General features: G+C 69.3%; 54 protein-coding genes, 1 tRNA gene and 1 pseudogene (1 of these 56 running past the window's edge). 27 read left to right on the forward strand and 29 right to left on the reverse strand.

The features are described 5' to 3' along the window. Positions 1–771: the 3' portion of an alpha/beta fold hydrolase gene (locus tag HFP48_RS24695; protein WP_168580216.1), read on the forward strand. It extends 60 nt beyond the left edge of the window; 771 of the gene's 831 nt are visible here — the last part of the coding sequence; the start codon falls outside the window, past its left edge; it ends in the stop codon at positions 769–771. A gap of 73 nt (positions 772–844) precedes the next feature. On the opposite strand, the gene HFP48_RS24700 is transcribed toward HFP48_RS24695, so the two are convergent. Continuing rightward, positions 845–2,581, reverse strand: a complete 1,737-nt coding sequence (locus HFP48_RS24700) for a SulP family inorganic anion transporter (RefSeq protein WP_006939922.1) — start codon at positions 2,579–2,581, stop codon at positions 845–847. 199 nt (positions 2,582–2,780) lie between these two features. On the opposite strand from HFP48_RS24700, the gene HFP48_RS24705 reads away from it, so the two are divergent. Continuing rightward, on the forward strand, positions 2,781–4,304 hold the full coding sequence (locus HFP48_RS24705; protein WP_168580217.1) for a serine hydrolase domain-containing protein: 1,524 nt from the start codon (positions 2,781–2,783) through the stop codon (positions 4,302–4,304). Positions 4,305–4,442: 138 nt separating this feature from the next. Continuing rightward, positions 4,443–4,931 (forward strand): hypothetical protein, encoded by a 489-nt coding sequence (locus HFP48_RS24710; protein ID WP_006939926.1) that lies wholly within the window; start codon positions 4,443–4,445, stop codon positions 4,929–4,931. A gap of 115 nt (positions 4,932–5,046) precedes the next feature. On the opposite strand, the pseudogene HFP48_RS24715 reads toward HFP48_RS24710, so the two are convergent. Further along, positions 5,047–7,134 (reverse strand): annotated as a pseudogene (locus HFP48_RS24715) (type I restriction enzyme endonuclease domain-containing protein); the annotation flags it as partial. Between the two features lie 15 nt (positions 7,135–7,149). Between HFP48_RS24715 and HFP48_RS24720 the strand changes: the two are divergent. After that, the gene (locus HFP48_RS24720) at positions 7,150–7,749 is read left to right on the forward strand and encodes a DUF2510 domain-containing protein (RefSeq protein WP_168580218.1); all 600 of its coding nucleotides are present in this window, start codon (positions 7,150–7,152) and stop codon (positions 7,747–7,749) included. A 151-nt stretch (positions 7,750–7,900) separates the two neighbouring features. On the opposite strand, the gene HFP48_RS24725 is transcribed toward HFP48_RS24720, so the two are convergent. From HFP48_RS24725 to HFP48_RS24750, 6 genes are all read right to left on the reverse strand, one after another. Continuing rightward, positions 7,901–8,257, reverse strand: a complete 357-nt coding sequence (locus HFP48_RS24725) for a HepT-like ribonuclease domain-containing protein (RefSeq protein ID WP_050036019.1) — start codon at positions 8,255–8,257, stop codon at positions 7,901–7,903. A 13-nt stretch (positions 8,258–8,270) separates the two neighbouring features. Then, positions 8,271–8,729 carry an XRE family transcriptional regulator gene (locus tag HFP48_RS24730; RefSeq protein WP_006939934.1) on the reverse strand — a complete coding sequence of 153 codons (459 nt, stop codon included), beginning with the start codon at positions 8,727–8,729 and terminating at the stop codon, positions 8,271–8,273. Between the two features lie 155 nt (positions 8,730–8,884). Further along, positions 8,885–9,691, reverse strand: a complete 807-nt coding sequence (locus HFP48_RS24735; protein ID WP_168580219.1) for an acyl-CoA thioesterase domain-containing protein — start codon at positions 9,689–9,691, stop codon at positions 8,885–8,887. A gap of 43 nt (positions 9,692–9,734) precedes the next feature. Then, positions 9,735–10,988 carry a hypothetical protein gene (locus HFP48_RS24740; protein WP_168580220.1) on the reverse strand — a complete coding sequence of 418 codons (1,254 nt, stop codon included), beginning with the start codon at positions 10,986–10,988 and terminating at the stop codon, positions 9,735–9,737. 775 nt (positions 10,989–11,763) lie between these two features. After that, positions 11,764–13,383, reverse strand: a complete 1,620-nt coding sequence (locus HFP48_RS24745; protein ID WP_168580221.1) for an alpha/beta fold hydrolase — start codon at positions 13,381–13,383, stop codon at positions 11,764–11,766. Positions 13,384–13,615: 232 nt separating this feature from the next. Next, positions 13,616–15,493 carry a DUF2075 domain-containing protein gene (locus HFP48_RS24750; protein ID WP_168580222.1) on the reverse strand — a complete coding sequence of 626 codons (1,878 nt, stop codon included), beginning with the start codon at positions 15,491–15,493 and terminating at the stop codon, positions 13,616–13,618. 158 nt (positions 15,494–15,651) lie between these two features. On the opposite strand from HFP48_RS24750, the gene HFP48_RS24755 reads away from it, so the two are divergent. Next, positions 15,652–16,284, forward strand: coding sequence for a ribulose 1,5-bisphosphate carboxylase large subunit (locus HFP48_RS24755; protein ID WP_168580223.1), 633 nt, complete (start codon positions 15,652–15,654; stop codon positions 16,282–16,284). A gap of 3 nt (positions 16,285–16,287) precedes the next feature. Here the strand turns inward: HFP48_RS24755 and HFP48_RS24760 are convergent, their stop codons facing one another. Beyond that, positions 16,288–17,343 carry a 2,3-butanediol dehydrogenase gene (locus HFP48_RS24760; RefSeq protein WP_006939952.1) on the reverse strand — a complete coding sequence of 352 codons (1,056 nt, stop codon included), beginning with the start codon at positions 17,341–17,343 and terminating at the stop codon, positions 16,288–16,290. A 230-nt stretch (positions 17,344–17,573) separates the two neighbouring features. On the opposite strand from HFP48_RS24760, the gene HFP48_RS24765 reads away from it, so the two are divergent. Continuing rightward, the gene (locus tag HFP48_RS24765) at positions 17,574–18,839 is read left to right on the forward strand and encodes a GAF domain-containing protein (RefSeq protein ID WP_006939953.1); all 1,266 of its coding nucleotides are present in this window, start codon (positions 17,574–17,576) and stop codon (positions 18,837–18,839) included. 4 nt (positions 18,840–18,843) lie between these two features. Here HFP48_RS24765 and HFP48_RS24770 read toward each other — a convergent pair whose 3' ends face one another. The 5 genes from HFP48_RS24770 to HFP48_RS24790 form a co-directional block, all read right to left on the reverse strand. Beyond that, positions 18,844–19,581: an SDR family oxidoreductase gene (locus tag HFP48_RS24770; RefSeq protein ID WP_029546451.1), complete on the reverse strand. Its 738-nt coding sequence runs from the start codon at positions 19,579–19,581 to the stop codon at positions 18,844–18,846. An 11-nt stretch (positions 19,582–19,592) separates the two neighbouring features. Next, positions 19,593–20,624, reverse strand: coding sequence for a phosphotransferase family protein (locus tag HFP48_RS24775; RefSeq protein WP_168580224.1), 1,032 nt, complete (start codon positions 20,622–20,624; stop codon positions 19,593–19,595). Then, complete coding sequence (locus HFP48_RS24780) at positions 20,621–21,838, reverse strand: acyl-CoA dehydrogenase family protein (RefSeq protein WP_168580225.1); 1,218 nt, start codon at positions 21,836–21,838, stop codon at positions 20,621–20,623. The genes HFP48_RS24775 and HFP48_RS24780 overlap by 4 nt, the downstream gene beginning before the upstream one ends. A gap of 413 nt (positions 21,839–22,251) precedes the next feature. Continuing rightward, on the reverse strand, positions 22,252–22,872 hold the full coding sequence (locus HFP48_RS24785) for a TetR/AcrR family transcriptional regulator (protein ID WP_006939960.1): 621 nt from the start codon (positions 22,870–22,872) through the stop codon (positions 22,252–22,254). 88 nt (positions 22,873–22,960) lie between these two features. Next, a complete protein-coding gene (locus HFP48_RS24790; RefSeq protein WP_168580651.1) occupies positions 22,961–24,088 on the reverse strand; it encodes an NDMA-dependent alcohol dehydrogenase in 1,128 nt (375 codons plus the stop codon). A 143-nt stretch (positions 24,089–24,231) separates the two neighbouring features. Between HFP48_RS24790 and HFP48_RS24795 the strand changes: the two genes are divergently transcribed. After that, complete coding sequence (locus HFP48_RS24795; RefSeq protein ID WP_006940694.1) at positions 24,232–24,675, forward strand: SRPBCC family protein; 444 nt, start codon at positions 24,232–24,234, stop codon at positions 24,673–24,675. A gap of 28 nt (positions 24,676–24,703) precedes the next feature. Here HFP48_RS24795 and HFP48_RS24800 read toward each other — a convergent pair whose 3' ends face one another. Both HFP48_RS24800 and HFP48_RS24805 read right to left on the reverse strand, forming a co-directional pair. Next, entirely contained in the window at positions 24,704–25,516 is an 813-nt protein-coding gene (locus HFP48_RS24800; protein ID WP_051445988.1) for an ABC transporter permease, read from the reverse strand. 154 nt (positions 25,517–25,670) lie between these two features. Then, a complete protein-coding gene (locus HFP48_RS24805; protein WP_246872475.1) occupies positions 25,671–26,471 on the reverse strand; it encodes an ATP-binding cassette domain-containing protein in 801 nt (266 codons plus the stop codon). Between the two features lie 94 nt (positions 26,472–26,565). Here HFP48_RS24805 and HFP48_RS24810 point away from each other — a divergent pair, with 94 nt between their 5' ends. Beyond that, positions 26,566–27,258, forward strand: coding sequence for a TetR/AcrR family transcriptional regulator (locus tag HFP48_RS24810; RefSeq protein WP_231385959.1), 693 nt, complete (start codon positions 26,566–26,568; stop codon positions 27,256–27,258). Positions 27,259–27,418: 160 nt separating this feature from the next. After that, entirely contained in the window at positions 27,419–27,862 is a 444-nt protein-coding gene (locus HFP48_RS24815) for an SRPBCC family protein (RefSeq protein WP_029546456.1), read from the forward strand. Positions 27,863–27,878: 16 nt separating this feature from the next. On the opposite strand, the gene hppD is transcribed toward HFP48_RS24815, so the two are convergent. Continuing rightward, the gene (hppD, locus tag HFP48_RS24820; protein WP_006940681.1) at positions 27,879–29,084 is read right to left on the reverse strand and encodes a 4-hydroxyphenylpyruvate dioxygenase; all 1,206 of its coding nucleotides are present in this window, start codon (positions 29,082–29,084) and stop codon (positions 27,879–27,881) included. A gap of 185 nt (positions 29,085–29,269) precedes the next feature. Between hppD and HFP48_RS24825 the strand changes: the two genes are divergently transcribed. From HFP48_RS24825 to HFP48_RS24835, 3 genes are all read left to right on the forward strand, one after another. Beyond that, positions 29,270–29,779 (forward strand): winged helix-turn-helix transcriptional regulator, encoded by a 510-nt coding sequence (locus HFP48_RS24825; protein ID WP_006940680.1) that lies wholly within the window; start codon positions 29,270–29,272, stop codon positions 29,777–29,779. Positions 29,780–29,989: 210 nt separating this feature from the next. Then, complete coding sequence (locus HFP48_RS24830) at positions 29,990–31,255, forward strand: Glu/Leu/Phe/Val dehydrogenase dimerization domain-containing protein (RefSeq protein WP_006940679.1); 1,266 nt, start codon at positions 29,990–29,992, stop codon at positions 31,253–31,255. After that, complete coding sequence (locus HFP48_RS24835; protein ID WP_043797322.1) at positions 31,248–32,657, forward strand: amino acid permease; 1,410 nt, start codon at positions 31,248–31,250, stop codon at positions 32,655–32,657. Before HFP48_RS24830 ends, HFP48_RS24835 begins: the two co-directional genes overlap by 8 nt. Positions 32,658–32,738: 81 nt before the next feature. Here the strand turns inward: HFP48_RS24835 and fabG are convergent, their stop codons facing one another. The 4 genes from fabG to HFP48_RS24855 form a co-directional block, all read right to left on the reverse strand. Beyond that, entirely contained in the window at positions 32,739–33,500 is a 762-nt protein-coding gene (gene fabG, locus HFP48_RS24840) for a 3-oxoacyl-ACP reductase FabG (protein ID WP_168580226.1), read from the reverse strand. 32 nt (positions 33,501–33,532) lie between these two features. Continuing rightward, positions 33,533–34,294 (reverse strand): 3-oxoacyl-ACP reductase family protein, encoded by a 762-nt coding sequence (locus HFP48_RS24845; protein WP_168580227.1) that lies wholly within the window; start codon positions 34,292–34,294, stop codon positions 33,533–33,535. Positions 34,295–34,447: 153 nt separating this feature from the next. Beyond that, positions 34,448–35,665 (reverse strand): acetyl-CoA C-acetyltransferase, encoded by a 1,218-nt coding sequence (locus HFP48_RS24850; RefSeq protein WP_168580228.1) that lies wholly within the window; start codon positions 35,663–35,665, stop codon positions 34,448–34,450. 36 nt (positions 35,666–35,701) lie between these two features. Then, positions 35,702–36,847: an acyl-CoA dehydrogenase family protein gene (locus tag HFP48_RS24855; RefSeq protein ID WP_006940667.1), complete on the reverse strand. Its 1,146-nt coding sequence runs from the start codon at positions 36,845–36,847 to the stop codon at positions 35,702–35,704. A gap of 110 nt (positions 36,848–36,957) precedes the next feature. Here HFP48_RS24855 and HFP48_RS24860 point away from each other — a divergent pair, with 110 nt between their 5' ends. The 10 genes from HFP48_RS24860 to HFP48_RS24905 all read left to right on the forward strand — a co-directional run bounded on the left by HFP48_RS24860 (position 36,958) and on the right by HFP48_RS24905 (position 44,654). Beyond that, positions 36,958–37,560, forward strand: a complete 603-nt coding sequence (locus tag HFP48_RS24860) for a TetR/AcrR family transcriptional regulator (protein WP_029546461.1) — start codon at positions 36,958–36,960, stop codon at positions 37,558–37,560. A 32-nt stretch (positions 37,561–37,592) separates the two neighbouring features. Then, entirely contained in the window at positions 37,593–38,276 is a 684-nt protein-coding gene (locus HFP48_RS24865) for a DUF3558 domain-containing protein (RefSeq protein ID WP_080688641.1), read from the forward strand. Between the two features lie 9 nt (positions 38,277–38,285). Beyond that, positions 38,286–38,612 carry a hypothetical protein gene (locus HFP48_RS24870; protein ID WP_050036030.1) on the forward strand — a complete coding sequence of 109 codons (327 nt, stop codon included), beginning with the start codon at positions 38,286–38,288 and terminating at the stop codon, positions 38,610–38,612. Positions 38,613–38,939: 327 nt separating this feature from the next. Beyond that, positions 38,940–40,190: a hypothetical protein gene (locus tag HFP48_RS24875; RefSeq protein ID WP_050036461.1), complete on the forward strand. Its 1,251-nt coding sequence runs from the start codon at positions 38,940–38,942 to the stop codon at positions 40,188–40,190. Beyond that, on the forward strand, positions 40,187–40,945 hold the full coding sequence (locus tag HFP48_RS24880) for an ESX secretion-associated protein EspG (protein WP_050036031.1): 759 nt from the start codon (positions 40,187–40,189) through the stop codon (positions 40,943–40,945). Before HFP48_RS24875 ends, HFP48_RS24880 begins: the two co-directional genes overlap by 4 nt. After that, positions 40,938–41,411 carry a DUF309 domain-containing protein gene (locus HFP48_RS24885; protein ID WP_006940659.1) on the forward strand — a complete coding sequence of 158 codons (474 nt, stop codon included), beginning with the start codon at positions 40,938–40,940 and terminating at the stop codon, positions 41,409–41,411. Before HFP48_RS24880 ends, HFP48_RS24885 begins: the two co-directional genes overlap by 8 nt. Continuing rightward, the gene (locus HFP48_RS24890; RefSeq protein WP_029546465.1) at positions 41,411–42,031 is read left to right on the forward strand and encodes an LON peptidase substrate-binding domain-containing protein; all 621 of its coding nucleotides are present in this window, start codon (positions 41,411–41,413) and stop codon (positions 42,029–42,031) included. Before HFP48_RS24885 ends, HFP48_RS24890 begins: the two co-directional genes overlap by 1 nt. 612 nt (positions 42,032–42,643) lie before the next feature. After that, complete coding sequence (locus HFP48_RS24895) at positions 42,644–43,066, forward strand: hypothetical protein (protein ID WP_050036032.1); 423 nt, start codon at positions 42,644–42,646, stop codon at positions 43,064–43,066. Then, positions 43,066–44,286, forward strand: coding sequence for a hypothetical protein (locus HFP48_RS24900; protein ID WP_168580229.1), 1,221 nt, complete (start codon positions 43,066–43,068; stop codon positions 44,284–44,286). Before HFP48_RS24895 ends, HFP48_RS24900 begins: the two co-directional genes overlap by 1 nt. A 50-nt stretch (positions 44,287–44,336) precedes the next feature. Beyond that, positions 44,337–44,654, forward strand: coding sequence for a hypothetical protein (locus tag HFP48_RS24905; RefSeq protein WP_231385961.1), 318 nt, complete (start codon positions 44,337–44,339; stop codon positions 44,652–44,654). Positions 44,655–44,728: 74 nt separating this feature from the next. On the opposite strand, the gene HFP48_RS24910 is transcribed toward HFP48_RS24905, so the two are convergent. From HFP48_RS24910 to HFP48_RS24920, 3 genes are all read right to left on the reverse strand, one after another. Then, complete coding sequence (locus HFP48_RS24910; RefSeq protein ID WP_065923364.1) at positions 44,729–46,237, reverse strand: cation acetate symporter; 1,509 nt, start codon at positions 46,235–46,237, stop codon at positions 44,729–44,731. Positions 46,238–46,242: 5 nt separating this feature from the next. Continuing rightward, positions 46,243–46,569 (reverse strand): DUF485 domain-containing protein, encoded by a 327-nt coding sequence (locus HFP48_RS24915; protein WP_006940653.1) that lies wholly within the window; start codon positions 46,567–46,569, stop codon positions 46,243–46,245. A 109-nt stretch (positions 46,570–46,678) separates the two neighbouring features. Beyond that, complete coding sequence (locus HFP48_RS24920) at positions 46,679–47,218, reverse strand: MarR family winged helix-turn-helix transcriptional regulator (RefSeq protein WP_029546471.1); 540 nt, start codon at positions 47,216–47,218, stop codon at positions 46,679–46,681. A 127-nt stretch (positions 47,219–47,345) separates the two neighbouring features. On the opposite strand from HFP48_RS24920, the gene HFP48_RS24925 reads away from it, so the two are divergent. Both HFP48_RS24925 and HFP48_RS24930 read left to right on the forward strand, forming a co-directional pair. After that, a complete protein-coding gene (locus tag HFP48_RS24925; RefSeq protein ID WP_029546472.1) occupies positions 47,346–48,308 on the forward strand; it encodes an MBL fold metallo-hydrolase in 963 nt (320 codons plus the stop codon). Positions 48,309–48,336: 28 nt separating this feature from the next. Further along, on the forward strand, positions 48,337–49,968 hold the full coding sequence (locus HFP48_RS24930) for an FAD-dependent monooxygenase (protein WP_050036035.1): 1,632 nt from the start codon (positions 48,337–48,339) through the stop codon (positions 49,966–49,968). 51 nt (positions 49,969–50,019) lie between these two features. Here HFP48_RS24930 and HFP48_RS24935 read toward each other — a convergent pair whose 3' ends face one another. From HFP48_RS24935 to HFP48_RS24950, 4 genes are read right to left on the reverse strand one after another with little or no spacing between them, the layout of a single operon-like run. Beyond that, positions 50,020–50,277 carry a WhiB family transcriptional regulator gene (locus tag HFP48_RS24935; RefSeq protein ID WP_144415055.1) on the reverse strand — a complete coding sequence of 86 codons (258 nt, stop codon included), beginning with the start codon at positions 50,275–50,277 and terminating at the stop codon, positions 50,020–50,022. Then, complete coding sequence (locus HFP48_RS24940; protein ID WP_006940643.1) at positions 50,274–50,897, reverse strand: LUD domain-containing protein; 624 nt, start codon at positions 50,895–50,897, stop codon at positions 50,274–50,276. The genes HFP48_RS24935 and HFP48_RS24940 overlap by 4 nt, the downstream gene beginning before the upstream one ends. Continuing rightward, positions 50,894–52,396 carry a LutB/LldF family L-lactate oxidation iron-sulfur protein gene (locus HFP48_RS24945; protein WP_050036036.1) on the reverse strand — a complete coding sequence of 501 codons (1,503 nt, stop codon included), beginning with the start codon at positions 52,394–52,396 and terminating at the stop codon, positions 50,894–50,896. The genes HFP48_RS24940 and HFP48_RS24945 overlap by 4 nt, the downstream gene beginning before the upstream one ends. Then, complete coding sequence (locus HFP48_RS24950; protein ID WP_050036037.1) at positions 52,393–53,157, reverse strand: (Fe-S)-binding protein; 765 nt, start codon at positions 53,155–53,157, stop codon at positions 52,393–52,395. The genes HFP48_RS24945 and HFP48_RS24950 overlap by 4 nt, the downstream gene beginning before the upstream one ends. Positions 53,158–53,344: 187 nt before the next feature. On the opposite strand from HFP48_RS24950, the gene HFP48_RS24955 reads away from it, so the two are divergent. Continuing rightward, positions 53,345–55,012 carry an L-lactate permease gene (locus HFP48_RS24955; RefSeq protein ID WP_168580230.1) on the forward strand — a complete coding sequence of 556 codons (1,668 nt, stop codon included), beginning with the start codon at positions 53,345–53,347 and terminating at the stop codon, positions 55,010–55,012. Between the two features lie 7 nt (positions 55,013–55,019). Here the strand turns inward: HFP48_RS24955 and HFP48_RS24960 are convergent, their stop codons facing one another. After that, the gene (locus HFP48_RS24960) at positions 55,020–55,421 is read right to left on the reverse strand and encodes a PPOX class F420-dependent oxidoreductase (RefSeq protein ID WP_006940636.1); all 402 of its coding nucleotides are present in this window, start codon (positions 55,419–55,421) and stop codon (positions 55,020–55,022) included. Positions 55,422–55,498: 77 nt separating this feature from the next. Between HFP48_RS24960 and HFP48_RS24965 the strand changes: the two genes are divergently transcribed. After that, positions 55,499–56,239 (forward strand): FCD domain-containing protein, encoded by a 741-nt coding sequence (locus HFP48_RS24965; protein ID WP_029546476.1) that lies wholly within the window; start codon positions 55,499–55,501, stop codon positions 56,237–56,239. A gap of 12 nt (positions 56,240–56,251) precedes the next feature. After that, a tRNA-Met gene (locus HFP48_RS24970) sits at positions 56,252–56,328 on the forward strand. The last annotated feature ends 52 nt before the right edge of the window (positions 56,329–56,380 follow it).

A 56,380-nucleotide genomic window follows, 5' to 3' on the forward strand; every position in this document is an offset into this window, starting at 1 on the left:
GGCTGCCACCGGATCCGGGTCAGCGTGCGCCACGGGAGCGGAGTTCCTGTGGTGTTGTGCAACGGTCTCGGCGCCGGATTGGAAATCCTCGGTCCGATCGTGGAGTCCTGGAACGCGGGGGCGACGATCGTGCGCTTCGACGTACCCGGCGCCGGTGGGTCGCCGTCGTCGCTGGTGCCGTACGGCTTCCCGTATCTGGCATGGGTCGTGGGCCGGGTCCTCGACGCCCTCGGTCTCCGGGTCGTCGACGTCGTCGGATACTCGTGGGGCGGCGCGCTGGCTCAGCAGTTCGCCCTGCAGAATCCGCGCCGCTGCCGGCGTCTCGTGCTCGTCGCCACCAGCACCGGGGCAGTGTCCGTCCCGGGCAGTCCGCGCACCTTGGCGAAGATGCTCACCCGCCGGCGATTCGACGACGCCGCCTGGGCCGCGGCGAACGTCGCGGAACTGTACGGCGGTACCGCCCGCCCGAACGCCGGCGCGGTCGCCGGCCTGCTCGGCAGGCAGCCCCGCACGACGTCGCGAACCGGATATCTGCAGCAACTGCTCGCCGGGGCCCTGTGGACGAGCCTGCCGATGCTGCCGCTGATCCGGCAACCGGTCCTCGTGGTCGCCGGCACCGACGACCCGATCGTTCCCGCCGTCAATGCCCGCATCATGCACCGGCTGCTTCCCCATGCCACCCTGCATATGCACTCCGGGGGGCACATCGACGTGCTCACCGGAGCCGGCGAGGTCGTGCCGGTCATCGATGCGTTTCTCGCGACCGGATGACGGCTTCTGCGCCGCGACGGTCCGACGAGGAGGCACGTGCCGCACTTCGCTCGTCGGACCGATCCGCGGTACGTCACGAGGTTTCCGGGCCGTCGCCCTCGGGCCGGTCGTCGCCGTGGCGCCGACGCCGTTGCTCGAAGGCGCTCACCGCAGCTTCGATCGTCGGATAGAACCGCGACGTATCGAATCGGTCACCCACGCCGAAGCGCACGAGCCGATCCTTGACGGGGCCTTTCATCTCTGCGAAGACGAGCCTGACGTGCTGGCTCTCCAGATACCGGTCGAGGTCGACCACTTCGTCGACGGCTGTGGTGTCCAATCCGATGATCGGCTCGGCGGCGACGACGACCCATTCGACGGGAGACGCCGAGTCGTTCACCAATGAACGGACGTAGCTGTCGAATATCTCCCCGTTGGCGAAGAACAACGGAGCATCGAATCGAACGAGGACCAGACCCGGGATGCGCCGGCCCTCGGGGTGCCGGGTGATGTCGTGGAACCCGTCCCGGTCCGGAAGGGCGACCAGCTCCGTCCGATAGGGCTGCCATACCCGCACAACCACTGCCACGAAGGACAATCCGATCGCCACCAGGATGCCCTGCAAGACCCCCACCAAGGCGACGCCGACGAACGCTGCAGCGGCCAGACCCGCTTCGACGCGGCTCATCCGCCACATCCGCACCACACCGGGCACGTCGACCAGCGCCCACGCCGCGACGATCACCACCGCCCCCAGCGTGGCCTGGGGGAGATACGCCGTCACTCCGGGTGCGAGCAGAACGAACAACAGCACCGCTGTGGCTCCGACGACTCCGGCCAGCTGGGTGCGGGCTCCGCTCTCCTCTGCCACCGGGGTACGGGAACCGCTGGCCGAGATCGGGAACCCACCGAACACCCCGCTGGCCACGTTCGCGACTCCGATCGCCTTCATCTCCGTACTGCCGTCGACGTTCTCGCCCCGCCGGGCTGCGAAGGTGCGCGACAGCACGCCGGAGTCGGCGAAGGCGATCAACGCGATACCCGCCGCCGGCCCCACGAGCGCGGCCACCTCATCCCAGCTCACCCCGCCGAACGACGGGAGGGGCATACCGCGTGGCAGGGCGCCGACCATGTCGATGTCGTCGGTGAGGTCGATCGCGAAGGCGACGACCATGGCTCCCCCGACCGCGACCAGAACACCCGGAACCTTGGAATGCAGCACCTTGAGCCCGATGATCACCGCCAGCGACACACCGCCCACGAGCGCCGTCGTCGGGTCGACGTCCCCGTCCAGCACCGCCCCGACGATCCCGGCGAGCTCGTCGAGAAGGCCCGAGGCGTCGACCGAGAAGCCCAGCAGCTTCGGCAGCTGCCCGACGATCACGATGAGCGCGATCGCGTTGAGATAGCCCAGGCGCAACGGCTTGGACAACAACTCGGTGACGAACCCGAGCCGCAGCAACCCTCCGAGGATCATGATCACGCCGACCAGCACCGCCAGGACGCCCGCCAGGACCAGTGCGCTTTCCGGGTCCGCGGCCACGGTCAGCGGCAACACCGCCGCAGCGATCAGCGGCGCCAGCGACGAGTCCGGTCCCAGAACGAGAATCTTGGACGGTCCCACGACGGCGTACGCGAGCAACGGCACGATGGTCGCGTACAGGCCCGCGTACGCGGGCAGCCCGGCGGCTTCGGCGTAGCCCATGCCGGCAGGAATGAGCAGTGCGGTCAGAACGAGCCCGGCCGTCACATCCGAGCGCAACCATTCGCGGCGGTAACGGCGTACCGTCACGACACCGGGCAGCCCAGCCAGGGCTCGGCTGAAGGACATTCAGAGAGTATGGCACCGCAGGCCCAGTCGGAAACGCCGATTGTGGGCAACACACGCACCGGTTGCTGCGTCGGCCCGGAACACCCGCGCCCATCGGTGTTCTCTCGCGCGTGTTCTTGCCCGTGCGGACCGCACTTTCGGGCGCGACGCGAGCAACCCACCTACGATCGATTCGAGCCGGGACGCCCGAGGGGGAGCCATGTCCGAGATCGAGAGGCCCGAGCTGCGGGCCGCCGTCGACGAGACCCTCAACCGCCGGCCCGCCGTCGGCCTGGCGGTCGGCGTGGTCCGCGACGGAACGCTGGAGTTCTTCCACGGGCACGGCGTCGCGGACATCCCGTCGAACAGACCCGTCACCGAGGACACGATCTTCCGGATCGCATCGATCACCAAGACGTTCACGGCGATCGCGGTCATGCAGCTGTGGGAACGGGGACTCGTCGACCTCGATGCGCCCGCCGCCGACTATCTGCGCGCCTTCCGGCTGGTCCCCGCGCGGTCCGGCTGGCGGCCCGCGACGGTGCGCCACCTGCTGACCCACACCGCGGGACTCGGCGAGGTGGCGCCGGCGTCCGGCGCGCTCCGACCGAATTTCGGGGAGAACATCGAGCCCGGACGGCCACGATCCCTGGCCGAGCACTACCGAGGAAGACTGCGCATCGACGCGGAGCCCGGCACCAGGTTCCGGTACGGGAACCACTCGCACGCGACGCTCGGCCAGATGGTCGAGGACATGACCGGGCAGCCGCTGCACCGCTACCTGCGCGAGCACGTCTTCGAACCCCTCGGCATGACGAGCACCAGCCTCGTCCGGGCCGACCTGGACGCCGCACGGATCGCGACCGGCTACACCCTGCGCTCGAGCGGCCCGAGGGCGGTCCCCGAGCGGGAACCGGTGACGGCGGGAGCCGGCGCGGCGTACTCGACACCCACGGACATGGCCCGCTACGTCGCGGCGCTGCTGGGCGGCGGCGCCAATGAGCACGGATCGGTGCTCGAACCCGCGACGCTCGCCACCATGTTCGCGCCCCAGTACCAGGCCGATCCGCGGCTGCCCGGCGTCGGTCTGACCTTCTTCCGCGGCGACGTGGGCGGCCACCACGTGGCCGAGCACCAGGGCATCCTGCCCGGCTTCAACTCGCAGATCACCGTCGCCCCGGGCGACGGCGTCGGGATCCTCGCCTTCACCAACGGAGCGCACCGGGCCGTGATGTGGCTGCCGGTGGAAACCGGGACGCTGCTCGGGTCCGTGCTCGGCGTTCCGGGCGAGAAGATCCGCACCGACGTTCCGCAGCGCCCCGAGGTCTGGTCCGAGATCTGCGGGTGGTACCACCTGCCCGGCCGGGTCACCGACGTCCGGGTCAGGACCATGATCGGTGCCGGCGTCGAGGTCTTCGTCCGTCGCGGCGAACTCCTGCTCCGGTTCCTGACCCCGCTGCCTCCGCTCTACCGGGGCCTGCCGCTGCACCCCGACGACCCGGCCGATCCGTACGCGTTCCGGTTCGACCTCGGCGACGGGCTGGGCTCCAGCCGGGTCGTGTTCGGGCGCGAGCCCGGAACGGACGACATGGCCGTGCACTTCGAGCTGATGCCGCTGTCCGCCCGGAAGCGGCCGCCGGCGACGAACCCGAGGTTGTGGACCGAGGGAGCGGGCGCCGTCGCCGCCGCGACGCTGCTCGTCCGCCGGGTTGCCCGGGGGCGGGGCCACTCCCCCGCACCCTGACCGGCACGGCGTCCGCCCGCACCGACCGGAGTGCCCGGCGGCGGGCAGGGGGGACGAACCGAAGCCCTGGGGTGGGTTACCGTCCGGAAGCCCCGGCGGGATGGTGGTAATGCCCCAGCCCCTTCCTCAGGAGTACACATGACCGTCCGACTTCGGGTGCGCGACATCGATGCTGTCCAACACCTCCGAGTGCCCTACATGATCGATGCCGGCACGAATGGTCTGCTGATGATCCATTCCGGATGGCTCATGTTCGATCTGTCGGCCGAGGACAGCGGCCAGCATGTCGACATCCTCTCGTTCGTCCCCTACGCCGACGACACCATCCAGACGTTCGCCCGCCAGGATGTGGCCGTGCCGATGGTGAGCGCCTCGATGACGAGCCTGCACGTTCGAGATACGGGCGCGATCCTCGCGGTCGACTCCGCCGTCGTCGGCCTGGAACAACGCCAGTTCACGGGCATCCAGGGCAGCCCGTTCGTACTGGTGATGCGCGCGAAAGCCTATGTGCGCGAAGGTGGTGTGGGACGGATGGCCTACCAGGTGACATGGCAGCTGCAACGCGACCGAACCGGGCGTGCCACCGGTCTCGGGCAGCCCATCGATCCGGGGAACACACGACCCTGACGGGTCGACGCGGTGATCCGACGGCCTCGCCCCGAGCGGCCACTTCGCCACTGCGGTATTGGCAGGGACGTGGGGGTTCGTGCCCGCATCTGCCTCACGCGAGACGCGTGCACACTCACGCGGCCATCGTCGGCGCGATCGCCTCCATCTGTTCGAGCACCAGCTTGATCGCGCCTGCCTGCCGGTCCGGCGGGTACTTGTACCGCGTGAGCAACCGCTTGATCTGCGAGCGCAACTTGGCCTTGACGTCCGCCCGCACGCGCCAGTCGGTCCTGACGTCGCGACGCATGACAGCGACGAGTTCCCGGGCGATCTGGGCGAGCACGTCGTCGCCCTGCTCGGTGACGGCGGATTCGTTCTGGGCCACGGCGTCGTAGAAGGCGAGTTCGTGCCAGTCCAGCGGCGGATCGAAGCGGCGGCCGCGGTCGCCCTCGGCCTGCACCTCCTGCGCGACCTCGACCAGCGCGGCGATCACCTCCGCGGAGGTGAGCTGCGAGTTGGTGTACTTGTTCATCAGTTCCTGCAGACGTTGTGAGAACGCTCGCTGACGTACCAGATTGTGCCGTGCAACCTTTCGCGCTTCCTCGTTGATGAGCTTGCGGAGCGCCTCGATCGCGAGGTTCGGGTTCTTCGCATGTTCGGCCCGTGCCAGGAATTCCGCATTGAGTTCGGTGAGCGACGGTCGCGGAATGCCGGCGGCGTCGTAGATGTCGAGTACCTCGCCGGATTCGACCGAGGCGGCCATGAGCTGACGCAAGGCACGCCGCACGTCCTCCGGAACAGCGAGCCCCCGCGCCTGCCGATCCTCGGCGTCGAACTTCGCCATGTAGACGCGGACTTCCTCGAAGAACTTCGCGTCGGCGGCCAGCCCTCCCAGATCGGGATGAGTGCCGCAGATCGCCCAGGCGCGGGACAGTTGGGAGGAGAATTTCCGGAAGCGGGCCGCCAGGGTCTCGTCCCCTTCCGGCACCCGGTTCTCCGGAAGCTTCGGGTCGCGCAGGTAGTTCACGGTGGCGAGCACGGCTTCGATATAGCCACGCGGTCCGGTGGCGGACCGGAGGCGCGACCGCCAGTCGAAACCGTGCAGCATGTTCACGAGCACCGTGAGCAGATTCTTGACGGCGTCGACGGACTCCTCGATCGGCCGGCCCAGCGGTTTGGTCTCCTGATCCGTCGCCGTGTACTCGGCCAGCGCCTCGGCGAGGTTGTCGGCGACGGGCGCGTAGGCCACGAGCAGCCCGTCGCGTTTGCCGCGGAAGGTGCGGTTGACCCGGGCGAGGGCCTGCATGAGCAGCGCACCCTTCAACGGCCGGTCGAGATAGAGAGTGTGCAGCGGCGGCGCATCGAAGCCGGTGAGGAGCATGTCCTTGACGATGACGATTTCGAGCTCGTCGTCGATGTCCTTGAGCCGCTTCTTGATCGCGGCGTTCGCCGAGTCGCGGCGCACATGCCTGTCGATCGGCGGCTGATCGGCCGCGGTTCCCGAGTAGACGACTTTGATTCGCCCGCTGGAGATCTCGCCCGAGTGCCAATCCGGGCGCAGTGCGACGATCTCGTCGTAGAGATTGGCGCAGATCTCGCGGGTCGCGCACACGATCAAGGCCTTGCCGGGCGCGGTGGGGTTGTCGTCGGACCCGACGAATTTGGCCATCTGCTCGCGGCGACTCTCCCAGTGTTCGACGAGGTCGGCGGCGAGCTTGTGCAGCCGGGCCGGCGCGCCGTAGACGGCGTTGACGACCGCGACGGACTTCTCGATGCGGTCGCGGTCGGTGTCGTCGAGTCCGACGGTGAGTTCGTCGGCGGACGCGTCGATCTGCTCCTCGGTCACGTCGCCGGCGAACGCGACCTTGACCAGCCGGCTTTCGAAGTGGACCGGGACGGTGGCGCCGTCCTCGACCGCACGGGTGAGGTCGTAGACGTCGATGTAGTCGCCGAACACCGCCCGGGTGTCCCGGTCCTCGAACGAGACGGGCGTGCCGGTGAAGGCGATGAGGGTCGCGTGCGGCAGCGCGTCGCGCAGGTGACGCGCGTAGCCGTCGAGGTTGTCGTAGTGGCTGCGGTGCGCCTCGTCGACGATGACGATGATGTTGCGCCGGGCCGAGAGGAGGGGGTGGCTGTGGCCGGATTCGCGTTCGTCACGGCTGCGCCCGAATTTCTGCAGGGTCGTGAAGTAGATCCCGCCGGTTGTCCGGCCGGACAGTTCAAGAAGGGCATGACGATGTCGGACGACAAGACGCCCGCACCCGCCGGCTGGTACCCCGATCCGAACGGGGGACAACGTTACTGGGACGGCACCCGGTGGCTGGACTTCCCTGGTTCCGGCGCCGTCGACGGCAAGAAGCGCCGAATCCGGAAGAAGCCGCTCCTGATCGTGCTGGCAGTCCTGCTGCTCGCCGTGGGGGGTGGGGCGCTCACCTGGAAGCTCAATCACGACGCCCAGGTTGCGGCACAGGTCGCGGCGGCAGAGGAAGCTGCACAGCGCGAAGCGGAACGCCTGGCCGCCGAGAAGGCGGCGCAGCAGCAGCGCGACAACGCCGAGCGCGCCTCCCGCGCGCGATCCGTCTCTGAGATCGAGTCGAGTGTGGAGCAGATGGCGAGCAAGCACATCGACAACGGAATGTTCGACGGGCCGGTGATCGAGGTGACCTGCTCACCCGTCAACGGCGGGTCCACCGACAACCTCACCGAGACGACGACGGTGTTCGAGTGCTTCGTCGCGACCGAGGACAACGGCGACGGCACGATGAGCGGGTACAAGTACCACGCGACGATGAACTGGACGACGGGCAGTTTCACCTACGGGTTCGGGGCGCCGTAGCGACGACGACAGCCGCACGCTTCGGCGTCCTGTCGCGCCTCAGGGCGTTACGCCCGTCCCTCCACACCTGCTCCGGACATCGACAACGAAAGCGACGGTTGTCGATGTCCGGCGTTGTCCAGCCTGCGAGGTGAGCGGAGGAGAACCGAGCTCAGTGCCCCAGCCCCAGCGTGGCGCTCAGTTCGGGGATCCGGGTCGCCAAGGCGGAGTAGACGAGACGGTCGTTCACCTTGTCGTAGTGGTGCGCGATCAGGTTTCGCATCCGTCCGATCGCCACCCAGTCGACGCCGGGGAACTCGGACTTGAACGTCTCCGGCAGCTTCTCGACGACCGTGGCCACCTGGATCAGGATGTGCCGACCGTTGTTCCGCAGCACGCGCCCGTAGGGACTGTCCTCCAGGTAGGCATCCAGACCGAGTCCCACCGTGTAGGCGGCATCCGCCGCGAAGTCGGCAAGGTCCTGTAAACGACGGCGAACACGCTCGTCCGCATTCTCCTCCGACGTCACAGCTTCTCCGATGTCACAGCGCCACGGCTTCCTCCCGGGCCCGGTCCCCCACGCGCCCCCCGGCTCGCCCGTCGACGATCTCGACCCGCACGGTGAGCAGGTCTTCCAATGCTTGCTGCAACCCGAGGAGGTCGACGATGTCGTGGCGATCGCTGAAATCCACGATGAGGTCGATATCCGAGGCGAAGTCGTCGTCGCCGCGCGCCACAGATCCGAACACCCTCGGGTTCGGCAGTCCCGCCTCGGCGAAGAGTTCGCGCACTTCTTCACGTCGGGCTGCCAGAGCCTCGGAGGGGCGAACGGGCAGGGCTGCCGTCAGCGCCGAACGGGCCGGCTCGGACGGCTGCCGTCGTCCGGTCTCGATTGCGGCGATCAGAGGCTGCTTGATGCCGGAGCGCTCGGCGAGCTCCCGTTGCGAGAGACCCAGAATCCCCCGCCGGATGCGAACGAAGTCACCGAAGCCGACGGCCACGACATCACGATAACAGATTTTGTTATCGCTTGAAGCGATGTGGGCCGGACGCGGCCCATGCCCCGCGGGGAGTCACGGGTTCGCTCGGATGTGCAGTTCTCGTGACGACACGCCGGGCAACGTCCACGAGAACTGCGCGCTCGGCACAGTGCCGCTCAACCGAAGTTCACCTGACGACGAGCGTTCGCCAGGCACGTGACGGCGCCCGTCCCGAACGGACCGAACCGGTCGAACAGCACCGACGTGCCCACCGCGACGCCGGCGGCGCTGAGGTGGTGATCGGCTTCGACGCCGACCTCGGTGCCGACGGGCAGCCGCGAGAGGGTCAGCGTGAGGTCGCCGTTGATGAAGCCGATGCCCTCGTCGCTCCAGTTGGCCATGAAACTGGTGCCCTCGCCGACGACCGCGGTCCGCACGAACGGCGACATCTCCTCCCCCACGATCACCGGAATCTGCCGGGACCACATGCGTTTCCGGCTCGCGTTCTGATGCTCGGACCGCACCTGCGACCAGCCCTCGGGGTGCGCGTCGCTGCCGAACCAGGTGGGTGCGAATCCCGCCTCCGGTCCGTCGAGTGCTTCGGCGGGCGGCGTCGGGTGCTCGTCACGGGTCCAGACGGTGCCCGGCGGCTGCTCGGATGGGCGCAGGTAGACGACGGTCCCGCGGGCGGTGACGTCGTCGCCCTGGATCAGGTGGGCGTCGGCGACGCGGATGCGGTTGCCGTCTCGCACGCGGGTCGTCTCGAACCGGACGGGCGCGTTCTGCACCGGCCTGAACAGGTCGACGGTGAGCCGGGCGGGGACGAACCCGTCGGGACCGTGGTCCTTGTCGAGTTCCCGGGCGAGCAGGCCGGTCACGCACGGTCCGGCCAGCATCGTCGACGACCAGGGGCTGACGGCGTACTTCGTGGGAAGGTACGTGCCGTCCGATTCGGTGAAGTATCCGCGCATGGAGTCAGGCATGCTCGGATTCTCGCAGCACTCGTTTCCTCAGCGAACGTCCCGGTCAGGTTCCGATGTCCTCGCTCGTCCCGCGATGCCGTAGCCACACCATCGCCGCACCGCAGGCCAGGATGGCGGCGGTCGACGCGCCCACCGACGTCCACGTCCACGCACCCGGACTCCACCCGGCTGCGTCGTCTGTGAGCGGAGTGTAGGCCGTCCACCCGAACTGGGCGACCAGCGGCAGCGCCAGCACCGACGGCAGAGCCAGCGAGGTGGCGGTCACGGGCGCCGTCGACGGCAGTGACGCGACGATCGTGTACGCGGCGGCGAACGGCACCACGAGGATGGTCGCCACAAAATTCGCGTTGTCCCAAGGGGGACGATCGAAGATCCCGGCAGCCGCGGCGAGCGCGAGCAGGCCGACGCCCACCACGGGCATCGGCCGGCGGCGACCCAGCCACGCGCCGACGGCCACGAGGGCAGGCGCGATCAGCAGCGCCGGCCACACCGCCGGCGACCACGAGACGGTGCCGCCCGCGGCGACGACCACGGCCGTCGCCGCCAGGAGCACCGCCCCTGTCCGTCTCCGCAGCCACAGCGCCGCGGCGATGAGCACCGGCACCGCCACCAGACCCCACAGCCACCGACCCTCCCCGAGGTCGTGCAGGGAGAACAGCGCGTGGTGGAACGACCAGTACAGCCCCACCCCGAGGATCGGCACACCGATGCCGACGGCCACCTCCCGCCCACGCACCCGGGGTGCGGCGACCGGCGCCTCGTCGTTTCCGGCGGTCAGCGCCACCACCCCCGCCGCGACGGCGGTGACGATCGCCAGCGACAGCCACACGGCATTGACCGGCTGAACGCTCGCTGCGAGATAGGACGCGTACCGCTGAGGCGCCGAGTCCAGTTCCCGGAACTGCGCGAGCGGCTCGGCCGTCAGCAGCCCGGCGACCACCGCTCCGGGCAGGGCGGCATGCAGCTTCCCGGCCCCCAGCACGACGAGCGCGCCGAGCAGCAGGCCCGCGCCGATCGTCGCGACGTACACGTCGAACCGCCATCCTCCCGGCAGCGCGACGACGGCCATCGCCATCGCCCCGACCAGGGCGGCCGCAAGCACGCGCCGACGAACAGTTGCCGCCGCGGCCAGCGCCGCGAGCCCCCCGGCTGCGGCGGCGGCGACGTCGGAGGTGAACACCGGGCCGGGCAGCAACCCGTCGGCCAAGGGATAGGTGTCGACGCTCGGGGCAGCCAGCACCAGCCCCGCGGTGAAGCCGCCGACGACGAATAGGACATATCGGAAAATTGACGCCACGCCCTACCATTGCCGGGCGACTCACCCTGGGAGTGCTCGACGCGCCGGACTCTCTTCGGATTTCACCACGCGCGCCGAGGGATCCGAACGCGCGTTCGAGTTGACGGCACGCGTCGGTCGTGCCACCATCCCTGCATTGGCCTGAAAACAGGTCGACCCCGGCAGGTGTTGCAGCACCGCGCCGGGGTCTGGGCACACGACAGAAGGAAGCTGTCATGCACCGTAAGGTGGAGTCTATCCACACGCCCGACAGGGGCGTGTATCCGCAACCGCGCGCACGTTCCGTCGCGCCGATCCCACACCGCCGCGCCCGGTCGACGTCCTGACGCACGAGCCCCTCGGCTTCGAGGGGCTCGTCGTGCATCGCTGTTCCCGGTGTGCGCAACGGTAACCGAGACACACCGGTCCACGTCGCTACTCTCCCGTGGTCCGACGTCAGCGCACGGACGCTGCGAGCGCGACTTCGTCGTGCTCGAAACCGACTGGGCACCAGTACCTTTGTCCCCGTAGCTGGTGGCGGGGCACCTGATCGCGCGGGTCGACACGTTCGTTCGGGTCCAGCACAGCCGCACGTCGCCCGCGACGTGGGGCCGAAAGTGCTGGCCGAGAAGGTCTATCGGGGTATGGCGACCGGGCAGCGTTGGGGAAGGGGCCGAAAGACTCAGGGACCCTTAGGGTCTCCGCTCGGTCGAGGACAGTCGCCCGCAGGGCGTCCGTCTCCCGAAGCATCCTGCGCCGCGGCACGTTCACCTACGCCACAACCGAGGCGCGCGATCTATCCGGCGGAAATGTCGGCACCCAGGAAGTCTTCGAGTGCCCGCACGACCTCGGCCGTCTGCTCGTCGTGCGGGTTGTGCCCGGCCCGGTCGATGATCCGAAGGCGCGCACCGGGAATGCCGGCGGCCAGCTCCCGCTGACACTCCGGCGGGAACACGAAGTCCTCGCGCCCGGCCACGACGAGCGTGGGCGCGGTGATCCCACCGAGACGATCGGTGACCGTCCAGTCCTTCAGCAGATGCCGGCCGGCGAAGATGAGCGGCGCCGGCCGCAGCCTCGAACGCCACGCTCCGCTGCTCAGCTCGCGAGCCAGTATGTCGAGGCCGGAACGGTAGAAGTATGCGTCCCCGATCTGCGCGAAGATCGGGAAGTACTCGCGGGGAGTGAACTCGCCGGTGAACCACCGCCGCGCCAGCTCCGCCTTCTCCCGGCTGTAGCCGCGTTCGAGGAGCACCTTCGGAACGTTCTGGCGCTCCCAGTGACTGTCGGCGCCGGTGTCGAGCAGCACGAGATGCGAGACCCGCTCGGGGTAGCGCAGAGCGTACTCGAGCGCGACCTGCCCGCCGAACGAATGCCCGAGCACCGCCCACCGCTCGAAACCGAGACTCTCGCGCAGGGCGTCGGCATCCGCGGTGAGGTTCTCCCACGTCATCGTTTCGACGGGTGCACCGATCGAGCGCCCGTTGCAGCGGTGGTCGTAGAACACCAACGTGAACCGGTCCGCGCACTGCCGGAAGGCTTGCATCGTCCACATGTCCGCCGACGGTCCGCCGTGCATGACCACCAACGGAGGTCCCTGCCCGACCACGTCGACGTAGAGGGAGGTGTCCCGGATCGGGACCCGGCCGGGCCGGACGCGGTGCAGGCTGCCGCGCCATTTCACCACCGCCGACGAAGGACCACGCGAGTCGCGTCCTCGCGCCTCTCCTGTTGCCGTGTTCGAATCTGTTGCCCGCGAGTTATTTTCGATTCTTCTTTTGAGGACCACCAGCATGCGCGCCTGCATGATCCACACGACCGGGGGGAAGATTCCGGAGTAGACGAGGCGCGTAATCCATCGCGGTCGGCCCGCCTGATATCCGCTGATGACGAGGCGGGTGCGCCCGCGGGGCAGCTCCTTCAGCTGGAAGCCCCACAGTCCTTCCAGATAGCCGGACGGTCGCGGCTGCCCGGGGTCGAGGGTGCGGCCCCGCAGATCGATCAGCCCGTACAGCCCGAGGAAACGGTTCGGCTCGATCCGCGCGACCTTGTACGCGTCCATGGGTCCCGCGCCGGGCGCCCAGTACTTCAGCTGGTCGCCGGGCCGGATGTCCTGCCATTCCGGATGCACTTCCCGGGCGCTCGGGCGACCGGCATTGTCCAGGTGATCCCAGGAGTACCACCCACCGCGGTCCCAGCCCATCTGCACCAGCCACGGCCAGACCTGCTCGGGCGGCGCGTCGATGGTGACGGCCATCGCTCCCGACCTCTCGCCGTCGGGCACTAGGTCGGCGCCGGGGAACGGCCCGCTGATCTCCTCGTCGGTGGCGCCCCACCGCATGAGCCGGGGGCGCACGAGGCTCCCGTAGACCACGGCCGTCGCCGCGCCCGCCACCGCAATCTTCGGTGCGACTGCCATACGTCCAGCGTGCGCCGGGTTCCGGTGCTTCACAAGAGGCCGGCGACCCTCACATCTACCGCGACACGGTCAGTCATCACCATCGAGCAGCTCGTGCGGCTGCCTCGCCTGAATTCCGCCATTCCATCGCATCGAGCGGGCGCCGGGCGTGCGCTGGTGAGCGCATCAGGGTGATGCGGCGTCCCGTCGCCGAACCACACGCGATCGGATCGCGGCCTCTCCCGGCGTAGTGTCAATTTCCCTCGGGAATCAGCCTTCTCAGCGCCTCGCGAGTCGGCTCGTCGGTGGAATAGATGACGGTGCCGATCATGCCCCGCGTCAGGAGAACCTTGTACACGTTTCGCACCAGACGATCGAATCGGATATCGCTGATCTTCTTCGCATTTCTGAAGTCGGGATCCTTGTTGGCCGTACGGACCGAAACGAATCCTCCGTCCCGCCACACCAGGTCCGGTCCGAGGATGACGCCGTTCCAGTCGTACTCGAAACCCTGCGCGGTGTAGACACAGCCGACCTGCCCGAAACCCCCGTCCTCGGTGGCCCACAGTGCGGCCGGCGGCGCGTCGCCGGTGCGGCGTTCGCTCTTGCTGTTCCACGGCCGTGCCCACGCGCCGATCTGCACATCCGGGACGAGACGGCCGTCCTTGTCGGGGTTGCTCCACGGCCAGCAGTACCCCGCGGTCATGCGTGCCGAGTATCCGCGGTCGCGCTGCTGCTCGAGCAGGAACTCGAGCTCCTCCGGAGAATCGGCCACGCGCACCGCGAACTGCGGATCCCCCGACCACCGCACCGGGCCACCCTCGACGAGACCGAGCAGACGCTTGACCCACAGCACATACTCCTCGCTGCCTCCGCAGCGGAACTGCTCCCCGAGGTGCACGTGATGGGTTTCGAGTCCGAGCGTCGCGGCGTAGCGCTCGATCTGTTCGAGCGAGCCGAGTTCACCCGGCCGCACCACCTGGTGCTCGTCGAGCAGGAACACCGGGACGCGCGCCGCCGAGATGAGTTCGTCGATCTGCGGTCGATCGGTGCGCAGCTCGGCGCGGGTGTACCGATCGACGGAGGTCTCACGGATTCGGTGCGCCTCGTCGAGGATCAGCACGTCGAGGCCGTTGCGTTCGGCCGACATGAACTGGTTGAAGTACTTGAACATCTTCTGCACCCGCGGGGCGCGCGCCCCGGCGACCTTGCGCAGGGTCTGGGTGAACGAACGCGACCCGGTGGCATGCAGGACGGTGCGGCCACGGCGGGCAAGCTCGCCGAGCAGGGACAGCGCGATCACGCTCTTGCCACTGCCGGGTCCCCCGGTGACGATGACGACGCGCTTGCGGTCCGCGGCGCGGGACACCTCGACCTCGTGCAGCACCAGGTCCACGGCCAACTGCTGATTGCCGAGCAGATGGAACTGCGGCCGGTCGCGCACCTCGGCGGCGGCGACCTTCAGCAGCTGCTGGGACGGTGCGACCGCGGACTTCAAGAGTGTGTCGCCTGCGGTGTGCCCGGACACCGGGGCGAGCCGGGTGCGGAGAAAGTCGATCATGCCGCCGCGGTCGGCGGCGGTGAACAACCGGCCGGTGATCCCGCTCGGATAGGCGCGCAGCTCCGCCACCGCGGTCGGATCGGTGGCGTTGTGCAGATACGCGAGTCCCGCGAGGGCATCGGGCTGATCCGCGACAGCGCGCGCGAAATCGCTCAGGTAGTCGCAGTACCCCTTGACCTGCGCGACGGGATGCAGCCTCGGCCCGCCCGGCATTCCCGCCACCTCGACGAGTTCGGGATTGTCCTCGAAGCGCCGCGCGGCCGACCACTGCTTCAGCTCCACCACGACATACGACACGGCCCCGGTGGCCGGATGAGTGCCGGCGAGCACCACGTCGGCACGCTGCGAGGTGAGCGGCAGATGGTACTCGAGAAGCATCTCGACATCGCCGAGACCGGCATCGACGAGATCCTGCGCAAGCACCGGCAGGCTTCGGCTCCACGACTTCTGTTCGGCCTGGCTGGGACGATGACCGGTGCGAAACAGCATCTGCTCCAACAACTGCTCCGCCAGCGAATCGGGCCGATCCAACTCGGCGATCCGGCGGGCAGATGTACGAAGCAGCGTCACGGTCAGGTCCCCTGGGCAGCACGAATTCAGTCGTGCGGGTGGGGACATGTCCGGGACCGCTCATCGCAGCGGAAGTCCGTCGGGCCGCAGTGGAGAGGCTAGCGGAGGGCTGCTCCCCGATGACACCGGCAGGGTCACCCGTCCGGCAGGATGAGCGCATGATGTCGCTTCTCGCCGCGCCCCTCGGAGCCGCCCGCATCGCCCTGGACCGGACCGTGGAGGTCGCCGAGTTCGCGGTGTCAGTTCCCGGGCGGATCACGAGCCTGTTCGAGGCCACCGAGGCGCTCGTCGCCCGCGTCGACGACGTGGTCACCGACGCCCGCGCGATCGTCGCGCGCATCGATGAGGTCGTCACCGACGCCCGCGCCGCCGTCGGCCGGGTCGACGAGGTCATCGACAGCAGCTCGACGGTGGTCGGCGACGCCGCGGCCGTGGCCCACCGGGCGCAGGATGTGGTGTCGTCCGCCGGCCGCACGTCCGACGCGGCCGGCGAACTGCTCGACACCTACGCGCCGATGGCGACGCGGGCCGCGCCGCTCGCGGGCCAGTTCATCGAGGAACTCAGCGCCGAGGAGGTCCACGCGGCCGTCGTCCTGCTCGATCAGCTGCCGGAGCTCGCGGACCGGATGACGGCCCTGATGCCGATCCTGGGCACGCTCGAGAGCGTCGCCCCGGAGATCCACGAGCTGCTGGGCGTCGCGAAGGACGTGCGGCAGGCGATCGTCGGCGTCCCGGGCTTCAACTTTCTGCGCCGTCGCGGCGAGGACAAGGAGAACGGCGACGACGACTGACGATCACGGCTGGACGAGGATCTTGACGTTCTCCTCCTTGTTGGTGATCAGTTCCTCGAAGCCGTCCTTGACGATGTCGTCGAGCCCGATCCGGCCGGTGATGAACTGGTAGGGGTCGACCTTGCCGGAGGCGATCATCTCGATCGTGGCGGGATGATCGTTCGCGTAGGCGAGGCTGCCGAGCAGGTTGACCTCGCGGAAGACGAGGTCGTTCATGGCGACGCTCGCCTCGTGGCCCCAGATCGCGACGTTCACGCACGTGCCGCCCGCCCGGGTGGACTGGATAGCGGTCTTCAGGACCGCGTCGATGCCGGCGCATTCGAAGGAGACGTCGGCGCCACGGCCGCCGGTCAGCTCCAGCACCTGCTCGGTGACGTCGCCGTCGCGCGGGTCGATGATGTGGTCCGCCCCGGCCGGCTCGGCCTTCTTCTTCCGCACCTCGGCCGGTTCGACGACGATGATCTGCTCGACGCCCGCCGCGCGCAGCGCCGAGGTGGTGACGAGCCCGATCGGCCCGGCCCCGAACACGAGCGCCGAGTGGCTCGGCCGCGCACCCGAGAGCCGCACGGCGTGGTACGCGACGGCGAGCGGTTCGACGAGGGCGCCGACGTCGGTGCCGAGTTCGCCGAGCGGATGAATCCAGCGCCGCTCGGCGACGACGTACTGCGAGAAGCCGCCGCCGTATCCGGACAGGCCCACGAATCCCAGTGTGCTGCACACGTTGTAGCGGCCGTTGCGGCAGGCGTCGCAGCGGCCGCAGATGATGTACGGCTCGACGACCACCCGGTCGCCCACCCACACGTCGTCCACGCCGTCGCCCACTTCCGCGACGACACCGGCGAACTCGTGACCGAGGGTGATCGGCACGGTCTCGCCGGTGATGGGGTGCGGTGCGTCGGCGGGCGGGGCGAAGATCGGGCCCTCGAGGTACTCGTGCAGGTCGGTGCCGCAGATACCGCACCACTCGACCTCGACCTTGACGGTTCCGGGCCGGGTCGCCGGTTCGGGGACATCCTCGACCCGGATGTCCCCGGGGCCGTGGAAGCGGGCTGCCTTCATGGGTCGATCTCCTCGCTGTACGGGCGTCGGACCTGTTCGGCCATGTCCGACGCGGGACCATCCGGGTGCGCCGCTACCGAGGCCGGCGCGTGATCCAGAACACAGCGCCGGCGTCGCCGCAACAAGTGTTGCAGTGCGTTGCGCCGCGGCGCCGCCGCGCGACGGGTGTGGTGCCGGCCACACAATTCGGCATATGCTCACCGCAACCCGACCGACGAGAGACGGAGACAGTGGGCAACTTCAGCGCCATCGAACCCGGCACCGACCTGCATCGATACGCGCGTGAGCTGGCGCGCATGCACGATGCGGTCATCGGCGGCGGCCGGTCGCCGCTGCGGCCGCGGTCGGTGGTGGCCCGGTCCTGGTCCCGGGTGCTCGTCGCGGGGCTGGCTCCGGACGGCAGCAACGCCCGCGCCCTGCTGCCGCTCGCCGAGGTCGAACGGCGCCGGCGGAACTCCCCGCTGTCGGGGGTGATCGGCGACCTCGAGCAGGTGGTGTGCTCCGTGGCCGAGGCGTCGCACATGTTGATGGTCGTGACCGACGCGGACGGGATCGTGCTGTGGCGGGCCGGGTCGGCCAAGGTGCGCAGCCGCGCCGACAGCCTCGGATTCAGCGAGGGCGCCCGGTGGACGGAGGCGACCGTGGGGACCAATGCGATCGGGACGGCCCTCGCCGAGGCCGCCCCGGTACAGCTGTTCTCCGCCGAGCACTTCGAGCAGTCCCAGCACCCCTGGTACTGCACCGCGGCACCGATCCACGATCCGCGCACCGGGGAACTGCTCGGCGTGGTCGACGTGAGCGGCCCCGCCCTGACCATCCATCCCACCATCAGCGCGCTCGTCGAGACGGCGGTGCGGCTCGCCGAGGCGCAGCTGTGGCGGTTGCACGAGAACCGGCTCGAACGGCTGCGCACGGCCGCGGCGCCGGTGCTCGCCTCGATGAGCGGGCCGCTGCTGCTCGTCGACGAGCACGGGTGGGTGGCGCACGCGTCGGGCGTTGCGGCCACCAAGCGCGTGGCGGCGCCGACGTCCGAGCGGACCTTGAGCGTGCCCGGCCTGGGCCTGTGCGTGCCGGAGCAGCTCGCGCACGGCTGGCTGATCCGGCCAGCGGGTGGCCCGGCGCGGATGGCGATCGAACTGGACCTGTCCGGCACGCCGACGGTCGTCGTCAGCGGCGCCGACTCGGCGTGGCGCAGCCCGCTGTCCGCCCGGCACGCCGAGATCCTGCTCCTGCTGCACCTGCGGGGGCCGCAGGGAATGACGGTGACCGAGGTGAGCAACGGCATCTACGGCGACCCGGACCACGCCGTCGCGGTGCGGGCGGAGGTGTCCCGGCTGCGCCGCGTCCTCGGCTCCGTCGTCGAGAGCCGGCCCTACCGGCTCGCCGACTCGGTCGACATGACGCTCACCCTCGGAACGGCCGAACGCCTCGCGGACTGCGCGTTCGTCCGGCACGCGACCAGCCCGGCCGTCCGCGCGCTCGCGGACGGCCGGTGAGAGCTCAGGCCCGGTAGGCGTCCGTCCCGGCCCGGCTGAGCACCAGGCGCGGCAGCACCGCACGGGAGGACAGCCGCAGCACCGCGTCGACGAGTTCGACGACGTCGTTCACCTCGAGCATCTCCTCGGCGGGGATGCGGTCCTTGATCCAGTCGGACATGTCGGTGTCGACGTAGGCGGGTGCGATCGCGGACGCGCTGACACCGTTGCCGGACTCCTCGGCGTTGAGCGTCTCGACCAGAGAGATCAGCGCCGCCTTCGTCGCACCGTACACGGCCAGGCCGGCCTCGGCGTAGACGCCGGTGATCGACGACAGCGCAACCACTTTCGCACCGCGGCCTGGGGCGGCGGTCGCGGCCTTGCGCAGCAGCGGCAACGATGCCTGGATCAGGGCGAAGGGGGTCTCGAAGTTGACGGACACCGTCTTGCCGAAGCGCCGCATCGGGAACTCGGCGATGGTGCCGGCGGTGCCGACGCCGGCGTTGAGCACGAGCGCCCGCATGCTGCCGAACGTCTCCTCGTGCGCCGCGACGACGCGTGCCGCGGTGTCCGGGTCGCCGAGGTCGGCGGCGACGACCCGGACCTCGGGCGCACCGGCGTCGCGCAGGCCGGCGGCCACCGCGTCGAGCCGCGCCTCGTCGCGCGCGGTGAGGGTCAGACCGTAGCCCTGCTCCGCGAGGCGGGTGGCGACACCGAGCCCGATGCCGCGGGATGCGCCGGTGACCAGGGCGCTGGGGTTCACGAGATCGGTTGTCACGCTGCGCCTCCCCGCAGTGCCTCCAGGCCGGCGGCCGCGAAGACCGGTACGGCCTCCCCTGCCCGGTCGAAGCCGTCGCCGACGGTCGCCCCCACGCGCCAGCGGTGGTTGATACCCTCGGCGATGACGGCGAGCTTGAAGTTCGCCAGGCCCATGTAGAAGTTCCAGTGGGCGAGTTCGCGGCCCGTCGCCACCGCGTAGCGCTGTGCGAGGTCGTCGGCCGACGGCAGGCGCGGGCTCGTCCACGCGGCGGATTCGCCGAGCACCTGATCGAGCGCGGGGTTGCGGTACACGCACATCAGGGCGACGTCGGTGAGCGGGTCACCGAGCGTGGACAGTTCCCAATCCACCACCGCCGCAATCTTTCCGGCATCGGCAGGATCGAGAATGGTGTTGTCGATCCGGTAGTCGCCGTGCACGATCGACGCCGCCGACGACGCGGGGATCGCGTCGGCGAGGGCGGCGTGGAGCCGATCGAGGTCGTCGAGGTCGCGGGTCTTGACCCGGTCCCACTGGCCGGCCCACAACTTCACCTGCCGGGTGACGTACCCGTCGGGGCGGCCGAGGTTTCCGAGGCCGACGGCCTCGTAGTCCACCGAGTGCAGGGCGGCGAGCACGCGGACGAGCTCGCCGGTGCACGATTCGATCTCGTCGTCGCTCAGGGCGGCGAGGTCCTCGGTCGTGCGGATCACCCGCCCGGTGACGTGCTCGACGACGGTGAACGGAGCGCCCATCACGGAGTCGTCCTCGCACAGGACGACGGTCTGCGCGACGGGCACGCCGCAACCCTGCAGCGCCGACGTGATGCGGAACTCGCGGGCGACGTCGTGTGCGGACGGGGTGAGCCCTGCCGTCGGCGGCCGGCGCAGCACCCACCGCGACGTGTCGTCGAAGATCGCGTACGTCAGATTCGACTTGCCGCCGGAGATGAGTTCGGCGCGCAGTTCGCCGTCGAGGGCGATGCCCGAGTCCTCCAGGTAGCGGTGCAGGGCACTCAGGTCGAGTCCCTCGTGCTGTGCGGTCTTCATGCCCGGCTCTCCTTCGCGGCGGCGGCCTTCTTCGCGGCGCCGACGGCGCGCTTGGCGATGGCCCAGCGGTGCACCTCGGAAGGCCCGTCGTAGATGCGGAACGGGCGGACCTCGCGGGCGAGCCGCGCGACGGGCAGGTCGGCGGAGACGCCGAGGCCGCCGCACATCTGCATCGACCGGTCGACGATGCGGAACACCGCCTCGGCCGCGAAGGTCTTGGCGATGGACGTGGAGTTGGACGCGTGCGAGCCCTGGTCGAGTTCCCAGCACGCCTGCGTCAGCAGGGCACGGGTGGCGGCGATGTCGATCTCGTTGTCGGCGACCATCTTCTGGATCATGCCGAGGTCGCCGAGCTTGCCGCCGAAGCCTTCCCGCTCGGCGACGCGGGCGACGGCGATGTCGTGGCCGCGGCGCGCCGCGCCGAGCCAGCGCATCACGTGCGTCATGCGGGCGGGCCCGAGCCGTACCTGCGCGTAGGCGAAGCCCTGGTCGACCTCACCGAGGACGGCGGAATCCGGCACGAACAGGTCCTCGAAGAACACCTCGCAGTGACCGCCGATCATGGCGCGGTCGATGGTGTCGATGTGCCGGCCGACGGTCAGGCCCGGGGTGTCGGCGGGGGCGAGGAACATCGTGGCGCCGCCGCGCAGTCCGGGTTCGCCGGAGGTGCGGGCCATGATGATGAAGAAGCCGGCGCCGTCGGCCCCGGTGATGAAGTACTTGCGGCCGTTGATCTTCCAGCCACCGGGGACCTTCTCGGCGCGGGTGGTGAGCGCGTTGGGATCGGACCCGGCGCCGGGTGCCGGTTCGGTCATCGCGAATCCGGACCGCACGTCGCCGTGGGCGAGCGGCGCGAGGAACTGCTCCTTCTGTTCCGGGCTGGCGATGTGCGCGAGCATGTGCACGTTGCCCTCGTCGGGGGCGGCGATGTTGAGTGCGATGGGCCCGAACAGCGAGTAGCCCGCCGCCTCGAACACCGGGGCGCGGTCGACCATGCCGAGTCCGTGGCCGCCGTACTCGACGGGCGCGTGCGGCGCGAAGACGCCGGCGTCCTTGGCCGCCTGCTGCAGCTTCACCCGCAGGTCGTCGCCCCCGGCGGCGGTGATGTCACCGTTGTGGGCGTCCTCGACGGGCAGCACGTGCTCCCGGACGAACTCCTCGGTCCTCGCCACCAGTGCCTGGACGTGTTCCGGGTACGACAGATCGACAGCCATCGCGATTCCTCCTCCTCACCCCGACCGATCGATCGCTCGGTTACGACAACCGTGACACACCCTACCCCGCGCGGTCAACCCGGACGATCTACCGGGCGCCCACGGCGCAGTCCCTACCGGGCGCCCACGGCGCAGTCCCTACCGGGCGCCCACGACGCAGTCCCTACCGTGCGCCCACGGCGCAGTCCCTACCGTGCGCCCACGGCGCAGTCCCTACCGTGCGCCCACGGCGCAGTCCCTACCGTGCGCCCACGGCGCAGTCCCTACCGTGCGCCCACGGCGCAGTCCCTACCGTGCGCCCACGGCGCAGTCCCTACCGTGCGCCCACGACGCAGTCCCTACCGTGCGCCCACGGCGCAGTCCCTACCGTGCGCCCACGGCGCAGTCCCTACCGTGCGCCCACGGCGCAGTCCCTACCGTGCGCCCACGGCGCAGCGCGCGATGGCGAGGTAGCGGTGGACGACCTCGTCGGGAGCAAGCGGCCCGTCCGGTCGGTACCACCCGGCGACGGCGACGCACATGGTGGTCACCGCCCGGCTCGCGTCCTCCGGGAACTCGGTACCGAACTCCCCGCTCGTCACCCCGTCCCGGACGATCTCGTCGAGCATCCGCTGCTGCTCGTCGCGCAACGCGATGTAGGCCTTCCGGCTGTCCGGTTCCATGCTGCGCATCTCGGTGGAGGCGACGAAGGCCTGATTGCGCCGGAACATGTGGAACCGCAGCAGGGACTCGACGACCGCGTCGAACCGCTCGGAGGCCGTGGGGCCGGCCTCCGCCAGGGCCCGCCGGCTGCGGTCGAGCAGATCGCCCATCACCGCCGTCGTCAGCGAGACCAGCAGCGCCTGCTTCGACGGGTAGTGGTGGTAAAGGCCCGGCACCGACAGCCCGGCCCGGGCGGCGATCTCCCGGATCGAGGTGCCGTCGTAACCGCGCTCGGCGAACGCCTCGAGGGCGGCTTCGAGCGGCTTGGGCAGGGTCGACGGCCCGTACTGCCGCCACGATCCCGATTCGACGGCTTCCTCACGCGTTTCCATGGCATCACCGTAGGCGACCCCGGCGGGCCGGCCGAACGTCACCGCCGGCCGGCCCGTCACCGGATCGCGGTGCCGGTGCCGGCTCCCGTCAGTAGTCGTCGTCGCCGTAGAGCACCATGCCGCGCAGGTTTCGGCCCTCGTGCATGTCGGCATAGCCGTCGTTGATGTCCTCGAGCCGGTATGTCTTGGTGACCAGCTTGTCGAGCTCGAGCTGTCCACTGCGGTAGAGGTCGAGCAGCTTCGGGATCTGCGAGCGCGGGCCGACACCACCGAAGATCGCGCCCTGCAGGCGCTTCTGCAGCAGGGTCAGCTCGAACAGGCTCAGCGTCACCTGGGTGTCGGCGGCGCTGCCCATGCCCACCACGACCACCTGGCCGCCCTTGCCGGTCAGCGCCATCGACGGGGCGATGATGTCCCCGTGGATCTCACCGACGGTGATGATCGTGACGTCGGCCATCGCACCCCAGGTGATCTCGCCGATCACCGGCAGCGCCTCCTCGATCGAGGCGAACGTGTGGGTCGCCCCGAACTTCTTGGCCTGATCCCGCTTGAACTCCACCGGGTCGATGGCGACGACGTGCCGGGCACCCGCGTGCGCGGCCCCCTGCACCGCGTTGATGCCCACGCCGCCGATGCCGATCACGACGACGGAGTCGCCCACCTTGGTGCCGCCGATCGCCGTCGCGGAGCCCCAGCCCGTGGCAACGCCACAGCCGAGCAGGGCGGCCTTGTCGAGCGGGATGTCGTCCTCGATCTTGATGACCGAGGCCTCGTGCACGGTGACGTAGGGCGCGAACGTGCCGAGCAGGCACATCTGGATGACCGGATCACCATTGAGGGTCACCCGGTGCGTCTTGTCGGCGATGGCCTGCCCGGTGAGGAGGTTCGCCCCCTCGTCGCAGATGTTCTGCAGGCCCTTCGCGCACGCGCGGCATCGCCCGCACGCGGGGATGAAGGCGAGCACCACATGGTCGCCCTCCCGGATGTTGGACACCCCCGGTCCGACCTTGGTGACCACGCCGGCGCCCTCGTGCCCGCCGAGGACGGGGAAGGACGGCATCGGCGTCGCGCCGGAGCGTAGATGTTCGTCGGAATGGCACAGTCCGGACGCTGCCAGACGCACCTGCACTTCACCGGCGACCGGGTCTCCGAGGTCGATCTCCTCGATCTCCCATGGCTGATTGAGCCCTTTGATCACCGCAGCCTTGGTCTTCACGAACCCTCCCACCGGATCCACTGTGAACTGTGTCACCATGAGTAGAGCAGGACGAGCGTCCGCATGGACGAGTTTGAGGATCTCCCCGGGACGCGAGTTACCTGATACCTTGGGTAACGGAAATGTCCTCATGGAGGTACACGATGATCCACATCCGCCACACCGCCGTTGCGGAGGTTCCCCTCGAGGTGGCGTTCGCCTACCTCGACGATCACCGCACGGTCCCCGAATGGATGTACGGCGTCAACCGCTTCGTGCCGGTGGGACCGCAGGTCAACGGCCTCGGCGCGGTCTTCGACGCGACCATGCAGATCGGACCGAGGGGCCTCGACTCCCGCCTCGCGATCGTCGACTGGGAACTCGACCGCAGGATCGTTCTCGACTCCATCGCGGGGTTCCGCACCGCCTCGTCGTGGGAACTCGCCGACCTCGGCGACGGGCGGATCCGCCTCGACGTCGACTTCGGATACCAGCTTCCCGGCGGCCTGGCCGGACGGGCGCTCGGCAAGCTCATCGAACCGGTGGTGGGCACCGCGATCCGCCAGACCGAGCAGGCGCTGCGCTCGAACCTCGGCCGCGTCGCCTGAGCGACGCGCCACCTGCGCAAGGATCCGATCAGCGGGAGGATGCGTACCCTCGCACGGCGATCGGCACGGACACGGCAAGGATCACCGCCGTCCAGGCGAAGGCCGCGACGACCGGATGCTGCATGGGCCAGGCCGCGTCGGCGGCGACCGTCGTCCCGGATCCGAACAACTGCCGCAGGGCCGCGACCACGGCGCTGACGGGGTTCCATTCGGCGATCGTCGCGACCACGGCCGGCATCGTCTCGGTGGGGACGAAGACGTTGGAGAACATGACCGCCCCGAAGATCAGCGGCGCCACCTGCTGCAGCATCTGCTCGTCGCGGATCGAGGCGCCGAGCACGATCCCGAGCCACGCGAGCGCGAACCGGAACGCGAGCAGCAGCAGCACGGCGAGCGCCACGTCGGCGGGGGTGGCCTCGACCCGCCATCCCGCGAGAAATCCCACGCCGGCCATCGTCGCCAGCGCCGAGGCGCCGGTCACCGTCTCCGCGAGTGCGAGGCCCGCCGGCACCGCGACCGGCGGGACGGGCAGGGCCCGCAGCCGGTCCGTCAGGCCGCTGCGGAGGTCGGCGTTCACGGTCGACGCGGTGACGACGAGCCCCATGGCCGCGACGAGGACGAGGACTCCGGGCGTCAGGTACGACCGGTAGGCGGCAGCGTCGGATCCGCCGGCGAGCGCGCCGCCGAATACGAAGCCGAACAGCAGCATCATTCCCAGCGGTGCCGCGAGGGTCACCGCGAGCAGGCCGGGCGCGTTCCGGTACGTCGCGGCCACCCGCAGGAACAGAATCCAGGCACCCGCCGCCGGCGAGACGGTGCGGGTGGCGGTGGGGGCAGTCATGCGGGAATCCCTTCGGTCGGGCGACCGGTAAGTGCGAGGAAAGCGTCGTCCAAGGTGGCGCGCCGGCGGCCGATGTCCTGCACCGCGATGCCCTCCGCGTCGAGGGCGCGCAGGATCGGCAGCAGGGTGGCCGGCTCGCCGTCGAATCCGAACGTCAGCCGCAGCGGCGCATTCTCGTCCCGGGCGGCGCGTCGACGGGTCTTCCGCCGAATCGCTCGACGATCGCGGCGACGTCGCCCCGCCGGTGCGGATCGAGCACGACGACGTCGAGGCCGCTGCCCACGGTGCGGGCTATCGCGTCCGGCGTCCCGGTGGCGACGACCCGACCGGCGTCGAGGATGGTGACCGTGTCCGCCAGCCGCTCGGCCTCGTCGAGGTACTGGGTCGTGAGCACGACGGTGGTGCCTTCCTCCACGAAAGACCGTACATACCGGTAGATCTCGTTGCGACTGTGGGGATCGAGGCCGGTGGTGGGCTCGTCGAGGAAGAGCACCGCGGGACGGACGACCATGCCCGCGACGATGTCGAGCCGCCTTCGCATGCCGCCGGAGTACGTGTGCACCTGCCGGGCCGCGGCGTCGGTCAGGTCGAAGCGCTCGAGCAGGTCGTCTGCGTGCCGGCGGGCGCCCCGGGCGCTGTACCCGTTCAGGCGGGCAACCATCGTCAGGTTCTGGGTGCCGGTGAGGCGGGGGTCGACCGCGTGGTACTGGCCGACGAAGCCGATGTTGCGCTTGACGTGAGCAGCCTCGCGGACGGTGTCGTGACCGAGGATCCTGGCGCTGCCGGAGGTCGGTCGCAGCAGGGTCGCCAGCATCCGCACGGTCGTGGTCTTGCCGGACCCGTTGGGGCCGAGCAGCGCGTGCACCCGACCGGCGGGCACCTCCAGGTTCAGCCCGTCGAGCACGAGATGGCTGCCGTACCGCCTGGTGAGCGCCTCGGTTTCCAGAACCGTCATTCCGACCTCCACGATTGGGAACATCGTTCGCAATTACACCGTACGCGTCTGCGAACGTCGTTCGCAACTGTCCGGGTAGTGCATGCTGGCACCCATGCCGCATGCCGAACCCCCGACCTCGCTGTGGTTGCGTGCCGACGACCCCAGGCCCGGGCCGCGCCCTGCCCATACGCTCGAGCAGCTCGCCGAGGCGTGCGTCGGCCTCGCCGACGCAGACGGGCTGCGTGCCGTTTCGATGCGGCGCGTCGCGCAGGAACTCGGGACGGCGGCCGCCTCGCTCTACCGCTACGTCGCAGGCAAGGACGATCTCGTCGCTCTCATGGTCGACCGCGTCGCCGCGGAGTACCGGTACCCGCCCCTGACCGGGGACGTGCGGACCGACGTCCTCGCCCTCGCGGAGCAGGCCCGGCAGCTGCACCGTCGGCATCCGTGGTTGAGCGTCGCGGGCACGACGACACTGGGTCCGCACTCGATGCGATACCTCGACCACATGGTCGGCGCCCTCGCACCGACCGGCCTCGACGCCACCGCGACCATGATGGGAATCGCCCTGCTCTCAGGCTGGGTCACCACCTTCGCCGCGCAGGAGGCGGCGGGGTTGTCCGCCCCCACCGCCGGTGGCGGCGCCGAGCACATCACCGCCATGCTGGCCCACGGCGACTACCCCCACCTGGCCGGCCTGCTCGCTTCCGCGGGCGGGAACGCCGGCGCCACACCCGTCGACAACGATGCCGCGTTCCGGGCCGGGATCGAGGCACTGCTGTTCGGCATCGCGCCGCACCCGTGAGCGAGCCCGCTCGCTTCGGGCAACAAATTCTTGGAGAACAAGGGAATTCACGCGCCCTTCCGGAATCCGCCCACACAGGTGTGCGGGCGGATCCCGGAGACGCGAGCAACTCCGCTAGGTTCACCGGCGGAGGTGCCTCCGGATGACTGACGATCGCCGCATGATCCACGTGTGCCACGACGGCGTGGCGCACGTGGACCGCCAGGCCGCCTTCGCCTACGTCGCCGATCACCGCACGGTCCCGGAGTGGATGTTCGGAGTCACCCGCTTCGAGCCCGTGGGTGATCGGGTCCGCGGCGTGGGCGCGCTCTTCGACGCGAGCATGCGGATCGGGCCGGCCACCTTCGACTCCCGGCTCGAGATCGTCGAGTGGGAAGACAACCACCGGATCGTGCTGAGCTCGATCTCCGGCTTCCGCACCCTGTCGTCGTGGCAGTTCGACGATCTGGGCGACGGTCGCATGCGCCTCGCCGTCGACTTCGGCTACCGGCTGCCCGGCGGCGCGGCCGGTCGCGCGGCGGGGCTGCTCATCGAGCCGCTGGTGGGCACGATCGTCCGCCGGACCGAGCACGCGCTGCGGGAGCAGGTCAGCCGGATCTCCTGACCCGCCGCGCGTCCGGTCAGAAGTTGCCGCGCGCCGCCTGCTCGCGCTCGATCGCCTCGAACAGGGCCTTGAAGTTGCCCTTGCCGAAGCCGAGCGAACCGTGCCGCTCGATCAGCTCGAAGAACACCGTCGGGCGATCGGTGATCGGCTTGGTGAAGATCTGCAGGAGGTAACCGTCCTCGTCCCGGTCGACGAGAATGCCACGCTTCTGCAGTTCCTCGATCGGCACCCGCACGTTCCCGATCCGCGCGCGCAGTTCGGGGTCCTCGTAGTAGGCGTCGGGCGTGGCGAGGAACTCCACGCCCTCCTCGCGGAGCCGGTCGACGGCGGTGAGGATGTCGTTGGTGGCCAGCGCCAGGTGCTGCGCGCCGGGACCACGGTAGAAATCGAGGTACTCGTCGATCTGCGAGCGCTTCTTCGCGACGGCCGGCTCGTTGAGCGGGAACTTGACGCGGTGGTTGCCGTTGCAGACCACCTTGCTCATCAGGGCCGAGTAGTCGGTGGCGATGTCGTCACCGATGAACTCGGCCATGTTGGTGAAGCCCATGACGCGGTTGTAGAAGCCGACCCACTCGTCCATGTGGCCGAGTTCGACGTTGCCGACCACGTGGTCGAGGGCCTGGAAGATCCGCTTGGGCGCGCCGTCGCGCTTGCGGTAGGTCGACGACTTCTCCACGTAGCCAGGCAGATACGGGCCCGTGTAGCGGGACCGGTCGACGAGCGTGTGGCGCGTCTCGCCGTAGGTGGCGATCGCGGCGAGCCGCACCGTGCCGTACTCGTCGCTGATCTCGTACGGCTCCTCGAGGACCGTCGCGCCCTGGGCCCTGGCGTGCGCGATGCACTTGTCGACGTCGGGCACCTGCAGCGCGATGTCCACGACGCCGTCGCCGTGCCGGCGATGATGCTCGACGAGCGGGCTGTCCGGATCGACCGCACCCTTGACCACGAACCGCACCGCCCCGCTGCGCAGGACGTAGGCGTGGTGGTCGCGGTTGCCGGTGGTGGGACCGGAGTAGGCGATCAGTTCCATCCCGAACGCGGACTGGTAGTAGTGCGCGGCCTGGGTGGCGTTGCCCACCACCCACACCACCGCGTCCCAGCCGCTGACGGGGAACGGGTCCCGCTCGGCGTCGTACTCGACGAGGCCGACGAGCTGCCGCAGTTCCTCGGGGTTCAACTGGGCGAGCTTCTCGCTGTCGGTGAGGGTGAACTCGAGAGTCATGGCGATTCCTCCTGCCGCCGGACGCGGCGCCATCGGTGTGTCGTGTGTCACCAGGAAAAACCCCGTCGCGGCGACGGTGCAATCTCCTCTCTCCCAGCTGATCGACCTGACTGGAAAATGCGGGATGCGGGGCGAGCCGCTATACAATCGGCACAGTTTCCGCCGCCTCTTCGGAAGGAACGGCCATGCGTGACGCCGTGCAGCTGGACGAGTTGGATTTCGCGCTCCTGGACACGCTGCACACGGATCCGAAGATCGGCGCCCTGGAGCTGTCCCGGAGGTTGCGGGTGGCGCGCGCGACGGTCTCGGCACGGCTGCGCCGGCTCGAGGAGTCCGGGATCATCGCCGGCTACGAACCGCGGCTGGACCTGGCGGCCGCCGGATTCGAGGTCCAGGCCTTCGTGACGATGGAGATCGTCCAGGGCGCGCTCGAAGCGATCACCGATGTCCTCGAAGCGATTCCGGGGGTGCTCGAGGCGTTCGCGACGACCGGCGCCGGCGACATTCTGTGCCGGATCGCCGCGGACTCCCACCTCGGTCTGCAGCAGACGCTGATCGAACTGAACCGGTCGTCGATCGTCGCCCGGTCGACCAGCGTCATGGTGCTGTCGGAGGTGGTGCGGTACCGGGCCATGCCGCTGCTCCGCACGCTGCAGCCGGGCAAAACCGCCAAAGCGCCCGCCTACCGTCGGTAGAGCTGAAGGTCGGCGCGCTCGCCCCCGCCCGCCGAAAACGTCGAAACAGCTCTGCACACTGCACAGAAAAACGACGGGCGGCTGCGCTACAGCTCTTCAGCCTGACCAGTAGTGCAGGCCGCACTTGCGCCCCCTCTGTAACCACGGTCACAGTCTTCTTCATTCGCCCGCTCCCCGGGCATCGCACCGTCCCGACTCCCGAGAGAAGACATGAAGAACCTGCTGACCCGTTTCGAGGACAAGGCCCCCGAGATCGTCTTCGAGTGGCACGACACCGAGACCACCGCCCGCGGCTGGGTCGTCATCAACTCCCTGCGCGGCGGCGCGGCCGGTGGCGGCACGCGGATGCGCCGCGGCCTCGACCGCCGCGAGGTCGAGTCGCTGGCGAAGACGATGGAGGTCAAGTTCACCGTCTCCGGTCCGGCCATCGGCGGCGCCAAGTCCGGCATCGACTTCGACCCCTCCGATCCCCGCAAGGACGGCGTGCTGCGGCGCTGGTTCCGGGCGGTCGCGCCGCTGCTGCGCGCCTACTACGGCACCGGCGGCGACCTGAACGTCGACGAGATGACCGAGGTCGTGCCGCTCACCGAGAGCAACGGGCTGTGGCATCCACAGGAGGGCGTCGTCAACGGGCACTTCGCGGCGGACGACCGCGAACGCGTCCAGCGGGTCGGGCAGCTGCGGCTCGGTGTCGCGAAGGTCGTCGAGGACACCCGGTTCACCCCGGCACCGGATGCGAAGTACACGGTGGCCGATCTGATCACGGGCTGGGGCGTCGCCGAGTCGGTGCGCCACCACTACCGCATCTACGGCGACCCCGCCGGTAATCACGGGCTCGGGGGCAAGCGGGTGATCGTCCAGGGCTGGGGCAACGTCGGCGCGGCCGCGGCCTACTACCTGGCCCAGGCCGGGGCTCGCGTGGTCGGCATCATCGACCGCGACGGCGGCATCCTCGACACGGCCGGTCTCGACTTCGACGAGGTGCGCACGCTGCTGCTGAACAAGGACGGCAACGCGCTCCGCAGCGACCGGATGCGTCCCTTCACCGAGGTGCACGACGCGATCTGGGACCTCGGCGCCGAGATCTTCCTCCCCTGCGCGGCCTCCCGCCTGGTCACCCGCGAACAGGTCGATCGTATGGTCGCGGCCGGCCTCGAGGTGATCGCCAGCGGAGCGAACGTGCCCTTCGCCGACGACGAGATCTTCTACGGCCCCACCTACGAGCACGCGGACAAGTCCGTCTCCGTGATCCCCGACTTCATCGCCAACAGCGGCATGGCCCGCGCCTTCGCCCAGCTCATGGAGGGTGACGTGGAGGTCTCGGACGCGGCGATCTTCGGCGACGTCTCGGACACCGTCGCAGGTGCGCTGCAGCGCTGCCACGACCGCTGCGCCGACCATACGGGCGTCGCGGCCACCGCGTTCGAGATCGCCCTCGACCAGCTGGTGCCGGCCGGGGAGCGCATCGATGACTGACACCCTGGCCACCACGCCGGCCACCACCACCGAGCCGGCGCCGCGGGCGATGCTGCACCAGGCGATGCGGCCGCGACAGCTGGTGATGATGAGTCTCGGCGGCGCGATCGGCGCGGGACTGTTCGTCGGCTCCGGCGCCGGCATCGCCGTCGCGGGACCGGCCATCCTCGTCTCGTTCCTCGCCGCCGCGGCTCTCGTCGTCCTCATCATGCGGATGATGGGCGAGATGGCGGCCGCGAACCCCGCCAGCGGCGCCTTCTCCGTGCACGCGGAGAACGCCCTCGGCTCCGTCGCCGGCCGCACCATCGGCTGGCTGTACTGGATCCAGGTGGTCATCGTGATCGCGGCGGAGGCGACCGGCGCCGCCGCCATCACCGCCGCCTCGATTCCCGGGATCCCGCAGTGGGCCGCGGCACTGTTCTTCATGGTGGTGCTCACCGGCGTGAACCTCGTCGGCGTACGGCGGTTCGGCGAGGTCGAATTCTGGTTCGCGGCACTGAAGATCGTCGCCATCGTCGCCTTCCTCGCGATCGGCGTCGCGATGATCGCGGGATGGGTGCCCGCCTTCGACAGCACCGGGTTCGCGAACCTCACCGCGCACGGCGGCTTCGCGCCGACCGGTATCGCCGGTATCGCCGCGGGCCTGCTCATCGTGGTGTTCGCGTTCGGCGGCACCGAGATCATCGCCATCGCGGCCGCCGAGACCTCCGATCCGCGCCGGAACGTCGGCCGCGCGGTGCGCACGCTGATCTGGCGCATCCTGGTCTTCTACATCGGCTCGGTGCTGATCATGGTGACGGTGCTGCCGTGGACGTCCGAGGATCTCGTCACGGGCCCGTTCGTCGCGGTGCTGAACGCCGGCGCCGTGCCGGGGGCGGCCGCCGTGATGACCGTGATCGTGGTGGTGGCGCTGCTGTCCTCGCTCAACGCGATGCTCTTCAGCGCCTCACGGATGATCTACTCTCTCTCGCAACGCGGTTCGGCCTACCCCGCGTTCGGCCGGGTGGCCCCCAACGGGGTGCCCCGCAACGCGGTCCTCGCCTCGGTCGCGTTCGGATTCGTCACCGTCGCACTCAACTACGTGCGTCCCGACAAGGTGTTGCCGCTGCTGCTCAACGCCGTGGGCTCGACCATCCTCGTACTGTGGACGTTCGTGGCGGTCTCGCACCTCGTGCTGCGCCGGCGGGCCCGGCGCGACGGCACCGAAGACGCCCTGCCGCTGAAGATGTGGGGCTTCCCGTACCTGTCGTACGCGACCCTCGGCCTGCTCGCCGGCATCGCCGTGCTCGCGCTGTTCGACACGGCCGCCCGCACCCAGCTCATCGCGACGGGCGCACTCACCGCCACGATCGCGGGCGCGTGCTGGCTTCTGCACCGCCGGCAGACGGTCCGGCAGCCGTAGCCGACCGCACAGACGACGACGCCGTGCGTCCTCCCGCAGGGGGGAGGGACGCACGGCGTCGTCGTGGATCGGTCCCCGCCGTCAGTCCTTCGGACCACCGGCGACGTAGATGACCTGACCCGACACGAATCCCGCACCCTCGCTCGCGAGGAACGAGGCGGTGTGCGCGATGTCGTCGGGCTTTCCGGTGCGGGCGACGGGGATCTGCGAGGCCGCGGCGGCCTTGAAGTCCTCGAACGACATGCCCACCCGCTCGGCCGTCGCAGCGGTCATCTCGGTCTCGATGAAGCCGGGGGCGATCGCGTTGGCGGTGACGCCGTACTTGCCGAGCTCGATCGCGAGGGTCTTGGTGAAGCCCTGCATGCCGGCCTTGGCGGCGGAGTAGTTGACCTGACCGCGGTTGCCCAGCGCGGAGGTGCTCGACAGGTTGACGATGCGGCCGAACTTGGCCTCCACCATGTACTTCTGCGTCGCCCGGGACATGAGGAACGCGCCCCGCAGGTGCACGCTCATCACGGCGTCCCAGTCGTCGACGGTCATCTTGAACAGCAGGTTGTCGCGGGTGATGCCGGCATTGTTGATCAGCACCGTGGGATCGCCCAGCTCGTTCGCGACCTTCTCCACAGCCGCGGCGACGGACTGCTCGTCGGCGACGTTCGCACCCACCGCGAGGGCCTTGCCGCCGGCCGCCTCGATGGCCGAGACGGTGTCGCCGCATGCGGACTCGTCGAGGTCCAGGACCGCGACCTGGAATCCGTCCTGCGCCAGCCGCTTGGCGACTGCGGCGCCGATGCCGCGCGCGGCTCCGGTGACGATGGCGGTGCGGGTGACTGTTTCGCTCACTGCTTACCTCCGTGCTGTTGTGGTTGGAAACTTCAGTTGATGGTCAGGCCGCCGTCGACCGCAATCGTCTGGCCGGTGACGTAGCCGGCGGCCTCCGAGGTGAGCCACACGGCGGTGGCGGCGATCTCCGCGGGATCACCGGTGCGGCCCAGGACGATTCGCGGCTTCATGCTGTCGAGGTAGCCGGGCTGGTACTCGTCGGTCATCTCGGTCTCGAAGAATCCCGGCGCGATGGCATTGACGCGGATGCCCTTGCGTGCCCCCCACTGCTGGGCCAGGTCCCGGGTCAGGCCGATCACGCCGGCCTTGCTGGCGGCGTAGGCGGCCTGCGGCAGTCCCGCGGTGGTGAGGCCCAGGACGGAGGAGATGTTGACGATGGAGCTGCCGGGCTGCATGACGCGCCCGGCGGCCTGCGCGGCCCAATAGGAGCCGTTCAGGTTGATGTCGATGACGCGCCGGAACTGTTCCGGGGTCTCCTTGGTGGCCGGGACGGCAGTCCCGATGCCGGCATTGTTGATGAGGATGTCGACCTTGCCGAAGTGTTCGATCGCGGCATCGACCATCCGTTGCGCCTGCTCAGGCTCGGCGATGTCGGTCTCGAGGCTCAGCGCGCGGCGGCCGGCGGCACGGACGAGTTCGGCGGTCCGCTCGAGCCGGTCGGCGCGACGGGCCGCGAGCACGACGTCGGCCCCGGCCTCCGCGAGAGCCTGGGCGAAGGCGACGCCGAGGCCCGAGGAGGCGCCGGTGACGATCGCGACGCGGTCGTCGAGGCGGAACTTGTCGAGCACGGACATGTGTGTAGTCTCCTCCGATAGTCGATACCTATGCGAATTGTATAGTTGAATTCGCGCTCGAGTTCAAGGCTTGATATTCGAAAAAGGCGCGGCCACAAGCCCTTTCGGGCCCGCGACCGCGCCTCATCCGACTTCCCGGTCCGAGGGGGACGATCAGCTCAGGCGCTCGAGCACCATTGCCATGCCCTGACCGCCGCCGACGCACATGGTCTCCACGCCGAACTGCTTGTCGTGGGTCTGCAGGTTGTTGAGCAGGGTGGCGGTGATCCGCGCGCCGGTCATGCCGAACGGGTGACCGAGGGCGATCGCACCACCGGAGACGTTCAGCTTGTCCTCGTCGATGCCGAGCTCGCGGGCGGAGCCGAGCACCTGCACGGCGAACGCCTCGTTGATCTCGAACAGGTCGATGTCGGAGATGGTCTTGCCGGCGTGGGCGAGCGCCTTCTTCACGGCCTCGATCGGGCCCAGACCCATGATCTCCGGCGACAGGCCGGACACGCCGGTCGAGACGATCCGCGCCAGCGGGGTCAGCCCTAGCTCCTTGGCCTTGGTGTCGGACATGATCACCAGGGCCGCGGCGCCGTCGTTGAGCGGGCAGGCGTTGCCGGCGGTGATGGTGCCGTCGGGGCGGAAGACCGGCTTCAGCTGGCTCACGGCCTCGTAGGTGGTGCCGGGCCGCGGCCCGTCGTCGGTGGTCACGACGGTGCCGTCGGGCAGGGTGACGGGGCTGATCTCGCGCTCGAAGAAGCCCGACTTGATGGCTTCCTCGGCCCGGTTCTGCGACCGCACACCCCACCGGTCCTGGTCCTCGCGGGAGATGCCGGTGAGCGAGGCGACGTTCTCCGCGGTCTGGCCCATCGCGATGTAGACGTCGGGCAGCAGGGCCTCGCTGCGCGGGTCGGTCCACGCGGTGCCGCCCTCGGCGAGCGTGGCGGTGCGGGCCTCGGCGTCGGCGAAGAGCGGGTTCTTGGTGTTCGGCAGGCCGTCGGCGTTGCCGGTGACGAAGCTGGAGACGGACTCGACACCGGCGGAGACGAACACGTCCCCCTCGCCGGCCTTGATCGCGTGCAGCGCCATGCGGGTGGTCTGCAGCGACGACGAGCAGTAGCGGTTGACGGTCACGCCGGGCAGGAAGTCGTAGCCCAGCTGCACGGCGACGACGCGGGCGATGTTGAACCCGGACTGGCCGGCGGGCTGGCCGCAGCCGAGCATCAGGTCGTCGATCTGGGCCGGGTCCAGCTCCGGCACCTTCGCCAGGGCGGCCGCGACCATCTGGGTGGCCAGGTCGTCCGGACGCACCGTCCTGAGCGACCCCTTCATCGCCCGCCCGATGGGAGAACGGGCGGCGGACACAATCACAGCTTCGGGCATCACGTGCTCCTTGTTTTGTGTTGACGCTTCGAGTCTCTACAGGCCCAGATCGCGGCCGATGAGTTCCTTCATGATCTCGTTGGTGCCGGCCCAGATCTTGGTGACGCGGGCGTCCTTCCATGCACGAGCCACACGGTACTCGTTCATGAAGCCGTAGCCACCGTGGATCTGCACGCACGCGTCCAGGACCTCGGACTGCGTCTGCGCGGTCCACCACTTGGCCTTGGCCGCGTCCACGGCGGTGAGCTTGCCGTCGGCGTGGGCCTCGACGGCCTGATCGACGTAGGCCTCGGCCACCTCGATCTTGGTGATCAGCTCGGCGAGCAGGAACTTGTTGTACTGCATGGCGCCGATGGCCTGGCCGAACGCCTTGCGCTCCTTCGCGTACTCGATGGTCTCGAGCAGGATGTGCTTGGCGTGGTGCACATTGTTGACCGCGGACCCGAGCCGCTCCTGCGGCAGCATCTTCATCATCGAGATGAAGCCCATGCCCTCCTCGCCGATGAGGTTGGCGTGCGGGACGCGGACGTCCTTGAAGAACAACTCTGCGGTGTCGGCCTCGGGCTGGCCGACCTTGTCGAGCTTGCGACCGTTCTCGAAGCCCTCCATGCCGCGCTCGACGGCGAACAGGGAGATGCCCTTCGCGCCCTTCGACGGGTCGGTGCGGGCCGCGACGACGACGAGGTCGCAGTTGTAACCGTTGGTGATGAAGGTCTTGGCGCCGTTGAGGATCCAGTCGTCACCGTCGCGCACGGCGGTGGTCTTCAGGTTGGCGAGGTCGGAACCGCCGGAAGGCTCGGTCATACCGATGGCGCAGATGAGCTCACCGGTGGCGCAGCGCGGCAGCCAGCGCTCACGCTGCTCCTCGTTGCCCAGGTGGACGATGTAGGGAACGGTGATGTCCGAGTGGATGCCCATCGACGACGACAGCGCCATGTTCGCGCGGGCGAACTCCTCGCCGAGGATGGCGTTGAAGCGGTAGTCGTTCGCCTCCATGCCACCGAAGCGCTCCGGGATCTCGAGTCCCAGGAAGCCGGCCTTACCGGCCTCGATCCAGATGTCACGGGGAATCTCGTGACGTTCGATGAGCTCCTCCGCACGGGGCATGACGAACCGGTTCACGAACTCGCGCGCCGACTCGCGGAACGCCTCGTGATCGGGGCCGTACAGGGTGCGTTGCATCAACCGCTCCTCAAATCTGTAAGCATCTGCTTATTTTCTAAGCGTGCGCTTATAGTGAACCGCGGCCGCTATCTTGTCAACCAGGGCCGTAGCAGGAACGGGAGCAGGACGTGAGCACATCGAGGGACGCGGTGATCAGCGGATCGAAGGCCGCGGCCCGCCTACGCGAGGCGGCCGTCGAGGTGTTCGCCGAGAACGGCTACGGCGGCACCACCACCAGACTGATCGCCGCCCGCCTCGACATGAGCCCGGCCGCGATGTATCCCCACTACAAGTCCAAGGAAGAGCTGCTCTACGCGATCAGCTACGAGGGCCACGACCTGGCCCTCGAGGTCGTGCGCGACGCCGACCTCCCCGGTGAGGACGCCACCACTCGGCTGGCCAACGTCATCGGCCGGTTCGCCGAGTGGCAGGCCGAGCACCATCGCCGCGCCCGCGTCGTCCAGTACGAGCTCACCGCCCTGACGCCCGAGCACTACCGCGTCATCACCGGCCTGCGGCGGCGCACCACCCAGGTCGTCCGCACCATCGTCGACGCCGGCGTCGCCTCGGGTGAGTTCACCGTCCCCGACACCGAGGGCGTCACCCTTGCCCTGATGTCGCTGTGCGTCGACATCTGCCGCTGGTACCCCTCCGGCCGCTACCACGAGCCCCACGCCCTCGCGCACCTCTACTCCGATCTCGCCCTCCGGCTCGTGGGCGCCGTCCGCTAGCATCTGTCCCCACACGACGGATCGGGGGGTCCATGGGTGGGGGGCAATGTTCGCGCGGCCGTCGGTCGTCCGCGCCCGCAATCGACGTCGCGTGCGACCGGGAAGCGAGCGAACGAGAGCGACGACGACACCTGCGCACTCGCGGATGGATCGTCGCCCTCGTCGCGGCGGCGGTCAGCGCGTGCACCGCCGTCACGCCCGCGGCACCCACGGAACCACCCGCCACCACCACGACGACACGCACACCCCGCATCGTCGACGAATCCGACCGCCCCCCAGTCACGTTCGACCCCTGCCTCGACATCCCCGACCGAGTGCTCGTCGAGGCGGGCTACGACCCGAGGTCGGAGGAGATCAGCGACTTCGCCGCGACGCACTACACCTTCCTCACCTGCCGCTACGAGGGCACCCTGCATATCCCCGGCGTTCTGCGCCGGTACGGACTCAACGTCATGTCCGGCAACATCACTTTCGCCGAGGTGCAGGTGAAGGTCGCCGAGTACTCCACTCCCATCGAGATCAACGGTCGGCGTGCATTGCTCGAACGAGACCCGGGCCGGTCATGGTCGTGCGCCGTCAACGTCGAGACCTCCTTCGGTGTCCTCATCGTTTCCCGTGTCTATCACCCCGACCAGTCCGCCGAAGTGCCGCAAGACGAGCTATGCGCCGGAATTGAAGACACGACGTCACGCATCGCCGCTCAACTCGCCAACTGAAGGACCGACGTGAGCAAACCGCTACGACTCGACCCACAAACGATCGAAGAGATCGTCGCCATCTGCGAGACCATGCTCGCCAATCTCCGCCATGCGATAGACCGAACCGACGAGTTGACCACGGTCGGAAGCTTCGGTGGATTCGAGTCCGCGGAACAGCTTCGGCAAGGTTTCCTCACCAAGGCCAGAGGCACCCCCACGTCCGCCTACGAGCGGCTCACCCAATTCCACGAGGCCCTCTCCCGCATGCGCGACACGTTCGCCGCCGGTGGACAGGGCTTCCTCGACGCCGACTACGACTGGGCCCGGCAACTCGGCACCACCGACTCCGCGTGAACCGCCGCCACTGCGCGTCACTCCGAAACCCGGAGAATTCCACGAGTCGTGCTGTATCCGCGCGGGCGCCAGTCGTCCGCGACCACCATTGGGGGAGCGCATGACTGGAAAAGTCGCGGATGGCTGATGCCGTTCGTTCCTCGGCACGACTCGCCACGAGACCGCACGGTCCGCTACGATGCTGCGCACTACCACGGAATCGGGGGGACTCCATGGACACGTCACTTGATGTTTCGCACGGCACCGGAAGACGCACGGCGCAGCACGTCGCGACCGTGAGCGAAAGCACCGAATAGGGTGCCGGAGAACGAGAATCCCGTCGCAGCGATGCTCGAACCGCTGCTCGAGCATCGGGTACCGGAGCGGGTCGGCGCGCTGGCGGACTGGCACACCAGACTGGTGGCACGGCTCGAAGGCAGCTTCGATCCCGACTACGCCACCGCATTCGAGAACTTCCACAGTATGGAGCACGACGCCATCTATCGAGACGTCCAGAGAATGGACCCGGGCGCGATGCGAAGCCTGGCGGAGAGCTGGCGCAAGATCGCGACCGACATGAGCGTCGGTTTCATCTTCGGAACCCAGATGATCTGCAACAAGATTGCCGAGGGGTGGGATGGTGACGCGGCGCGCCGCGCCGTGGCGGCGACCCGCTCCTTCGCGAGGTCGACCGAACAACTCGTGACCGCGCTGCTTGCGGTGTCGACCAAACTCGCTGCGGCATCGGAGGTCGCTTCGGCTGTGCGGAACAACGTGCCACCACCGCCGGCGCAGATTCCGATGCCGTTGGGCGTGGTGGTGCCCCAGGACACGGCCGAGTTCGCGCGGGCGGCGGAGGCGGCGCACGCCGAGGCGGTACGCGTCATGGAATCGCTCTACGTCCCGCATTACCGTGAATCCGGCACGGCGGTTCCGGTCCTGCCGTCGCCGCACGAGGCGACGGCAGGATCCGGTCCGGTCGGGGCAGACCTGTCGCGCCACCCCTCGGGCAGCGCGGAGGGCCGGGGCGGCGGCATCGGCCCCTCGGCCTCGGCGGCCGGCACCGGGCCCTCGGCCTCGGTGGCCGGCGCCGACGACGGGCAGGTCACGGACGCTCCGTCCCGCGGCACCTCCGCGACAGACGGGGAAGCAGACCCGGGCGGCCCGGCGCCGGGCGCCGGCGAGCCTGCAGCCACCACCCCGGCCGCGACGACGACGGCTGGCGCGACGTCGGGCCCGGAGCGGTACCCGGGTTCGGGTGGACCTCCGGGCGGACCCGGTGGTCCAACGTCCGGAGGCGCCGGCGGTGGAAGCGGCGGCTCCGGCGCTGCCGGTCCCGGCGGGCTCGGACCCGTGGGTGGCCTACCGGTCGCGAACGGTACGACGAACCCGGCGACGTCGGCCGCCGGCGCCCGCGCCGGGTCGGCCCGTCCGGGCGGCATGTACCCGGGCATGCTGGGCGCCCCGGCGCGTCCTGCGCGCGACGACGAGGCCGCCCGCACGGTGCCCAGTTTTCTGGTGGGCGCCGACAACGGGAACGAGCTCGTCGGTCCGATCCCGCTCACCGCGCCGCCGGTGCTGGGGGTCGATCCGGCATGAGGTGGCGGCTCACCCCCGACCGGTTCCTGGCCCTGTGGACCGCGACGGGACTCGACGAGATTCCGTTTCCTCTGCGCTACCGCTCCACCGCGCTGTGGGAGGACGAGCACGCCGCGAACCTCGAGGCGGCCCACCGGTGGCGGCGCACGAATCCCGACGAGCGGCTCACCGCGGCGATAGCGACGATGCGATACGCGGAGGTCGCCGTCGAGGTGTACGGGCAGTTCTCGGAGGGCTCCGAGTTGCGGCTGCGGGGATGCATCAGGCACGACTGCGCCGTTCTGGCGCGGCAGGATCCGGGAGGTGCCGGCGATCTCGTCGTGACGGCGACCGCGGCGCACACACTGGCGGAGGCGGTCGTACAGTGCCTACCCGGCGCGCCCCCGGGTACGGCGCCGGCGCTGTCGGCACCCACCGCGGAAGTGGCGGAGTTCGCGCGCCCGACGCAGGTGCTCCGGACCGCGCAGGCGCCCCCGGCCGTCCGGTTGCGGCGGCTGCTGACCGATCCGCGGTCCGGGACGGGCAGCGTACGGGTGCTGTGCTCACCGGACGGTCTGAACTTCACGCCGGTCACCGATCTCGGCTGGTTCGACGTCGCAGGCGACGGGCGGTACCTGTTCCGGACCGGCCACCACACCCACGTCTGCCCGGCCACCCCGGAGCTGCTGCGCGACGAGCTGGCCTACGCGGTCGACGAGGCGCGCGAGAAGCGGGGTCGCGTCGGCGCTGCCGGTTTACGCTGGGTGCATGGCTGAACGGGATCGAACGGTCGACGGCAAACCGCAGAACGCCCGCCCGCGCGACGCCCTGGGGCGCCCGTTGCCCTACGGCGAGGAGGGAGTCGAACGGGTCCCGGAGGACCTGCAGCTCGAGCCCGACGAGGCGATCACCGAGGCGCAGCGGCTGCTCGACCACGGGTATCCGTTCCATGCGCACGAGGTGCTGGAAGGCACGTGGAAGTCGGCGCCGGCCGACGAGCGGACGCTGTGGCAGGGCTTGGCGCAGCTCACCGTGGGGCTGACGCATCTGCTGCGGGACAATCCGGCCGGGGCCGCGTCGCTGCTACGGCAGGGGGAGGCTCGGATCCGCCATTACGAGGACGAGCCGCCGCACGGGCTGGACATAGACGGCCTCGCGGCATGGGCGGAACACCTGTTGACGGAGATCGCGCGCGGCGAGCCGATCCCGGCGCCGCCGATACCGCGGCTGCGGCTGCCCTGATGCCCGTGCTCCCGATGTTCCCGCTGGGAACCGCGCTGCTTCCGGGCGACGCCCTTCCACTCCACGTGTTCGAACCGAGGTATCGAGAGCTGGTCCGGGACTGCCTCGCAGATCCGGACGGGCCGCGGTTCGGCGTGGTGCTCATCGAGCGAGGCCACGAGGTGGGTGGGGGCGAGACCCGCCACGACGTCGGCACGGTCGCGCGGATCGTGATGGACACCGAACTCGACGACGGTCGCTACTTCCTGGAATGCATCGGCGAGGAACGCATCCGGGTGATCGACTGGCTACCGGACGACCCGTATCCGCGGGCGGAGGTCGAGCCGTGGCCGGACATGGAGTCCGGTCCGGTGGACTTCTCCGGCCTGAGCGTGGGGCTCGGCCGGCTGTACGGTCTGCTCGACCGCCTGTCGGGCGGCCGGATCGAACCCCCGAGCATCACCGAACTGCCCGACGAGCCGGGTGCCCGGCTGTTCGCGCTGGCACGCTTCGTCCCTATGGGTGAGGCCGACCGGCTGCAGGTACTCACGGCGCACGGACCCACCGAACGATTGGCCGTGCTGACCGAATGCATCTCGAACGCTGTCCAACTCGCGCAGTGGCGCCTCGACAGTACGTAAGGGCGAGGGCGAACCGCCTCGCGGACAGCGCATGACCTCCCTCGACCGCACCCGCGCGTCTGCCGGTCAACCGCTGCCGCACCCCGTCGGTCGCCAGGACGACCGCGCACGTCGCCGACGGTTGCATCCCGACAGCCGGGAACGAACACACGACGATCCGGGCATCTGCGCGGCCCAGAAAAGCTCAATCCCCATGCGGAACACATCAACTGGTATGGTTCTGCCGTCGATAGGGGGGATCGAACAATGTCGAAATGGGGCGTCGTTGTCCTTCAGCTGGCCAAGGTGGCGTTGTGGTACGTGGGGGGCTTGCTGGCCATCGGTGGAATATCCGCAGCAGCGAGCCTGCTGAGGCCGGACCTTCCGGATTCCGGCTGGGCGCCACCACCACCGATCACGACGACACGCACCGAGTCGCCCACTGCCGCAACACCACCGCGCGAACTCCCCCCGGGTTTCCCGTCGATGGAGCGCGCTCCGCTCCCGCCGGAGGTTCCCGAAGGGCAACCGCAACCGGTACCGACACGGTTCGGGCTCACGTACACCACTCCAGCCGGCTGGTTCGGGCAGGGCCAATCGGTCATGGGCTGGAGAAGCCGGGACGGTGCAGCGATGGTGATCGGTTCGGCATCCGCTTTCGGGAAGGAGTACTGCGAGGCGGACGACACGTCGATGCTGGCCGCAGTGGGGATCACGGGGCGCCCAACGGGCGACCTCCTGACCGTCGCTGCTCACGAAGTCCGGGCGGTCGAATGGATGTACTCCGACGACGGACGACTGCCGACGATCAACTATTCGGACCCCGTCCATTTCGAGATTGCCGGAAACCCGGCAGTCCGGCTCACGGCTCTGGTGTCCGACATCCCGCCCACCGACGAATGTGACCCGCCGGCAGCGCGGTTGGACGTCGTGGCCACCACCGGCCTTGCAACAGCGGAGGTCGCGGTCTTCGTCGTCCGGGCGGATCGCGGTGTGGCCGGACAGCTCGACGACAGCTCTATCGATGATCTCGTCGCGTCGCTGAGGAGATCGTGATGCCCGGGACGCACGAGGAATTCTCCGCCACCACACGCCGGATAGCCGGCGCTGCCGTCGCCGTGCAGGAGATCGGACACGATGTTGTGCGGGCGAACCGGTATCTCGCCGTCCACGGTGAGCCGAACGGCAATTTCGACGGTGTGCTGTTGCAGACGATCCGGGCCGGGTTCCAGGCGGTTCTCCCGTCGGCACAGTCTCGATACTTCCATGTTGCCGATCTCTGCCTGAAGACCAGCATCGAACTGAACCGGTGCGCGTGGATGTACGACGACACCGAGGCACGGAATTACGAACGGCTCAATGCCAACATGCTCTTCCCGAAGTCGGTCGACGCATTCGATCCCGACACACCGGCGCCCGGTCCGGCGCGGCCGTATCCCGGCACCTTCCCGTATGGCGGTCCGGACCGGATCGAACTCGGTCACCCCGAAACCCTCCCCGAGGACGTCCGTCAGGTCGTCGCGGATGCAGCCGGTTGGCTCGGCGATGTCGACGAGGCGATCGACATGCTGACCGGGTGGAGCCCGATCGCGCAGGTCGTCGAACCGCTGGGCGGAAACTGGAACGAACTCGAGCGCCTCGGCGACGCCTATCGCATCGCCGGGGAGGCGGTAGAGACCAGCGGCGGGAACCTCGCCGCCGTCGTCCGGACCCTGGATCCCCACTGGGGCGGGCAGGCCGCCCGGGCGTTCACGGACTACGCCGACCGCATCGTCGATGCCCTCCGATGGGAGGGACCGGTCGGACGCGTCATCAAGGAGACGTGCTACCTGGTTGCGGAGAAGATCCGGGAGGGGATCGTCACGGCGGTTCGGTCACTGAAGGAGATGCTCGAAGAAGAAGTGGCATTCGACGACGCGTTGCAGAAGTTGAAGTTCCTGCTGAAGAAGACTCCGTTCGTCGGTACGGCCGCACAGATCGTCACGATCACCAAAATCGTTCAGAACACGATGGAATTCGTCGACGATGTAGTGGACCGGATCCGCGAGCTCGCCGACGCATTGAAGGAATTCCTCGACGCACTGTCGTCGCCGGCGGACGTCCTGAAGGATCGGGTCGAGCAGAAGCTGGCGCCGCTGACCGAGGCGCACGAGCGCACCGAGCACAGGGCGGAGGTGGCCATCGACCTCGCCGGCGTCGCAGACGTGAGCAGCCCCGTGAACAAGCCCTCCAGCGCGTATTCGGTCGGTGAGGACCCGTGGGCGGATGCGATATGAGGGAAGTACCGCCGCACCTCGACAGTCCACTGCGGCGAATCCACCAGGCCGTGACCGACTTCGAAGCCGCCGTGATCCGCGCACGAGGGTTCGCCGGCGCCGACCGGGACCGACGCATCGAGGTCGACGATGCGTTGATGGAACAACTCGCAGCGACCGCGGAAGCGTCCCCCGAGTTGCGGCTGTATGCGTCGAGAGTCGCTGCCGGACAGTGCCGGTGGTCCGAGATCGAGGTGACGGCGCGTCCGGTTCCGCCGGAGGTGGCCGAACTCAAGACGAATCCGCGGCTCCGGTGGTTCCCGGAACCGACGCGTACCTCGACTGCGGAAGGGCAGGAATGGGAGTCCTACCGGATCCCCTGGCAGTAGCTCCCCTACCCGTGGTGGCCGCGGCGGTGCGTCCTTCGGGCTGTCCTGGCAGCCCGAAGGACACACCGGCCGTGTCAGCGGCCGATGAGTGCGAGGCGTTCGATCTCGGCGAAGTCGGTGCCGGCGGCCTCCGGCCGGGAGCGGCCGACCAGCGAGCCCACATAGGCCAGCAGGAATCCCGCCGGCACGGACACGAGGGCCGGGATCGTGAGCGGGAAGATCGGGTCGATCCCGTGGATCAGCCCGGTGGGTCCCAGGATGTTGGGACTGATCGCCACCAACCCGAGGCTCACTGCGAGGCCGCCGACCAGGGCCCAGGTCGCGCCGACGCGGTTGAATCCGCGCCAGTAGATGCTCAGCAGCAGCACAGGCAGGCTGGTGCTCGCGGCGACGGCGAACGCGACGTTGGCGAGGAAGCCGAGGTTGAAGCCCTTGGCCCCGAGCGCGAGGAACATGGCGACGACGGCGATGCCGAGCAGTGACAGCCGGGCCACCTTCAATTGCTGTTCACCGGTGGCCTTTCCGCCCTTGACGACGTGAGTGTAGAGGTCGTGCGCGAACGCTCCGGAGGTGGCGATGGCGACGCCGGCGAGGACCGCGAGGATCGTGGCGAGGGTGATGCCGATGATCACGGCCTCGAGGGCAGGACCGCCGAGGGCGCCGGCGAGCTGAACGACGGCGAGGTTACCCTGTGGATGCGCGGCGGCGATGGCGTCGGATCCGAGGGCGCGGATCGCGCCGTATCCGACGAACGGCAGCACCACGTAGAAGGCGCTGAAGATCCACAGTGCGACCACACCGGATTTGCGGGCGGCGCGGGCGTCCTTGACGGTGAGGAACCGGACCATCACGTGCGGCAGACCCATCACGCCGAGGGCAAGGGCGAGCTGCTGGGAGATGATGTCGAAGGTCTTGGTGGTGTTCTGCGGGTGCGACGACGTGACCGAGTCCGGCAGCGGCTCGACGACGTGCAGCGGGCTCGGCCCGTACTTCGCGAGCACCAGGAACAGGATGAGAGCGGTGCCGGTCAGCAGCAGCCCGGTCTTGAGCACCTGCACCCAGGTGGTGGCGAGCATGCCGCCGAACATGGTGTAGACGACCATGAGCAGCCCGAGGACGATGACGGCGACCCAGAACTTGATGCCCAGCAGGGCCTGCACGAGCAGTCCCGCGCCGACGAACTGGATCACCATGTACATCGCGGAGATGACGATCGTGGTGACGGCGAGAGCGGCGCGCAGTCCGCGGCCGTCGAACCGGGCGGCGACGGCGTCGGCGAGGGTGAAGCGGCCGAGGTTGCGCAGCGGTTCGGCGATGATGAGCAGCACCAGCAGGTACGCCAGAGGCACCGCGGTGGCGTAGTAGAAGCCACTGAACCCGGCGATCCCGATCATGCCGGTGATTCCGAGAAACGAAGCGGCCGAGACGTAGTCGCCGGAGATGGCCAGTCCGTTGCCGACGGGCCCGACCTGCCCCTCGGCGACGTAGTGCGAGTCCGTGGAGGTGTTGCGCTTGGCGGCCAGGTAGGTGATGCCGAGGGTGACACCGATGATGGCGACGACGATCGCGACGCTGAGTCCCATGCCGGTCACCGCCCTTCCAGCGCGGCAAGGTGCGCATCGACGACTGCATCCATGCGGCGCGCCCAGCGGGTGTAGATCTGCGCGACGACGAGGATCGCGGCGAAGACGGCGAACCCGACCCAGTACGCGATGCCGAGTCCGCCGAGGCGGCCGGACAAGACCGTGGTGGAGGTTGTCAGGACGATGTAGCCCATGAACACCGCGAGCAGGACGGCTGCGGAGCCGAGCGACAGGCGTCGGCGTTGCCGAGCAAGGGCGAGGACGGCGTCGAGACCGGCGTCGTCCGGCCGGGTCGTGCCGCCGCCGGCGGCCGTGGAGATGTCGAGCGACATGATCACCTCAATGGGGTGTGAAGGGATCAATCAATCAATGCTTTGATTGATTGGACGCCCTACCGTAAGTGAGGGCCATCACAAAGCGCAAGTACTCCGGCGCCGCGACTCAGTCGCGGGTGTGGATATCGAGGTCGTCGGCCGCGGTGGCGAGCTTCTCCAGCAGGCCGATCAGGATGGTCTGCTCGGGCTTGGTCAGCACGCTCGTCCAGGTCCGTTCGCGCTTGTTGTGCGCCGCGTAGGTGCTGGTGATCGCGTCGACACCGGCCTGGGTCAGACTCAGCTCGACCGAGCGCCGGTCGCGCTCAGAGCGCCGCCGGGTCACGAGGCCGTCCCGTTCCAGCGTGTTGACCAGCGCGGACACGGCGGCGCGGCTCATACCGGAGAGCTGGGCGACCCGCTTGGCATCGCTCGGCCCGGACAACCACAGCATGAACAGCACCCGGAAGCCGGGCCAGCTCCAGCCCTGCGGGCGGTGCACGGTGGACTCGAGGTCGTAGACGAGTGCACTCGCGACCCGGGTCAGTTCGAGCACGAGCCGCATCGACTGGGGATCGACCTCGGGCATGACGCGCGTCGTCTTGCGCACGGCGAAGTCGACAAAGCTCAGAAAGTCCAGGTTGTCCACGTCGTCCGCAGGCTCGCTCACCCCGCCAGCGTAGAGGTGGCGCCGCATGCACCGTGCCGAAGTGGTCAAAGGCTTGCGCATCCGGTGTGACGCCACTTACATTGGTCACAGATTCGTTCAAACCTTTTACTAACTGGGGTGGTTCCATATGACCGCACTGTCCTTCGCTTCCTCCGCCGATCTGGGCGAGAAGGAGCAGACCCTCGAGATTCTCGCCGACGGGGTGTACGCGCTGACCGCCGAGGGCGATCCCAACCTCGGGGCTGTCGAGGGCGAGGACTTCCTCGTGTGCTTCGAGGCGCTCGCCACCCCGGTCGCGGCGCGCGACTGGCTGGCCAAGCTGCGTGAGCACACCGACAAGCCCGTGCGCTACCTCGTGCTCTCGCACTACCACGCGGTGCGGGTGCTGGGAGCGTCCGCCTTCGACGCCGACACCATCGTCGCGCACGAGAACACCTACAACCTCATCGCCGAGCGCGGCCGGGAGGACTGGGAGTCCGAGTTCGGCCGCATGCCGCGCCTGGCCAAGGGTGCCGACTCCGTGCCCGGCCTGACCTGGCCGACACTGACGTTCAGCGACCGGCTCACCATCGACCTCGGTGGCGACCGCGGCAACCTGGTGCTCCAGCACCTCGGCCGCGGCCACACCGAGGGCGACATCGTCGCGTGGCTGCCGCAGCAGAAGATCCTGTTCGCCGGCGATCTCGTCGAGGCGCAGGCCGCGCTGTACACGGGCGATGCGTTCCACCGCGACTGGTCCACCGGCACACTCGACCGGATCAAGGCGCTCGGCGCCGAGGCGCTCGTCGGCGGGCGCGGCGCGGTCAGCCGCGGCCGCGAGGAGGTCGACGCCGCCATCGAGCAGACCCGGCACTTCCTGAACGTGATGCTCACCGAGGTAGGGACCGTGCAGCGGCGTGGCGGCACATTGAAGGAGGCGTTCGAGGCGACGCACGCGGCACTGTTCGACCGCTATGGGCACTGGCCGATCTTCGAGCACTGCCTGCCGTTCGACGTCTCCCGGGTGTGGGACGAACTGTCCGGCATCGAACGGCCCGTGATCTGGACCGCCGAGCGCGACCACGAGGTCTGGGCCCAGCTCCAGAGCTGACCCCACCACGGTACGAGAAGGAAATGTGATGACAGTGCGGAACATTCACAACGGCACCGTCGCGGTGCTCGGGAACGGACCCGTCGGGCAGACCACCGCCCTGCTGCTCGCCCGGTGGGGCATTCGCGTGATCGTCCTGGACGCTCGCCCCGAACGCGACCCGATCGGCTCGAAGGCGATCTGCCAGCAACGCGACGTGCTCGAAGTGTGGGCCGCCGTCGGTGTCGGCGAGCAGGTCGCCGCGGAGGGCGTCACGTGGGACACCGCGAGCACCTTCTACCGCGACGAGAAGCTGTTCACCCAACCGTTCGTCGACAACGGCCGCTCCGCGTTCCCGCCGTTCGTCAACATCTCCCAGGCCCGCACGGAGCAGCTGCTCGACGAGCGCATCGCCGAGGAACCGCTCATCGAGGTCCGGTGGGGTCACCATGTCGACGGTATCGACCAGGACGACGCCGGCGTACGCGTGCTGTGCACGACCCCGGACGGTCCCGCCGTCGTGCCCGTCGCCTACGCGGTCGCGACGATGGGGGCGCGGGCCGACGGGTTCCGCACGCACCTCGGGCTGGACTTCGCGGGTCGCACGTTCGACGACAAGTTCCTCATCTGCGACATCAAGGCCGACATCCCCGACTGGGCACACGAGCGCAGGTTCTACTTCGATCCCGAGTGGAATCCCGGACGCCAGGTGCTCATCCACCCGTGCCCGGATTCGACGTTCCGCATCGACTGGCAGGTCCCCGGCGACTACGACCTCGAGGCCGAAACGGAGAGCGGCGCCCTCGACCGCCGGATCCGCCGGATCATCGGCGCCGAGCTGCCCTACGAGATCGTGTGGAAGTCCGTGTACCGCTTCCATGCTCGTCTCGTCGACCGGATGCGCGTGGGCCGCGTCCTCGTCGCCGGCGACTGCGCTCATCTCGTGTCGCCGTTCGGTGCGCGCGGACTGAACTCCGGGGTCGGCGACGCCGAGAACGCCGCGTGGAAGCTCGCGTTCGTGCTGCGCGGCTGGGCCGACGAGTCGCTCCTGGACACCTACGACCTGGAGCGGCGGGCCGCGGCGCGCGAGAACATCGAGGTCACCTCCGCGACAATGGATTTCCTGGTGCCGCAGACCGACGAGCAGCGCGCACACCGCCTGCGTATCCTCGAGGCGGCGGCCGACGACGCCGACGCCCGCGCCCAGGTCGACTCGGGCCGCCTCGCGGAACCGTTCTGGTATGCCGACTCGCCACTGACCACCGCGGACCCGGCCCGTCCCTTCGCTGGTCGGCCCGCCAGGGGTGTTGCTCCACAGCCCGTTCCGGGCGTTCTGCTGCCGGACATGCCGGTCGCGGTGTGCGGTCGGGCCACGCGCCTGCGTGCGCTGGCCCGGGCGGGAATCCTGCTCCTGCACGGCCGCGACGTCGACGCGACCACGCTGCGCACGCTCGCGCTGGACGCCACGAGCGCGCCGGTTCGGATCCACGCCATCGGCGACATCGACGCGACCGGCGCGCTCGCCGAAAGCCTTTCCGCGGCAGCGCACGAGGTGTGGGTTGTCCGGCCCGACGCGCACATCGCCGCGGTCGTCGACACCGCGGACCCGGCCGTGCTGACCGATGCGATCCGCACCGCCACCGGACGGCGGGTCGTGGCCCCGCTGGTGGCCGCGGTGTGACACAGAAGTGGTACGCGCTCCCCGGTCACAAACCGGGGAGCGCGTCCGCGGTCAGCGCCGGGTGCGGCGTTCCCGCTCCGACAGACCGCCCCACACACCGTGCCGCTCCCTGCTGAGCATCGCGTGGGTTCGGCACTCCGTCAGCACCGGGCAGCTCGCGCAGATCCGCTTCGCGGCGGCCTCGCGCCGGCGCCGGACGTGCGATGGTTCGTCGTCCGGGGCGAAGAAGTAGAATTCACCGGCGGATCGGCAGCTACCGCGGAACCGCCAGCCGAGGGTCGGCCGGGTGTACTCGCTCAGCAGGCTCACCCAACAATCACCACGTCCAGGGTCCGCGGACCGTGCACACCCTCGACTCGTTCGAGTTCGATGTCGGAGGTTGCGGACGGGCCGCTGATCATGGTGGTGGGCCGCTCCGGCACCAGCCGGGCCAGTGCCTCCGGGACCCCGACCTCGACGTCGGCGAGCGGCACCACGCACACGTGCAGGTCCGGCACCAGGGTCAGCGCACGCCGCCCCTGGCCCGGGCTTCCGTCGAGGAAGATCGTGCCGGTCTCGGCGCACGTGACGGCGGAGGCGGTGACGACGCCGTCGAGTGCGCCGAGGTCCGGCGCGGGGATCTCGGCCGAGTCCACCACCACGTCACCGTCGAACCGCGCCAGCCACGAGGGATCCAGTCCGGCGGGAATTCCCACGCGCCGCACACCCCGCTCTGCGAGGACCCGTGCGAGCACGTCGGGCAGGTCGCCGGGCGTGCACTCGTGGACGTGTGCCTTGTAGTCGACGAGCCGGTCCACGAGCAGTTCCCGGCGCTGCGCGTCGGGCAGGGTTCGTCCGGTGCGATAGTCGCGCGGAACCTGCACGGGCTCCGGCGGAGCCAGGGTCAGGGCGTCACGGATCCGGCCGAGGATGACATCCCGGGTGCTCACTGCTGTCGTCCCTTCTCGCGAGCCTGCGCCAGCGCGGCCCGCCCCTCGTCCGAGTTCCACCATTGCCGGAACGTCTGTTTCGGTGGTGCCGGAATGTCACGCGCCTCGGTCCAGCCTCCCAGCGGCCCGGGCAGCGTCGTGATCTTCCCCTTCCTCCCGGCGAGGAGCCGGCCGAGTCCGACGGCCTTCTGCGCGGCCGTCCACCGGCGCGACGACGACATCGCCAGCGAGGCCGCCTTCATCGCCGCGGCCTCGACCCCGAACGGCGCGTGCTCGACCTTCTGGTGCCGCAGTTCGACCAGCAGCGACGGGATGTCGATCTTGACCGGGCACGCGTCGAAACATGCTCCGCACAGGCTCGACGCGAACGGCAGGGTCGCGTTGGGGTCACCCGGTGTGTCCATGCCGGCGAGTTGCGGGCTGAGCACGGCGCCGATCGGCCCGGGATACGTCGAGCCGTAGGCGTGCCCGCCGGTGCGCTCGTACACCGGGCACACGTTCAGGCAGGCCGAGCACCGGATGCAGTGCAGCGCTTCGCGTCCCACCCCGTCGGCGAGCGCGGCGGTGCGGCCGTTGTCGAGCAGCACGAGATGGAACTCCTGCGGTCCGTCGCCGGGGGTGACGCCGGTCCACATCGACGTGTACGGGTTCATCCGCTCCCCCGTCGACGACCGCGGCAGCAGTTGCAGGAACACCTCGAGGTCCCGGAAGGTGGGCAGCAGCTTCTCGATGCCCATCACCGTGATGAGGGTCTGCGGCAGGGTCAGGCACATGCGACCGTTGCCCTCGGATTCGACGACGGCGAGCGTGCCGGTCTCGGCGATCCCGAAGTTCGCGCCCGACACCGCGACCGGCACGGTCATGAACTTCCGGCGCAGGAACGTGCGGGCCGCGGCCGCGAGATGTGCCGGGTTGTCGTCGAGATCGGGGTCGACATCGGGCATCTCGCGCAGGAAGATCTCGCGGATCTCGGCACGGTTGCGGTGGATGGCGGGGACGAGGATGTGCGACGGCTTGTCGTGACCCAGCTGGACGATGAGTTCGGCGAGATCGGTCTCGTAGGCCGTGATCCCCTGGTCCTCGAGATGCTCGTTGAGCCCGATTTCCTGCGTGGCCATCGACTTGACCTTGATGACCTCGTCCGAGCCGGTCTTGCGGACCAGGTCGGTGACGATGGCGTTGGCCTCGGCGGCGTCGGCCGCCCAGTGCACGACGCCACCGCGGGCGACGACCGCCGCCTCGAGCTCGATGAGCAGTTCCGGCAGCCGGCCGAGCACGTCGCGCTTGACGGCGGCGCCGGCGTCGCGGAGCTGTTGCCAGTCGGGCAGTTCGTCGGTCACGTTCAGCCGCTTGGCCCGGATGGTGTGGGTTGCCTTGCCGATGTTGCGGCGCAGCTGGGTGTTCGCGAGTTCGTGATGCGCTGCGGCGGGGAATTTCTCGGTGCCGCGCAGATTGCCGGAGCCGCGCGGGGGGACGGCGGGCATGCCGAGGACGGTCATGCGGGCACTCCCTTCGGCGCGACGGCCGGTTCGACGGAGGCGAGGATCTCCGCGAGGTGGATGGTGCGGGCCCCGGTGCGCAGGCGCGAGAGCCCGCCGCCGATGTGCATCAGGCACGACGAGTCGCCGGCGCTGCAGTATTCGGCGCCGGTCGCGGTGATGTTGCACAGCTTGTCCGCGAGCATCGCGGTGGAGGTCTCGGCGTTCTTGATCGCGAACGTGCCGCCGAATCCGCAGCAGGAGTCGGCCTCGGGCAGTTCGACGAGGTCGATCTCGCGGACCGCCCGCAGCAGTTGCAGCGGTCTGTCGCCGACGCGCAGCATACGCAGCGAATGGCAGGTGGGGTGATAGGTGACCCGGTGCGGGAAGTAGGCGCCGACGTCGGTGACGCCGAGGACGTCGACGAGGAACTCGGACAGCTCGTACGTCTTCGCCTTCACCGTGTCGACGCGGCCGCACAGCGCCGGCGAGCCGTAGCGGGCGGCGACGATCTCGTGCTGGTGCCGCACGGAACCGACGCAGGACCCGGACGGCGCGACGATCGCGTCGATGTGGGTGTCGCCGAAGGTGTCGGCGTAGTTCTCGACGAGGGGCAGCGCGTCGGGTTGGTAGCCGGTGTTGACGTGCATCTGGCCGCAGCAGGTCTGGCCTTCGGGGAAGACGACGTCGTGGCCGAGCCGGGTGAGGAGCAGGGCGGTGGCCGAGACGGCACCGGGGAACATCGTGTCCCCGAGGCACGTCGCGAACAGGGCGATTCGCATGTGGATCTCCGCATCGGGTCTGTGTGGTCAGACCACAGTAACGCATGGTCGGTGCGGTGCGTCACCCCCTCGGCCGAAATTCCCCCGGATCCCTCCGGCACTCGATTGTGACCGGGGTCATGGTGTACGGTCCTGTGGTCTGACCACAGAACCCGCCGCGGTCCGCGGCGCAAACCGGGAGTTTCATGTGGAAACCGAACTGCTGGCGGTGACGTACACGCCGTCGACCACCGCCGTCGCCGGCAACCTCACCGCGACGGCCCTGCTGGGCCTGGTCCCCCTGCTGACGTTCTTCGTGCTGCTCGCCGGCCTCAAGCTCAAGGCCTGGTACTCCGGGCTCGGCGCGCTCGCCGTCGCACTCGTCGTCGCCGTCGTCGGCTTCGGCATGCCGGCGCCGCTGGCCGGACTGTCCGCGCTGCAGGGCATCACGTTCGGCCTGTTCCCGGTCATGTGGATCGTGGTGACCGCAATCTGGTTCTACGAACTCACCGTTGTCAGTGGACGTTTCGAGGACTTGCGGCACGTGTTCAACTCGGTCGGTCACGGCGACATGCGCATCCAGGCGATGCTCATCGCATTCTGCTTCGGCGGCATGCTCGAGGCCCTCGCCGGATTCGGCGCACCGGTCGCCATCACCGGCGCGATGCTCATCGCGATCGGAATGCCCCCGATCCGCGCCGCCGTCACCGTGCTCGTCGCGAACACCGCACCGGTTGCATTCGGCGCCATGGCAATTCCGATCACCACCGCCGGCAACCTCACCGGCATCCCGTCGACCGAGATCGCGGCCGTCGTCGGCCGGCAGACGCCGGTCCTGGCGTGGTTCGTGCCGTTGCTGTTGCTGCTGCTGGTCGACGGCCGGCGCGGCGTCCGGCAGGTGTGGCCGATCGCGCTGGTCACCGGTTTCGCCTTCGCGGTCGCCCAGTACTGGTGCTCGAGCAACTTCTCGTACGAACTCACCGACGTCGTCGCGTCCCTCGTCGGGCTCGCCGCCGCCGTCCTCATGCTGCGGTTCTGGCGGCCCACCACGCCCGAGGACCAGCATTCGCACGTCACGGCCGAACCGATCGGCGCCGTGCGCACGGCAATGGCCCTGTTCCCGTACCTGCTCGTCATCGTGGTGTTCGGCATCGCCAAGCTGTGGACCCTCGGCCTCGACGTGCCGAAGTGGCTGTCGGGCACCGATATCAAGATCGAGTGGCCCGGGCTGTACGGGAATCTGCTTACCGCGAGCGGGGATCCGTCGACCGGGGCGATCTACACGCTGCCGTGGCTGTCGAATCCCGGCACGCTCCTGCTGCTCTCGGGGATCATCGTCGGCGTCGTGTACACGGTGCGCAGCGGCGACGGGCGGTTCCCGATGACCGTCCGGCTCACCTTCCGCACCTTCGTCGAAACACTGTGGAAGATGCGGCTTTCCATCGCCACAGTGGCGACGGTGCTCGGACTGGCGTACGTGATGAACCACTCCGGGCAGACCGTCGCGATCGGTACGTGGCTCGCCGGCACCGGCGCGATCTTCGCGTTGCTGTCGCCGATCCTCGGCTGGCTGGGTACCGCCGTCACCGGCTCGGACACCTCGGCGAACGCGCTGTTCGCGCGGCTGCAGCAGACAGCGGGCCAGGCCGCGGGTATCGATCCGACACTGCTGGTCGCGGCGAACACCTCCGGCGGTGTCGTCGGCAAGCTGATCAGCCCGCAGAACCTCACCATCGCGGCGACCGCAGTCGCCCGGCCGGGCAGCGAGCCGCTGCTGCTGCGCAAGGTCGTCGGCTACAGCGTCGGGATGCTCGCGCTGTTGTGTGTGCTGGTGTATCTCCAGTCGACTCCGGTGCTGTCGTGGATGCTGCCGTGAGCCGGCACTACCGGGGCGGGTGCAGCCCGGTCAGCTCGTAGTGCAGTGTGGGCGTGCGCATGACCTTGTGGGCGGCACGCACCAGGTAGCGCTGCAGCACCGGATACTTGCGGTCGATCGCGCGTGCCGCGGCCACCGACTCGGCGCCCGACAGCAGCCGGGCGGTGGCCTCGACCGCGGATCCGGTGACCCGCCCCCGCCACGTGCACGGGCTGATGCGTACCTCGGGAAAGTTCTTCAACCGCTTGTTCTTCGATGCCCGCCCGGGCGTACGGAAATAGGCGCGATCGCCCCGCACCGCGATGTTGACTGGGGTGTCGACCCAGCTGCCGTCCCGTTTCCGGGTCTGCAGCAGCACCACCTTCTCGGCGACGAACGGTTCGAGCTCGGGAGGAATCGGTTCGGTCATGACTGCTCCTCACGAGGATCACTGTCTCCCAGGATCCGCGCGTTCGGTGCGACCGGCAAACGGCATAGGCTCGCACCATGTCGCAGTCCGAGCCCCGCGCATGGGAGACCGTGTTGAACCACCTCGAGCAGCAACTGGTCTCGGGACACCTCGCCCCCGGCCAGCGGTTGCCCGGGGAACGCGTCCTGGCCGCCGAGCTCGGGGTGGGCCGTTCGTCGGTGCGGGAGGCACTGCGCGTGATGGAAGCGCTCGGGTTGCTCACCGCGCAGACCGGCTCCGGGCCCACCGCGGGCGCGATGATCGTCTCGCGGCCCACCGGCGGCATGTCCATGCTCATGCGCCTGCAGGTGGCAGCGCAGAATTTCCCGGTGTCGGACGTGGTGCAGACCCGTCTCGTCCTCGAGACCGAGGTGATGCGCGCGCTGGCCGCGAGCGACCCCACCCCGGACCTGTCGCACGCCGAGCAACTGCTCGACGCGATGGACGACGCGACGCTCGCCGCACACGAATTCCTGGTGCTCGACGCCCGGTTCCACATCGCGATGGCGGACGCGGCCGGAAACCAGGTGATCGCGGCGATGATGACGGGCCTGCGCGACTCGATCGAAAGCTACGTGCTCGCCGGCGCCCCTCTGACCACCTGGCCCACGACGTGCACCCGGCTGCGCTGCGAGCACCGCGGGCTGCTCGAAGCCGTTCGGGCGGGCGATCCCGAGCTGGCCCGCGCCCGTATCGTCGAGCACATTCGCGGCTACTACGCGGAGAGCCTGGGGCGCCCGGACGCCCCTGAACGCGAGCACCCCCGACCTCGTGTATAGTTGGCGATGCAACGCGGGGTGGAGCAGCTCGGTAGCTCGCTGGGCTCATAACCCAGAGGTCGCAGGTTCAAATCCTGTCCCCGCTACCACCACCGGCCCGGACTCTCACGAGTCCGGGCCGGTTTCGTTGTCCCGTGCGAA

Source organism: Rhodococcus sp. DMU1 (assembly GCF_012272955.1).
Taxonomy (GTDB): Bacteria; Actinomycetota; Actinomycetes; order Mycobacteriales; family Mycobacteriaceae; genus Rhodococcus; species Rhodococcus aetherivorans.

Excerpts from the sequence above, each read along its gene's own strand:
- HFP48_RS24700 (WP_006939922.1), bottom strand. The coding sequence starts at position 2,581 with ATGTCCTTCAGCCGAGCCCTGGCTGGGCTGCCCGGTGTCGTGACGGTA.
- HFP48_RS24705 (WP_168580217.1), top strand. The coding sequence starts at position 2,781 with ATGTCCGAGATCGAGAGGCCCGAGCTGCGGGCCGCCGTCGACGAGACC.
- HFP48_RS24710 (WP_006939926.1), top strand. The coding sequence starts at position 4,443 with ATGACCGTCCGACTTCGGGTGCGCGACATCGATGCTGTCCAACACCTC.
- HFP48_RS24720 (WP_168580218.1), top strand. The coding sequence starts at position 7,150 with ATGTCGGACGACAAGACGCCCGCACCCGCCGGCTGGTACCCCGATCCG.
- HFP48_RS24735 (WP_168580219.1), bottom strand. The coding sequence starts at position 9,691 with ATGCCTGACTCCATGCGCGGATACTTCACCGAATCGGACGGCACGTAC.
- HFP48_RS24745 (WP_168580221.1), bottom strand. The coding sequence starts at position 13,383 with ATGGCAGTCGCACCGAAGATTGCGGTGGCGGGCGCGGCGACGGCCGTG.
- HFP48_RS24755 (WP_168580223.1), top strand. The coding sequence starts at position 15,652 with ATGATGTCGCTTCTCGCCGCGCCCCTCGGAGCCGCCCGCATCGCCCTG.
- HFP48_RS24760 (WP_006939952.1), bottom strand. The coding sequence starts at position 17,343 with ATGAAGGCAGCCCGCTTCCACGGCCCCGGGGACATCCGGGTCGAGGAT.
- HFP48_RS24775 (WP_168580224.1), bottom strand. The coding sequence starts at position 20,624 with ATGAAGACCGCACAGCACGAGGGACTCGACCTGAGTGCCCTGCACCGC.
- HFP48_RS24780 (WP_168580225.1), bottom strand. The coding sequence starts at position 21,838 with ATGGCTGTCGATCTGTCGTACCCGGAACACGTCCAGGCACTGGTGGCG.
- HFP48_RS24785 (WP_006939960.1), bottom strand. The coding sequence starts at position 22,872 with ATGGAAACGCGTGAGGAAGCCGTCGAATCGGGATCGTGGCGGCAGTAC.
- HFP48_RS24795 (WP_006940694.1), top strand. The coding sequence starts at position 24,232 with ATGATCCACATCCGCCACACCGCCGTTGCGGAGGTTCCCCTCGAGGTG.
- HFP48_RS24800 (WP_051445988.1), bottom strand. The coding sequence starts at position 25,516 with ATGACTGCCCCCACCGCCACCCGCACCGTCTCGCCGGCGGCGGGTGCC.
- HFP48_RS24805 (WP_246872475.1), bottom strand. The coding sequence starts at position 26,471 with ATGACGGTTCTGGAAACCGAGGCGCTCACCAGGCGGTACGGCAGCCAT.
- HFP48_RS24810 (WP_231385959.1), top strand. The coding sequence starts at position 26,566 with ATGCCGCATGCCGAACCCCCGACCTCGCTGTGGTTGCGTGCCGACGAC.
- HFP48_RS24815 (WP_029546456.1), top strand. The coding sequence starts at position 27,419 with ATGATCCACGTGTGCCACGACGGCGTGGCGCACGTGGACCGCCAGGCC.
- hppD (WP_006940681.1), bottom strand. The coding sequence starts at position 29,084 with ATGACTCTCGAGTTCACCCTCACCGACAGCGAGAAGCTCGCCCAGTTG.
- HFP48_RS24825 (WP_006940680.1), top strand. The coding sequence starts at position 29,270 with ATGCGTGACGCCGTGCAGCTGGACGAGTTGGATTTCGCGCTCCTGGAC.
- HFP48_RS24830 (WP_006940679.1), top strand. The coding sequence starts at position 29,990 with ATGAAGAACCTGCTGACCCGTTTCGAGGACAAGGCCCCCGAGATCGTC.
- HFP48_RS24835 (WP_043797322.1), top strand. The coding sequence starts at position 31,248 with ATGACTGACACCCTGGCCACCACGCCGGCCACCACCACCGAGCCGGCG.
- HFP48_RS24845 (WP_168580227.1), bottom strand. The coding sequence starts at position 34,294 with ATGTCCGTGCTCGACAAGTTCCGCCTCGACGACCGCGTCGCGATCGTC.
- HFP48_RS24850 (WP_168580228.1), bottom strand. The coding sequence starts at position 35,665 with ATGCCCGAAGCTGTGATTGTGTCCGCCGCCCGTTCTCCCATCGGGCGG.
- HFP48_RS24855 (WP_006940667.1), bottom strand. The coding sequence starts at position 36,847 with ATGCAACGCACCCTGTACGGCCCCGATCACGAGGCGTTCCGCGAGTCG.
- HFP48_RS24865 (WP_080688641.1), top strand. The coding sequence starts at position 37,593 with ATGGGTGGGGGGCAATGTTCGCGCGGCCGTCGGTCGTCCGCGCCCGCA.
- HFP48_RS24875 (WP_050036461.1), top strand. The coding sequence starts at position 38,940 with ATGCTCGAACCGCTGCTCGAGCATCGGGTACCGGAGCGGGTCGGCGCG.
- HFP48_RS24880 (WP_050036031.1), top strand. The coding sequence starts at position 40,187 with ATGAGGTGGCGGCTCACCCCCGACCGGTTCCTGGCCCTGTGGACCGCG.
- HFP48_RS24885 (WP_006940659.1), top strand. The coding sequence starts at position 40,938 with ATGGCTGAACGGGATCGAACGGTCGACGGCAAACCGCAGAACGCCCGC.
- HFP48_RS24890 (WP_029546465.1), top strand. The coding sequence starts at position 41,411 with ATGCCCGTGCTCCCGATGTTCCCGCTGGGAACCGCGCTGCTTCCGGGC.
- HFP48_RS24895 (WP_050036032.1), top strand. The coding sequence starts at position 42,644 with ATGGTGATCGGTTCGGCATCCGCTTTCGGGAAGGAGTACTGCGAGGCG.
- HFP48_RS24900 (WP_168580229.1), top strand. The coding sequence starts at position 43,066 with ATGCCCGGGACGCACGAGGAATTCTCCGCCACCACACGCCGGATAGCC.
- HFP48_RS24910 (WP_065923364.1), bottom strand. The coding sequence starts at position 46,237 with ATGGGACTCAGCGTCGCGATCGTCGTCGCCATCATCGGTGTCACCCTC.
- HFP48_RS24915 (WP_006940653.1), bottom strand. The coding sequence starts at position 46,569 with ATGTCGCTCGACATCTCCACGGCCGCCGGCGGCGGCACGACCCGGCCG.
- HFP48_RS24925 (WP_029546472.1), top strand. The coding sequence starts at position 47,346 with ATGACCGCACTGTCCTTCGCTTCCTCCGCCGATCTGGGCGAGAAGGAG.
- HFP48_RS24930 (WP_050036035.1), top strand. The coding sequence starts at position 48,337 with ATGACAGTGCGGAACATTCACAACGGCACCGTCGCGGTGCTCGGGAAC.
- HFP48_RS24945 (WP_050036036.1), bottom strand. The coding sequence starts at position 52,396 with ATGACCGTCCTCGGCATGCCCGCCGTCCCCCCGCGCGGCTCCGGCAAT.
- HFP48_RS24950 (WP_050036037.1), bottom strand. The coding sequence starts at position 53,157 with ATGCGAATCGCCCTGTTCGCGACGTGCCTCGGGGACACGATGTTCCCC.
- HFP48_RS24960 (WP_006940636.1), bottom strand. The coding sequence starts at position 55,421 with ATGACCGAACCGATTCCTCCCGAGCTCGAACCGTTCGTCGCCGAGAAG.
- HFP48_RS24965 (WP_029546476.1), top strand. The coding sequence starts at position 55,499 with ATGTCGCAGTCCGAGCCCCGCGCATGGGAGACCGTGTTGAACCACCTC.